Source organism: Bacillus nakamurai (assembly GCF_001584325.1).
GTDB lineage: Bacteria > Bacillota > Bacilli > Bacillales > Bacillaceae > Bacillus > Bacillus nakamurai.
In genome coordinates this window covers 171,504-215,010 of record NZ_LSAZ01000002.1, presented here as the reverse complement: position 1 = coordinate 215,010, position 43,507 = coordinate 171,504, and the positions used below count along the sequence as shown (strand labels likewise).

Below are 43,507 nucleotides of genomic sequence, written 5' to 3'. Positions count from 1 at the left end.
ATATATCGGTCTGCATGTCAGAATATTTTATTTCAATAAAATATTTATTTTTTTGAAAACAAACATGAAAACAAAGAAAATCATGAATATTGTGGTTTTAGAGGAAATAAAAAACACCGGTCGTATTAACCGATGTTTTTGCAGAAAATCTATTGTTTTTCGTACGTCCAGCCGTTCTCCTGATAAACCCTGCCGGTTTTCATCAGGTGGCCGAGCGCCCGCTTAAAGGCGGCTTTGCTTAAATTGAACCGCTCGCGGATATCGTCTGGATGGCTTTTGTCTCCGTAAGGCATTGCACCGTTTCTCGATCTTAAATACGTCAGAATCTCTTCCGCGTCAACGGAAAGCGCGTCCTGCTTTCTCGGCAGAAGCGACATATTGACTGAACCGTCTTCCTTCACCTGAATGACACGTCCCGTCACGCGGCTGCCGAGTCTCGGTTCTTCCTTTCTTTCAGTAGGATGAATAAATCCGCGGATGCCTTCATCTGTAATAATGAACGAGCCGGAAGCGATCAGCCTGTACACCGTGCCCGTCAGTTCTTTATTCATCATCTCTTCGCCTGCATCCGTAAATAATTCGCTGATGATGTCCTCCGGCGCCGGTTTGGCAAACATGCGTCCGCGGTTTGTCACCTTCAGCATGCAATACAGCCTGTCGCCTTTTTGCGGCCAGACGGATTCATACGGAGGAAGGTGCTCTGTCGCAACGAGCGCGTCTTTTGAGAGGCCGACGTCGACGAATACGCCCATATCCTCCACTTTATCCGTCACTTCCACCCATCCGTAGTCATAAAAGCTGATAAGCGGCTTTTTCATCGTCGCCGCGAGCCTTTCCTGAGGGTCGACGTAAATAAACACCTCCACCTCGTCTTTGTCTTCAATGTCCTCTGTGATTTCACTGTTATGTAAAAGAACCGTATCCTCGCCGTCGGTTAAAAAATAGCCGAAATCGGTTTGGTGATCTATACTCAACGTGAGCTGCTGCCCTGGTCTCATGTTATCGTCCTTCCTGCTTCGCCCTGTATATAGGGCTGATGTTTTTCTCATTTTTTCCAACACACACAAATTCATGCTTTATGCTGTTGGACATTTCTCTTTATTCTACTATAATCAACACATAAGTGAAATGTTATAGGAGGTTTTCATATGGCAAAAGAAAGTTCTTTTGATATTGTATCCAAAGTTGAATTTCCCGAGGTGCAAAACGCGATTCAAATGACGCTGAAGGAAATCGGCACCCGCTATGACTTCAAAGGGTCTAAAAGTGACGTGACATTAGAAAAAGAAGAGCTTGTGCTGATTTCTGATGATGAATTTAAATTAAACCAGCTTAAAGACGTGCTTAGCGGCAAACTGATCAAACGCGAGGTGCCGACGAAAAACATCGAATACGGCAAAATTGAAAATGCCTCAGGCGGCACGGTGCGCCAGCGCGCGAAGCTTGTGCAGGGCATTGATAAAGACAACGCGAAAAAAATCAACGCCGTGATCAAAAACTCCGGCTTGAAGGTAAAATCACAAATACAGGATGACCAAGTGCGCGTGACCGGAAAAAACAAAGATGATTTGCAGCAGATTATATCTGCCGTCCGCGGGGCAGACCTGCCGATTGATGTTCAATTTATTAATTTTAGATAAATTGTGTGATTCCTATTGATTATTGTCTCTATTTTCGGTAAATTTGGAGAAAGGGATTTTCGGAGTTAACTTTGGAAACCCATTGACAATTAAATGAACGTTCTTATCAAGAGAAGCCGAGGGACTGGCCCGACGACGCTTCAGCAACCGGTGTAATGGTTTATGAAAACCATGACCAAGGTGCTAAATCCAGCAAGCTTACAAAACAGCTTGGAAGATAAGAAGAGAGACAAATGATCACAAAGTCTTCTTCTTAAGAAGACTTTTTTTATTTCTCTTTTTTCCTTGCTGAAAGTGAATGAAGGAGGCAAATGATGGGACTACTGGAAGATTTGCAGCATCGGATTTTAATCGGCGACGGAGCGATGGGAACTTTGCTTTATTCCTATGGCATTGACAGGTGCTTTGAGGAGCTGAATGTGTCAAAGCCGGAGGAAATCAAACGGATACATAAGGCTTACGTAGAGGCAGGCGCCGACATTATTCAAACGAACACGTACGGCGCGAATTATATTAAGCTGTCAAGGTACGGGCTGGAGGATGAGACAAAAAAAATCAATCAGGAGGCCGTCAAAATCGCGCGCGCATCCTCAGAGGGCGCCTATGTGCTGGGAACGATGGGCGGTATCCGCACCTTTAACAAAAACGCCTACAGCCTTGAGGAAATCAAACGCAGCTTTCGGGAGCAGCTGTATCTCTTACTGCATGAAGAGCCGGACGGCCTTTTGTTAGAAACCTATTATGATTTAGAGGAGGCGCGCGAAGTATTAAAGATTGCGAGAAAGGAAACGGAACTTCCGATCATGCTCAATGTATCAATGCACGAGCAGGGCGTGCTTCAGGACGGCACGCCGCTCGGGGAAGCACTCAGGTCGATCGCTGACATCGGCGCTGATATAACGGGCATTAACTGCCGGCTCGGCCCGTATCACATGATTGAAGCGCTCACCGAAGTGCCGATTTTCCGCGACGCTTATTTATCCGTCTACCCGAACAGCAGCCTTCCATCTCTTGAAGAAGGCCGGCTTGTTTATGAAACAGACAACACTTATTTCCGTGAGAGCGCCGCTGAATTCCGCAAGCAGGGCGCGCGGATTATCGGTGGCTGCTGCGGCACGACGCCTAACCATATCAGGGCGATGGCGGAAGCAGTCAGCGGGCTCGAGCCCGTCACGGAAAAAGAGGTGAAAATCAGACGGGAAGAAGAAGTAATCGCTGTCCGGGATGAAAGGGCCGAACCTGGATTAAACGAAATAGCCGCTAAAAAACGTTCGATTATCGTGGAGCTTGATCCGCCGAAAAAATTGAATTTTGAAAAATTTCTGCAAGCGGCAGCCGAATTGAAGGAAACCGGAATTGAGGCGCTGACGCTCGCCGACAATTCACTCGCGACGCCGAGGATCAGCAATGCCGCCTGCGGCTCATTATTAAAGGAGCGGCTTGATATCCGTTCTCTCGTCCATATTACGTGCAGAGACCGGAATATCATCGGCCTTCAGTCGCATTTAATGGGACTTGACACCCTCGGACTCACCGATATTTTAGCCATCACGGGCGATCCTTCAAAAATCGGCGACTTTCCAGGGGCCACCTCCGTTTATGATTTAACGTCTTTTGACTTGATCAGGCTGATTAAGCAGTTCAATGAAGGCATTTCCTTATCGGGAAAACCGCTCGGTAAAAAAACCGGCTTTTCCGTGGCAGGCGCGTTTAATCCGAATGTCCGCCATCTTGACAAGGCAGTCAAACGGCTGGAAAAAAAGATCGAGTGCGGCGCCGATTATTTCGTTTCCCAGCCTGTCTACTCAGAGCAGCAGCTCATTGACATTCATAAGGAAACGAAGCATCTCCAAACACCGGTATATATCGGGATTATGCCGTTAACAAGCAGCCGCAACGCGGAGTTCATCCATCATGAAATCCCCGGCATTAAGCTGTCAGACGGCATCCGCGAAAAAATGGCGCTTGCCGGCGAAGATAAACAGAAGCAGAAAACAGAAGGCCTTGCCATCGCCAAGTCTCTCCTTGACACGGCGTGCGAGCTGTTTAACGGAATCTATTTAATCACCCCTTTTCTCCGTTCTGATTTGACGTCCGAGCTTGCCTCTTATATTAAGCAAAAGGATGAAAAGCGGACAAATGTCTATTTGCATTGATACGGGTAAAAATGGGGCCGCCTGATGTGACAGGCGGCCTTTTCATGGTACGATAAAGAAAAAGAGACAGCTAAAGGAGAATGGCCATGCTTGAAATAAAATCCATTACCGCAGAAGATACGTACAATATCAGGCATAAAATACTGCGCCCTCATCAGTCGATTGAAGATTGCAAATATGATCAGGACAACATGACAGGAGCTTTTCATCTCGGGGCGTTTTTCGAAGGGACGCTGATCAGCATCGCCTCTTTCTATCCGCAAGACCAAGAGGCATTAAAGGAAACACCCGCCTATCAGCTGCGCGGCATGGCGACCCTCCCGGAATACCGCACGCAAAAAGCAGGAAGCACATTAATTTCATACGCAGAACGGACACTGACCGATATGGGCGCGGGGCTTGTCTGGTGCAACGCCAGACATCATGTGAAAGGGTATTATGAAAAGCTCGGCTGGAAAAGCATCGGCGAAACCTTTGATATCCCGGGCATCGGACTGCATCTGATCATGTATAAAAAACTCGCTTGATTTTGCGGCAGGACAAATGAAAGCCCTGATAAGAACATATTCCTTATCAGGGCTTTTGTCACTCTTTGGCAAACCGGGTGATTTCTTCATTGAGGCGGTCTTTTTCTTCATAGAAAATGCCGTGCCCGCTTTCTTCAAAAGGAATGAAGCTCGCACTTGGAATGCGCCGCTTCAGCTCTTTCGCAAAATGAACGGAACAGACTTTATCCTTTACGCCATGCATAATCAGTGTCGGCACTTTAATATCCTTCAGCTCCTTGCGTAAATCCTCATCCCGCAAAGCGGCGGCGGAATGAAGGGTGCCGTAGGATGAGGCGCTTAAACCGAGATTCTGGAACCATTGCTTGAATTCCGGCGTTTTGCTTTTCGCAAAGAAAATGCGGCTGAAGTCGGCGAGCGCTTTCGGCCTGTCTTTTTGAAAACCGGCAATCAAATCATCAACGTCTTTTTTTCGAAAGCCGTACGGATAATCAGGCCGTTTTGTAAATGCCGGGGCTGCCGCCGACATTAAAATCAGTTTTTTAATATCCGCCCCGCCGTGCCTTGTCATGTAACGGACGGCGATGGCGCCGCCCATTGAGAACCCGGCAAGCACCGCATCCTTCAGCTCCAGCGTGTAGATGACCGCCTTCACGTCATCAGCCATCGTGTCATAATCATACCCTTCAAACGGCTTGTCAGATTGGCCGTAGCCCCGGAAATCAATGCCGATGCAGCGGAACCCTTTTTTCGGCAGTTCATTCATCTGATATTCAAACATATTGTGGCAGAGCGGCCAGCCATGCAGAAAAACAATCGGCTGGCCCTGACCGATATCCTCGACAAATAAACTCACATTCTCTTCGGTTTGAACGTAGCAGCCCATTTGCTCATTCCCCCTATCCGTTTTTTCAGCCCATTGCGGTTGACGCCGCTCCGCTTTTCCATTACGCTCTTTCAATAAGCGAAACGCTGCGATAACCGGCGAAGATGTAAGGCACGCTTTTTAGGCGGTGCTGTATATGTTTTCTGGTTTTCATGAGAAAAACCGTTTCGATTCACTATATGTTTCAATTGCTGATTTCAGCTATTATTTTAGTAAAGGGAGTAAGTCGATGAATACGATACAAAAACCGAAAATTCCGAAGCAATTACCGCTTCTTTCTTTCAGTGAAGCACTTAAGGAGGATCAGATAAAGGAGGCGGTGATTGAAAATGGTTCAATCACCGGAGATGAGCTGCATCACTTGTGTGCCGAGCAGGTTATTTTCAGAAATATGGTCTTTATGGACGTCTCATTCCGGCATATGGAATGTACGGATGTGCGATTTGAAAAATGTGATTTGTCAAACGCCGATTTCAGCGGGAGCATCATTCATAGAACGGTCTTTCAAAACTCAAAATTGCTCGGAGTGAATCTGGCCGACTGCACCTTGCGTAATGTGCAGTTTGAAGACTGCCATGCCAACTACAGTTCATTCAGCTATTCAAATATGAAGCATGTCCGCTTTGCACATTGCGCCCTTTCTGAAAGTGAATGCAATGATGCCGCCCTTGAGCACACCCAGTTTGATGCATGTGATTTGGACGGCGCAAACTTCATCGGCACTTCTCTTTTCAACATGGATATCAGCACATGTACCTTTGAGGACATGCACGTCTCGCTTGATAAGCTGAAAGGATGCCGAATAGCCCCCGCCCACGCCATTACTTTTGCGAGAGCCCTCGGGGCCATTGTCATGTAATGCCTATTACAGAAAGAAACGGCGGGCAATGTCCGCTATTGTTTTAATACCCTTCTCCAAGTCCGGCAAAGGTGCGTACGAATAGGACAGGCGCAAGCTTTGCCGGTCTTCGGGAAGATAGAGGGCTCCCGGATTTATCAGTCCCCCGGCTTCGATTGACTTGAAATTCATCGGCAAGCTTTCTTTGTGAGGAAATTTTCGTGCCGACCGTCCATTCACCATGGAGCATTTTTTCTTTCATATATTGTTCGATCTGGAGATAAATCGGAAGGCTTGATTCCCGATCCGGCTGCCAGCTGCTCATATGTGATCCCTCCTCATTCATATCATTATACATTTGGCTGGTTGTGATACCAACCAAATGGCTGGAGACATCAGCAGAAAGTCCGGCTACAATGAGGTGAAAATGGCTGTTTGCAGCGGGATGCATCGCCGTTTCATGGATATGGTTTGCCGGATTGGCATTTGCGGGGAGGCTCGTTCAAACAGCGGATACGACGGGCAGGCTGCTCGGCATTTTGAATAAATGTTCAGCCGTGGTGATGTGGGGCGCGGCTCTGTATTTTGCAGTGCTTTTGCTGCATTAAAAGGATTTCCCCATGAACCGTTGAATGTACAAAGAGGAAAAGGAGGAATGTGAATGTCTCAAATTCAAAAGCTTTACGACTATCACGTATGGGCTAATCAGGAAATATTTCAGCAACTGAAAAACGTGCCCGCTGTAAACCTAAATCAGGAATTAGAAAGTGTTTTCCCGTCCGTCAACGCTGTGCTGCTGCATATGTGCCGGGTTGACTATGTCTGGCTTAAAACGCTTTACGGTGAAACGCGCGAGCAAATCATTCCAAACCTCGCTCAATTTGAGGAACTGCGCGGAGACCAAGAAGCGATTGAACATAGGATGACGGCGCTTTATGAAGAATACAGCGAATTTTTAACAGGGTTGGAGGATACGGAAGGTTCGATTTCCATTTCTCATCCGCACTATGGAACACTTCATACGACGTACGCCGATATCATCCGGCATGTTGTGAACCACGGCACATACCATCGCGGCAATATAAGCGCTATGCTTCACCAAATGGGGCATAAAGGCGTGCCGACTGACTATATTTATTTTTTATACGAAAGAAGAGATTGATAAAAAAAGCAAAGGCTGAGCCGGCCCTTGCTTTTGACTGTTTTCAAGTCATAAAGATATAGCCGGAGCAATCGTTTGTAAAACGCTGCAATCATATTCCGGCATAGCTGCTGCCTTTCGTAAGTTTCACAGGCCTTCCTGTTCTAAAGGAATCGGTCGCGGCGATGCCGATTTCTAAATTAATTGCGGCATCGACTTCTGTGACAATCGGCGTTTCCCCTTTTTGCACACATGCCGCAAAATGCTCAAGTTCCAGACGGTACGCGTCTTTAAAGCGGGTTTGAAAGTCAGGGATAATGTCATAGCTGCTGCCAGCCTCCGTCAAAACGGTGACATGCCGGTTCCGCAGCGTTCCCACTAATATGGCCCCCGTCGTGCCGATAATTTCTGCGCGGATGTCATGGCCGTACGGAGAATTTCTGCTTGCCTCCACATCCCCGGCAGCGCCTGAGTCAAATTCAAGATACGTTAATGCCTGATCGACATCTCCGCACTCTTCCATGAACGGGTGCTTTAAAATCCGGCCGTGTCCGCTGACAGACGTCACCTCAGCATTCATGAGATACCTTGCGATATCGTAATCATGAATGGAACAGTCAATGAAAAGGCCGCCGCTATGTTTAATAAATTCCGCCGGCGGAGAGCCGTAATCTCTTGTAAAGCCCTTATAATAAATGGGTTTGCCGATTTCCCCGGCATCGATGCGTTTCTTCGCGTCAGCGTACGCCGGATCAAACCGCCTCATAAAGCCGACCTGGCAGATGACGCCTGTTTCTTTTATTTTTTTCATGACTTCTTTAGATTCTGCAAGGCTGAGTGTCAGCGGTTTTTCAACGAAGATGTGCTTGCCGTTTTCAGCGGCTTTTATGATCATTTCCGCGTGTGTGCTTGTCGGAGTGACAATGATCACGGCGTCAATGCTGTCATCTTCCAGCAATTCACACGGATTTTCCGACCATTTGCTGATCCCGAATTCCTTTGCGGCTTCTTCGGCTCTCCCCCTCATCGGATCACAGACGGCAGTGAGCTGGGCGCCCTGCACTTCACTCATTAAATGCTTAGCATGAAAATATCCCAATCTTCCTAATCCCAAAACGGCACATCTGATTTGATTTCTCATTTAAAACACTCCTTTTCATGAGAATCCGGCCCTGAAGATGGATAACAGCGCAAGCGGTTTCGCTTTAAAAAAATCATATCGAAATGGACATTAGGCAGGTAATCCATTTCTTCCATCACGCGGAGCACCTTTTGGCGTGTTTTGTCACTGATCCTCCCCGTATTGTTTATGACCCGGAGACGGTAGTAATGGAGACGCCCGCTTTGTCCGCCACATCATAGATTGTGATTTTCATGCAACAAATCCCTCATCTGTTTTCTGATTTCCTCATATACACCAAGCTCAGTCTGTCTTACGGCTTACGAATTTGCGGTATTCCAACGGAGTTACGCCCTCAATCTGCTTAAACAGTTTAGAAAAATACGTCGGGTCTTCCATGCCGATGGCGTCGGCAATCACTCCCATTTTGTCATTGGTTGAGGATAACAGGCGCTTCGCCTCCGTCATTCTTACTTTGTTCGTATATTGGCCGGGCGTGACACCGAGCACCTGCTGCATACAGCGGGTCACATAGTCTTGATTGTAATGGAGCGCGGAGGAGAGCGCTTTGATAGTCGTTTTCTCTTGAAAATGCTCCTGTAAGTATCGTGCGGCCTCCCATGCGACCCTTTCCTTCGCTGACGGAATGTGAAAGGCTTCTTTTTGCAAATGAAGCAGCAGCTCTTCAAACAGTATCTGCTTTCTCAGCGGCAAATCGGAATTTTCGGCGCTGTCATCGATGAGGACGCCGAATTGTCCCGCCATAAACTGCGGGCGCCGGACCTTTCCTTTTTGCGGCAATGCCAGACGGTAGCGGGCCGGCTCTTCAAAGCTGCCTTTTTTGTGCCGCAGCTCCGCCCAGTTATTCCCGGCTTTTTCCGTAACATCATATGCCGCTTTCTCAAAATGAAGCCACGAGTAGCAGGTCGTCTCCTCGCTGCCTTTCGTGCCGTAATGCTCCAGGCCTGGAGAAAGCAGGATATACTCCCCCGCTTCAACCGAAAAAGAGTTTCCGTCTTCTGTAATGTACATGACGCCCTTGGTCACATATAACAGATCAAATACGGAGAAAACCCGCCTCACATGGGTTTCGCCTTTTTTGAAGACTCCTTCTCCCGCGGCGATAAATGCCGGAAATGGAGGGACAGTAAACTTGAGAAAAGGCATTTTTTCAGGCCCTCCTTTTTAAGTCGGATTTTTGCAAGAAGTTTCGTTTCTCTCCCTTTTTATTATAAGAAAATGGCGGTACACTTTAAAACGTTGATTTTGTTAGGAAAGGGGTAAAACAATGAAACAAGCGATTTTAAAACGAACTGCCTTCAAACAATCCGCTGATCACAAACTCTCATTATTTGCGCTCACTTGGCCGATATTTATTGAGGTTTCATTATATATGTTTATGGGGAACGCCGATACTCTTATGCTTAGCCAATACTCCGACAGCAGTGTGGCGGCTGTGGGCGTCAGCAATCAGATTTTAAATTTAATTATCGTGATGTTCAGCTTCATCGCAACAGGCACGACAATCGTTATTTCGCAATTTTTAGGCTCCAAGCAGAAAAAAGAAGCACAGGAAGTGGCATACGTTTCCATCGGGGCAAACTTTGTCATCAGCCTCGCTATCAGCGCCGCCGTTTTTTTCGCGGCCGTCCCGATGCTTCATGTGATGGGCCTTTCCAATGAACTTATGCCTGATGCCAAAGTCTTTTTACAGGTGGTCGGCGGCCTATCATTCATCCAGGCGCTGATTATGACGTTCAGTGCCATTTTAAAAAGCTACGGATATACGAAGGATACGATGTTTGTCACGATCGGAATGAATATATTAAATATCGCCGGTAACTTTCTTGTCATTTTCGGTCCGTTCGGCTTGCCGGTTCTCGGTGTCGCAGGAGTTGCGATGTCTACGTCCATCGCGCGCGTCATCGGATTACTTGCGATGGTGATGATCGTCAAAAAACGCATCGGCCTCGGCTTAACGTTTAAGAAAGTATTTCACGTCCATAAAGAGCACTTGCGCAAGCTGCTGAAAATCGGCATTCCATCTGCCGGCGAACAGCTGTCATACAACATTTCGCAAATGGTTGTCACTTATTTTATCGCCATCATGGGTGCACAGGCGCTGACGACAAAGGTGTACACGCAAAACATCACCATGTTTATCCTTTTATTCGGAACGGCGATCAGCCAAGGCACACAAATTTTAATCGGCAGGTATATCGGCGCCAAACAATTTGATGACGCGTATCACCGCTGTATGAAAAGCCTCTATTGGGCGCTTGGCATTGCCGCGCTGACATCCGTTATCATGACGCTGTTTTCAAAAGATCTGATCGGGCTCTTCACAAACAGCCCGGACATTATCGCCACGGCGAGCATGCTGATTGCCATGACGATGATTCTTGAGCCCGGCCGTTCGTTTAATGTCATCATTATCAACTCGCTGCGGGCAGCCGGAGATGCGAAATTCCCCGTTTATATGGCGATGATTTCTATGTGGGGCATCGGCCTCCCTCTCGCCTATCTGTTCGGTATCCATTTCGGATTAGGGCTGATGGGCGTTTGGATTTCCTTTATCGCGGATGAATGGGTCAGAGGCATTTTAATGTACAGAAGATGGCGGTCACGGATATGGATTCAAAAAGGAATAGCATAAACGCCCGAAGCTTCGCAATGAAGCCGGGCGTTTTTTACGCTTGAGAAAGCCGGTTTCTGATCTCTTTCAGTTGTGTTTGATAACGTGAAGCCAATTCGTTAACGGCTGATTGCGAATATAACGGAAACAGCGGCATTGCTTCAGCTGCCTCCTCATAATACGCCTCCGCTTCAAAAGCGATATACTCCCATACATTGATAAATGCCTTGTTGACCGTATGGCTGCTGAGCTCTTCTTCCGTATAGCCGAACTGCTTCATCACCTGACGCGGCAAGCGCTTTTTCTGCCGTTCATCCGTTTCGATATCCCTGAGGAGACGCGTCAGCTGAATGGCCACTCCCAGTGATACCGCGGCATTGCGGAGCTTTTCTTGATTTCTGCGCGCGCATATCGGCAAGATGAGTAAACCGATGGCGCCGCCCGTCTGATAGGCGTACATGAGCAGTTCATCAAGCTCGTCATATGTTTCTTTCTCTCTATCTTGCTTTTGGCCCGCGATAAATTCACAAAACGGCTCTTCCTCTAATGTAAATTGCCGGCCGGCATCGCTGAGCGCCCCCCACAAAAAGCCGCCGGGGCTTGTCCCGGTGAGAAAGGCTTCCGCAGCCTGTTCAAAAAGGGCAAGCTCAGTAAGGTCAGCGAGCTGTTCGGCCTGATGAAACAAGGCCAGCACAGCCCATGCCGCTCGCCTGTTTTTCAGCGGAAGAGACGAAAAGGCTTTTTCACATATGGGAAGGTGCTTTTTGATGATCTGTCCGCACTCTTCATATTCGGTCATGTCACTCACTCCTCTATCATTTTAGTTTATCATATGTTTCACAATGAAAAGACCGATATCCGTTAAAGGAAACCGGTCGCGGCACGGCTATTCTTCTATGTCAATACGGTACGCCTCAAACCATGTATGGATCTGGGCGAGGTGGGCGATCAGCTGCGGGCCTTTCATCAGCTGTCCGAACCACGGCACCTGAAAAGATGATCCCTCTGTTTCCAGCAGCATTTCTAATTTTTTTCTGTCCAGCAGCGTATGGAGCACGGAGTCTTTTTCTTGTAAAATCGTTCTCAGCCATTCTGTGACGCCTTTTGTATATTTCGGGTGATGGGTTTTCGGATAAGGGCTTTTTTTGCGGTACAAAATATCGTCCGGCAGCAGGCCTTCGAGCGCCTTTCGTAAAATGCCTTTCTCCCGGTTGTCATGCATTTTCATTTCCCACGGGATATTCCATACGTATTCCACGAGCCTGTGATCGGCAAACGGCACACGCACCTCAAGGCTGGCCCCCATGCTCATGCGGTCTTTGCGGTCAAGCAGATTTGTCATAAACCACAGCATATTTAAATAAAACAGCTGTCTTCTCGCTTTATCGGCGCCCGTCTCGCCGTCTAACAGCGGTGTTTCCGCGATTGTTTCTTCATATCGTGCATTCACGTACTCTCTTAAGTGCAGCCTTTTTTGCCATTTTTCATCTAAAAGGGTGATTCTCTCCTCAGTTGATCTCATCCAAGGAAATCCTTCTTCTTCTGCCGCATGGTGGAACCACGGGTATCCCCCGAAAATTTCATCGGCACATTCTCCTGAAAGGCTGACGACGAAGTCCTTTTTAATTTCCCGGCAAAACCACAGCAAAGAGGAATCAACATCGGCCATGCCCGGAAGATCTCTGACAAGAACGGATTCCTCCAGATGTTCTACCAATTGATCTTGCGTGATGATGCACTTATGGTGCTGCGTGCCGAATGCGCCTATCATTTTATCGATCCACGGACCGTCGTCATTCGGCTGAAAAGTGCTCGCTTTAAAAAATCTGTCGTTCTCCTCGTAATCAATCGAATAAGTATGAAGCGGGTCTCTGCCTTCTTTTTCAAAATGACCTGCGGCAATGGCGGTGATGGCGCTCGAATCAAGCCCGCCTGATAAAAATGTGCAAACCGGCACATCAGAAACGAGCTGGCGCGTGACCGCATCTTGAAATAAGTACCGAACGTGGGCAGCCGTATCTTGAAAGCTGTCTGTATGCGGTTCGCTTTTTACATTCCAATAACGCCATATGGACAATCCGTCTTTTGAAAAGGTGAGCGCGTGGGCGGGGCGGACCTCGTTAATCCCTTTGAATACGCCGCTTCCGGGTGATCTGGACGGACCGAGGCCAAACACTTCGGCAAGTCCGGTCCTGTCTGTGCGGGCTTTCACATCAGGATGTGCGAGGATGGCTTTCAACTCTGAGCCAAACAGAAAAGAAGAGCCATGTTCTTTATAAAAAAACGGTTTTACGCCGAGCCGGTCTCTTGCTGCAAACAGCCGCTCCCGCTTTTCATCCCAAACTGCAAAGGCGAAAATGCCGTTCAAGCGGTGAACGCACTCCTCCTGCCACTCAATATAGCTATGCAGCAGCACTTCTGTATCAGACGTCCGGTCAAAACGGTGGCCCCGCGCCTGCAGCTCTTTCCGCAAATCTTCTGTGTTATACAGCTCGCCATTATAAATGATCGTGTACGTTTCTCCTTGATGCGTGCAGGCCATCGGCTGGCGCCCGCCTTCAATATCAACGACTGAAAGTCTTTTATGTCCGAATAAAACATGGGGCTCTCCCCAAACGTTTGAATCATCAGGCCCTCGTTTTGAAAGAGTGTCTGTCATTTTGTTCATAATATGTTTGTCTTGGACGAGCTGCTTTTGAAAATCGACCCAACCCGTAATTCCACACATGTGATATCAGCTCCAATCCCGTTTCTGTCGGTTTCAAATTCGTTTCTATCAGCACTTTACCTAGTTTATGCAGAGAAACACAGATAGTTGATTTGTCCCATTAAGAGTTGTATAAGACAAGCTTCATTTGGAAAGAACGGAAGAGAAGAAACAAACAAAGGAGACCGGCGCTAAATGAAACGAAAACAGCTTTTTTCAGAAAAAAACAAATGGGAACGCGGGACGCTGATGATAGAGGACGGCATCTGCCTTGTTGAGAATGGAGAAGGCGACATCCTGCTTGCTGAAAGCCTCGGAAACGCTGCCGTGTTTATTAAACTTGACGGCAAATGGCAGCCGGCCCGGATTCAAGGCGATACAGCCGAGGTGGATTCCGGGGGAACGATTGTCCTTTCGGGCGGGGAAGCCATCCGTTATGAAAAGGCGGTGAAACGGCCGCTTTTGGCTTTGCTGGACTCACTTGATGATGAAACGTTTCTTTTGTTTCTGAAGCATTTGCACGGGTTCGGCCTGTCCGTATTTGATTGTGTTTTTTCTTACAACCAAGCGATGTTTTCCGGGGAAGGCGTATCATTCTACCACTTTTCCGCCGATGACGCCCAGTGCGCCTTACAGCATCACCGCGGCAGCTCAGGGAAAAACGATCGGTTTGAATGGACGGCGTCGGATGGGCGGCGCTCGATTATGTATTCAACCGCAAAACACGGCGGGACAGCGTAAATAAAACAGGCGGCGCCCTTTTAAGGCACCGCCTGCTTTTATTTTCCGACCGTTACTTTGACTGCTTTGCTTTCTTGTTTATCCGTGTCGGCAGCCGTCACATAAAGCACGGTGCCTGCTTTTTGTTTTTTGATTTTGACGGAGAACGCGCCTTTTTGATCTGCTTTCTGCGTCGCGATTACTTTTTTCGCTTTATTTTTGACGGTGATTTTCGCTTGGCTGTTTGCTTTTCCTTTAACCGCCGTATCTTTTGATGTCACTTTGCTGACCTTCGGTGTGCCGGATGGCGTTCCTTTGGCTGTGACAATGGTGACAGATGTTTTTGCGTCATCTTTAGAAGCTTTCACTTGTAAAACGGTGTCTTTTTTCTGCATCGGGATATTCACTTTAAACTTGCCGTCTTTACCTGCTTTTGCGCTGCCGAGTTTTTTCTTGCCGTTCATGACTTCAAGGGCCGTGCCCTCTTTCGCTTTTCCTCTGACAGCTGTCTGTGTGCTTTCAAGCTTGTTAATTTCAAGGCCTAAATCAACGGCGCTGACTGCCTTCATGATATTCAGGCGGCCGTGGCCGGAATGCCAGTCAACTCCCGGAATGACCGGAATCGGCATCGGGTCGCCATTGTCATCATACAGCTCTTCTTCTTGGCCGTCCTCACTTTTAAACGAAATATCGTCTGCAGTCTGCTTTAATTTGGCTTCCACTTCATTCGGCTTGAGCTTCGGATTTTGGGACAGCAGCAAGCCGGCGGCAGCCGCCACATGCGGCGCGGCCATTGACGTGCCGCTCATATACGTTACATTTCCGTTCGGGACGAGACTCGGAATATCAGATCCGGGCGCTGTCAAATCGAGCCCTTTTCCATAGTTTGAGAAATCGGCCGTCATATCCATCCGATTGCTTGCGCCGACAGAGATGACATATTTTGATGAAGCCGGGTAAGACAGCTCATTCATGCCTTCATTTCCGCTTGCCGCGGCAATGACGACATTTTTTGAAGCCGCATATTTCAAGGCAAATTCGAGCACACGGCTGTATGCTCCGCCGAGACTCAGGTTAATGACTTTCGCTCCCTTGTCGGCCGCATATTTAATGCCGAGGGCGATTTGCTCCGTATCTCCAGAACCCGTTGAATCCAGCACTTTTACGGGAATAATTCCGGCTTTGCCATTCAGCCCTGCCATAGAGTAGCTGTTACCGCTTTTCGCGGCGATAATCCCGGCAACATGTGTCCCGTGCCCTTGATCATCAAGCGCGCTGTTTGTTCTGTTCACGAAATTGTGCCCTAAATCGGTTCTAACCTTTCCTTTCAGATCGGCAAGCGTGCTGTCTACTCCTGTGTCCACGACAGCGATGAGCGTATCATTGAGCTTGCGTTTTGAAAGCAGTGATGATGCCTGGTCAAATTTCACATCAGCTCCTTTTATACCCCCGTCCGCGCCTCCGTTTTTCAGCGACCATTGGTACGGATACTGAATGTCGGCCGACAGGCTTTTGTATTCACGCACAGGTTCGGCAAATTCAACAGCCGGCAGTTTTGACAGTGAAGATGCCGTGTCCTTCACCCGTTTGGCGCTGATAGAATAAGAGCCGTTTTGTTTTGGATCTTTCGGCATTTCAAAGGAATAAAGGTTGTCAAACAGTTTCTTCGCCTGTTTAATTTGGGATATATCTTTTTTAGATTGTGCGCTTGCCTTGAAGCCTGCTGCTTCTTTAGTGACTGCGGCAAGGCCTTTGTTATTTTTCAATTTAAAAATCACTTTCTGCGTCTGAACTTTGCTTTCCAGAGCCAGCTTGTTTTCTGTTAAAAATGCTCCGGCTGTTTTGCCTTTTAAGCTGTGAATGTGAAGCTTATCTGCTTGCTGTTTCAGCTCTTTTTTCAAATAGGAGGGTACCGATTGCAAAGCAGCGGCATATAACCGCTCAATCGCCTTTTGGTCTTTGTCAGTCACCGTGTATGAGGAATTGCTTCCGTTTTCAGCCGTGTCGCTGAACAGCGGCTTCAATGTCACAAGATCCTGATAGATTTCAGTTCTTGCTTTTTTGTTGAAAACGAGTTTCGCTGCGATAAATGGGGCGGCTTTGTAATAGAGCTTAGACAGTTCTTTTCCTGAAGCAGTTTGATTCAGCTGTTGATCACGAATCGTCCTCAGATCTTTTAAAATACCGGCTCCCGCTTTTGTCTCGCTGACGCTCATCTCAACAGGGCAGGACTCCTCTTGTTCAAGATCTGCAGGCTGCAGCGTCGTGCCTTTATAGCTGATGGTGTAGGCTGCTTTTTCTGCGCTTTCGTTTTGAATGCTGCCGCCTTCCTCAGGCTCTTCCCCTGCATACTCTACTTTTATGTAGTAAGGGCCTTGCCAGGCATGCGGAACGTTGATTTCGCTTTTACCTTGATCTGTGTAAGAACGGTACATGTCAAACGTGTCATCACCCAAGGCTTTCTCTTTGCTGGAGTAAACGGATACATTTAAGAAGGATTGACTGCTTACGGTTAACGCCATATGTGAATCTTTTGATACTTCTTCTTTACTTGGCGTTATTTGATACCAAACTGATTGTTCCGGCTCATCAATTACCCCGGACTGTTCCTTTCCGTTTTCCAGTGCTTTTGCTTGCTCAATCGGCTCAGCGGCAGACACTTGTGAAAACGGAGCGGCGAGGCTCAGCACAAGAGCCGCTGTCAAAATGGCCGCCCAAAAAGATGTAAATCTCTTTCGTCTCATCTCAAATCCCCCTATCCTTTGATTCTCTTGAAGAGTAGCACAATCCAAAAGAAACCGATACCCAGTAAAGGAAGATTTAAGGTGATGTTAAAATAACTGGAAATCAATTAGAACGACCCAGCACCCATTTACTGCGCTTTCATCCCATTTAGTCATGTTATTGCTGCGGATAAAAGAAAGGGATAACCTGCCAATAAAGTGAAACTTTAAGGTGCAAATAAAAAACCCGGATTTCACATCCGGGTCATCAACATCATCGATTAAAATAAGTGAAAGCCGATCGGCAAATGCAGGCCGAGTAAAACCGTCAGGACGAGAATGATGATAAAACCGATCCACATGCCCGCAGTCGACTTGGCTTTCTTCTTGCGGATCAGAAGCATTTCCATCAGGCCGATAGTAATGATGCCGAGCAGCATTTTGCCGGCGTATTCTCCGTTCCAGTTAGCAAAACGGACAAACAGCTCAGCGCCGGTCAAAATAATAATAATATAGAATAAGCGCAGAATCATATGCGTGATTTTCGCGCCCTTCGCTTTTCCGGAACCGTACAGCCCGTAGCTGACAAATACCAGAATAAGCGCAATGACCCATGATGTAATATGCCAATGTGTCATAATTTTCAATTCCCCCTATCAGATCAATCTGCCTCACTTATGGTACCACAACAAGCCGCAAGGAGCATTATCAATCGCAGAAAGACACACAATTATCCGATTTGATTCGACAGCGTGCCGATCGGCTCAATCGTAATGTCAATGCGATCGCCCGGTTTCAGAAATTTCGGCGGGTGAAAGCCTTTGCCGACGCCGGACGGTGTTCCCGTCGCAATAATATCTCCTGCTTCAAGCGTCATTCCTTTTGAAAGCGTCTCAATCAATTCCGCAATCGGAAAAATCATGTCGCCTGCCGAACCGGATTGGCGCAGCTCCCCGTTTACCCGCGTCTCGACCTTAAGGCTTTGCGGATCGCTTACCGCGGACTTATGTACAATGACCGGACCCATAGGACACGTCGTATCAAGGCTTTTGCCGATGAAAAACTGTTTATGCTTTTTTTGCAGATCCCGAGCAGTAATATCGTTTACAATGGTGTATCCGAATATATAATCGTGCGCTTCTTCTTTGGAAATGTGCGATCCGGTTTTTGAAATGACGACCGCGAGCTCTCCCTCATAATCAAGCTGCTCCGTTACGCCGGCGTGGCTTTTGACTGTATCGCCGTGTCCGATAACGGTTGTCGGCGACTTGGTAAATACCATGGGGTGCTCCGGAATATCCGCTTCACTTCCCATTTCAATGGCGTGATCCCGATAATTTTTCCCGATGCAGATCACATTCTTTGAAGGTCTGGGGATAGGCGCACAAAGCTTCACGTCAGACAGCGCATACATAAATGACCCGGACTCATCATTCGGTTTTTTCGCCCATTCTGCAAGCTGCCGGGCATGCGCGGCAAACTTATCTCCTTTTTTAATACATTCCATCAGCGAACCCGGAATCGTCTCAAGTTCAAACAGTCTTTTTTCAGCCTTTTGCAAATCTAAGATTTTGTCATCATCAATGATCAGACCGACAAACTTTCGGTTGTTCAGTTCCCCTGTCGCAAATTTCATGTTAATCCCCCATCATTTTTAAATCTGCCGTTCCTCTACCTATTCTTTCTCCAAGGACGGAAATCCTTTTTTCATCACGGTAAAAGAGTATCAAATATTGTCACTTTTTTAGTCATATTGACGAAATAAAACCTTCTCGGACAAAATAGGTTATACTATCATCATCCTATGTTTTCCAAAATAATCGAGAATTGGAGATCACACGATGAACAGAAAAATTGAAGAAATGAGATTGACCTTATTCGAAACAGCACAAAAATTCGGAATCAATGCGACAGAGACCATCCGGTGCAGCCAAGAGCTGGACATCCTCTTAAACGGATGCCGTGCTGAGCTTATCCAATGTGAACAAGCCAAAGACACCGGGGAGTCCGGCGGTTCAGACAGATTGATTCAGCTGTAAGCCCCAAAAAACCATGAAGGAGCCAGCCCTATGAAAACAAATACACGGATCAAAGCCCCGTCACCATCAGACATCATGATCCCGCAATCCGGTTTCCTCAATAAGGCGCGGGCCATTTACAAGCTGCATGAAAAATTGATAAAGAGATGGTCTCTCTTACACATGATATATGTTTCAAAAAAACAGCAAACACATACGTTGTGCAGTATGTATGAATGCAAATGCACAAGTGAGGCGCAATGAAGCGCTGTTTAACATCGGCGGCAGTGTGTCACTGGTGTTTTTTGCGCCCGCCGATTTTTTCCTCTCACAAAAATGTGCGTTTGTCATAAGCTATTTTAGGCAGGCAGCCCAAGTAAGCTCCTGATGTGCAATTTTCCAACACCTTCACGAAAAGGATGTGCTCGTATGCCCGCAATTGTCGGAGCGTTTAAAATTAATGCCGTCGGTACGAGCGGAGTCGTGCATATAGGCGACTGCATCACCATTTCTCCCAAAAGCGAGGTTAAGACATTTGCCGGAGCGGGCAGCTTCAATACCGGAGACAATCTTACACTGACGAATTACAGAAACACAACGAATGTGTACGATAATGATGTAATCGATCAGCCAATGGCAGGAAATGCATAAGGAGGCCTAAACATGAATTTTTACGTCAATCAAACGATCCAAATCAATTACATGCGTGTTGAATCTGTCAGTAACTCCTCCATTCTGCAAATTGGAAGCGCCGGTTCTATCAAATCGCTTTCTAACCTGTATAATACGGGAAGTTATGTTGAACCAGCGCCGGCCGTCAGCGCGGGGCAGCCTGTAACCGTTTCGGAGGGTGAGGGTACGCCGGCACTTGTGCCGCTTCGGTCTTCAAGCCGGTAATTACAGAAGGAAAACACATGCGAGGTGAATGTAATGTATGACCAATCCGTTTCATCCTACTTGCAGAATTTAAATTCCTTCGTCCAGCAGCAGGCGCTGCAAATTCAGGAGCTCGAAAGGCAGCTGAAAGAGTTTCAAAATGAAATGTCCACGATGAAACAGCGGCCCTCCACAACGATCGAGCGGCTGGAGTATAAATTTGACCAGCTAAAGATTGAACGGCTCGAAGGTACGCTGAATATCGGGCTGAATCCGACTGATCCGAACGCCGTGCAAAATTTCGAAGTCAGCCAGACATCTCCGCAGGTCGGAATGATGCAGCAGGAACAGGCGGGCCAGCAAATGCAGCAAATCCGCCAGAATGTTGATATGTACTTGAATGAAGAAATCCCCCTTCTGCTAGAACAGCTCGAACAGCACTATGAAAGCAGGCTTGACGAAACAAACAAATATCACATTATAGAAGATATCAGAAAACAGATGGACAGCCGGATTCAATATTACATGTCACATGTAAAAAAAGAAGAAAACATGCAGCCCGCGCAATATGCCGAGCAAATCGCTGAACACGTCAAGCGGGATATCGTAAGGGCAGTCGAGCATTTTATTAAACACATACCTGGTGAAATGAAAGGTGATGATCCATCATGATTTTTACGGTTATTAACCGGCATATCGAAGTCGGCGACATCCATTCTGCCGGGGTATCGAGTTCCTCCCTATTATTAATCGGTGATACGGATTCAGTCTACTTGTCTTCGATTTTTGACACGCCGCCGGAATCTCTCATTATCGGGCCTGTAATCCCGCTGTCTCCTGAATAATGTTAAAGCGAATTTCACGCCTCAGGCTCGCCAAGGTCAATGCAATCGGGATTGCAAGTGTCTTTCAAGCCGGAGACACAAATGAAATTGATATGAAAACGAAAGTATTCGCCGTGCAGCGTCCAATTGCAACATATAGAGACGATGAAGGAAATTTTCACAAAAAAGAATACCAAGTCTTTCAGCAGCCGGCCGTGATGCCGCTTCCGGAAACAGGCGTCCAAAGCGCTTTCTGCCACGAAATGCCTTCTATTCAAGTCAGGAGTGTCAAAGTTCAGGGGTTGTCGACCTCTTCTGTGTTTCAGGCCGGCTCAGCGTCAGTTGTGCTCGGGGATTCGAGACTTAAGCATATTAGGCAGATTGAGTCGCCAAACTCACAATCATCACGGAGCTGACATATAATGACGGTGAGACTTCTATAAAGGGTGTCGTTTATGCCAGCAATTACCGGACCTATAGCTATCAATTCCATATCGGGCGGAGTCGTAAACTTTGGTGATTCCTTTTACCTTTCTCCAAAAAGCTCTTCTAAATCTGCGCTCGGTTCGGGAGCAGGCAACACCGGAGATTTCCTGTTATTAAACAACGTTGTCAATGCGACAAACTATATAGACCCCGATGTCAACGATCAGGATATGGTTGGAAATGCATGAAAAGCAGCCGCTCTATATGGAGAGGGCTGCTTTTTGGTGTTCAGTTTTTTCGTTCATTTGGTTTTTTTGTTTTCACAAGCTTTTCCGGGAGGCTGGTTTCTGATCCAGTTCACAATCGGGCGAGTTTCGGATCACGCCGCAATTCGTCAACCCCGAAAGCCTGACTGCCGGCTCCTGATTCGTATACAGGGCTTGATCCTGTTTATGGCAGGGGATGCAAAGCATCGCAGCCGAAAGAATGTCCCGCCTTCTTCCTTAGGCGTCAGGTGCCAAAAGGGACTGGTGCAATGAGTCTGTCAACTCCTTATTCTCCCTGCGGTCCGCAACCATACGGGGCTCTCTCGCCTTCTTGAAAGGCTTAGAAGCACATTTAACCCCTTTTTTTATTTCCGCCAAAAAGTTGAACAGTCTGCCTTATCTACCATATTAAACTCGATCATTTTCTTAAGTAATGAGAAATCAATCGGACGATCCCACGGGATGCGTACCAACTGCTTGGTATGCTCATAGCCAGCCTGCACTATATCATCAGAAAAATGAATGATCCCTGCCCTTTCAGGGGAAACAGCCAAATGATTTTTGGATACGCTAAAGCCAATAATAAATGTACCATGATCGGTAAACATAGGCTGGTTCCACTTAATTGCCGGCATTAAGTTTGGAAATTCCTTGGTTATCCAGACCAAAACTTTTTCCGTCCGAGCCCGGTGTTCCGTATGATCAATATTTGCTAAATATTCTTTAAAAACGTCCATATTGCTCCCTTCTAAAATAAAAATTATGTTTGAACGATGTAATTTTTATGCCGAACTTTGTTAGGAAACTATGTTAGCAATGATTGTTTTGTGTTCTTCCGCTTGTTTGTCAGCCGCACATGACGGCGCCGCATCATTCACATGTCCCTCGGCAGGTTTCGCCATCTTTTTCCTTTTCTACATCAGCTCTAATGTGACACGGGTGCCTTTTCCGCTCGGCTCGGCCGGATGAACGATGAGTTTTTTCGGCAGCCGCGCCCTCAGCTCCTGCACGTGGCTGATCACCCCGACAGACAGATTGTCTGATTGGAGCTTTTCAAGCGCGGTGACAACGGTATCCAATAATCCTTGGTCAAGAGTGCCGAAGCCTTCATCTAAGAAAAAGAATTGCAGCGGATATTGCCCCCGCAGCTGAATTTGAGCGGACAATGCAAGCGCAAGCGACAGCGAAGTAAGGAACGTCTCCCCTCCTGAAAGGCTTGATACGGGACGTTTGACGCCCCCGTTTGCATCGTCGCGCATGACGAAGCCGCCTTCTGAATCGACTAATATCGCATATCGCTGCCGTGTCAGCGCCCCGAGCCGGGCAGAGGCATCACGCGCCACGCTTTCCAGCTGTTCTTCGGCTAAGAATTCGACAAATGTATTGCCTTTACATACGGACTGAAGCTTATCAAGCCTGTCGATATGCGTCTGCCAGCTTTTCAGCTCGGCTTCGATTTCTTTAAAGCGTTTATGCTGTTCTTTCATGACCGTAAAGGCTTTCGCCTGCGCCCCTTTTTCCTCCATGGCGGCGCCGAATTCCGCCTCCGCCTGCTGCAGCAGCGAAACGGTCTCTGTCCATTCTTCTTGAGTTACTTGCCGTTCGGCTAATTTATCAGTGACGCGGCGGATATTTGCAATCAGCTGTTTTGTACGGTCTTGAAATTCATCAATTTCTTTTTTTATCTGCTCTGACTGCTCTTGCGGAAGCAGGCTTTTTTTGACATCGGCTGCTTCTGTAAAGACGGTGTCTTTCGAGCGTTCCCGCCAGTCTTTTTCCGCTTTCTCAAGTGCTGCCTTTGCATCCCTTAATGAAATGTCACTGCCGGAAGCCCGTCCTTTTGCTTCATTTAGAGACTGCTGGGCCTGCTTCAGCTCGTCAAAAAGGGTTTGTTCTTTCGTTTTTAACAGCTTTAATTCGCTTTGCACCGCTTCGAGCTTTGCGGCGATCGGCGTTCCTTCAGCTGACGTACCGAGCTCGTTTTCATAACCTTCGATGACCTGCCGGAGGCGCTCTGACGCATAGTGAAGCTCCAGCCGCTCCCGTTCAAGCTGATGGCATTTTTCCTGCAGCTGTTCTTTTTCCTCTTCATGCTCTTTCAGAAATGCGATGCTGCGTTCAATTCGCTTCTCGCATTCCTCGGCTTGCTGATCCTTCTCTTCTATGGACGCCTGCCGTTTGTCAATTTGGTTCAGCGGCACATCCCCGCATGCTTCGTTATACTGCCGCAGCCGGTTTTCTGACAACGATTGAAGCTCCTCTAACGACTCGCGTAGGCGCTCCGCTTCTTTTTCCTCGTAGCGAATCCGTTCGTTCAGCTGTTCCGCCTGTTTAACGGTGTTTTGATATGCGCTGATCAGCTTTGTGACCTTCATTTTGACCGACAGCAAATCCTGCTTCATTTGTTTCCATTCCAAACGGACGGCGCCGAACGCTTCATCGAGCGGGAGGCCGTGGATGGAAGAAGCTGCTTCAAGCTCCGGCACTTGGGCTGTTTGTAAAAACGGGCATTCTTCGATGAAGCGCCCTGACTGCTCCTCTAATGTAACCTTTGCTGTCAGCACTTCCTGAGAAAGGGACGCCGCTTCACCCAGCAGCGCCTCGATCTGCTGTAAATGTTCTTGTGTGTCCGTATCAGGCGTGTAGGTTTCGTGTGCGGATTGCGTTCGGTCATGATGGGTTGAGCCGCACACGGGACAAGGCTTTCCTTCGATTAGTTTTTCCGATAATTCTTTCGTTAATGCAGCCGTTCTCGCTTCCTCACGACGGATGCGGAGTTCCGTTTGCGTCTCGTTTGCCCTCTCGGATGCGGCCTTAATTGACTTTTCCGTTTCACATACCATATGATAAACGGCTTGAACCGTCTGATAGGCGCGGATGATCTCTTCCTCTTCTGTTTTTGCTTTAGCGGCGAGCGCCTTGTGTTCGTCATTCAGCTTTTCTAAGCTTTTCGTTTGCCTTTCAAGGTTTGCCTTTTCTTTTGTGATTTGTTCTTTTGTCTGCTGAATGCCGAGCGCAAGCTGTGCTGCGGTTTGGCATTTTTTCCGTTCATCGGCGGTCACCTGGACTGTTTTCAGCTGCTCTTTCAGCTCATTCTGCCGTTCTTGCCCGCGTGTCAGACGGTCTTTGACTGCGATCAGCTGTTTTGAAGCCGCTTCGAATTCTTCCTCTTTTTTGCTGCGCTCCGCCTTTGTTTTTGCGGCTTCTTTTTTCGCTTCCGTCAGCTTTTGCTCGGTTTCTAAAAGCCTTGCGTAAAGCTCCTGCTCCTTCAGCAGCTTCGGTTCCTGTTCAGCTTTATGGGCCCGCCATTTCTCATAAGCTTCATTTTTTTGGTCAAATAATGCGGTTTCTGCCGCTAATTGCCGTTCGGCCAGTTCGTGCTCCCGTATGGCCCGTTCGTTTTGACGGACGGCTTCACGGTAACGATCGGCGTACGGCTCTAACGCCGCAGCGGATTCCGCTTCTGCAAGCCGATTTGTTAAGGCGATGATGTGCGGCCGTTTTTCATCAAGACCGCTTTGCTGCCGTTCATATTCGTTTTTTTCTGTTTGCAGATTCCAAATCTCCTGATGGTCCTGATGGCGCTCTTTTGCTTGTGCGCGTTTCTTTTCCGCGGCCTCAAGGCGCTCCTTTGCCTCCTGAAACTGCTGCTCGGCCTGTTGCAGCGCTTCCTCTCCGGCATCGCCGAGACCTGACTGCTCCGCAAGCATTTCATTTTTTTTCGCGGCCGCTTCCTGCGCCCGCCGCCGCAATCTTTTGACAAGCCTGTCTCCATATTGCTCCAGATTAAAGAGACGCTGGAGCATGTGCCTGCGTTCTGTGCCTTTGAGCGAAAGGAATTCCGCGAACTTCCCTTGAGGCAGAACGACGGCTCTTGTAAAGTCGTCAATGGTCAGCCCGAGAAGCTCCTCCACTTTTTTATTCACTTCATTTGCTTTATCGGCAAGCACGGTTTGTTCCTCTTTTATTTCAATCAAACGGCAGAGGGCTGTTTTGACCTTTGTTTCATCCGTTCTCTTAAACACGCGCTCCACCTTGTAAGAAATCCGATGGTTGGCTTGCAGCGCGAATGTAAAAGAAACGGCGAGCTGATCTTCCGCATGGTTCAGAATGCCGTGCGTATTATTCGCGGCGCGCTCCACTTTTCCGTATAACGCAAGTGTCATCGCGTCAAGAATAGAGGATTTTCCGCTGCCCGTCGGCCCGAAAATCCCGAAAACCCCGGCGCCTGACAGTCCGGCAAAATCGATGGTCTGCTCCTCTCTGAAACTGTGGAGCCCTTTTATCGTTAACAGGATCGGCTTCATTTCACATCCTCCTCATCATCTGCTGACGCAAGCTCTAAAAACAGCTTGACCATCTCATCATCAGGTACGGCGCCGCCCGTTTGTTTTTCATAAAATGTCTTAAACCGATCCTCAATTGACATCTGTTTCACTTCAATCCGATCTCTGTCCGTCTTCTTCTCCGCAAAAATCGGCCTGATGTGGATAAAGCCCGGATGCGCCTTTCTCAGCCGGTGAATCTCCTCTAGAGAAAGCTGATCCGTCAAATGGATATCAAGATCGATCCAGGCGTTCCGGTCACGTCCTTCATCCAGCCAGCCATGGACTTCACTCAGCCCGTTCGCCTTCCACTTGACAAGCGGTTTTCCGGCGGATAAGAAAATCTCTTCCCACTTCGCTTCACCGCCGGGCCGGGCTTCTACAACCGTCACCGATTTGGCGTAGCCGGCTTCTGAAAAGCTGTACGCCAGCGGGGATCCGGAATAACGGGAAGCCGTTTTGGCCCGCTTGATCGTTTGCGGACGGTGCAGGTGGCCGAGAGCCACGTATGCGGCATCATGGGGAAGGCTTTCTGCTGCGACCGTGTAGGCGCCTCCAACTTCAATCGGCCGCTCGGAATCGGTTTGGTTTCCGCCTGCGACATAAATGTGGCTTGCCGCGATTTTAACAGCATCATCCCGGCACAATCCGCACATATGTGAAAATGCCTGTCTAATTTTCACATCGTAATGGTCCCGGAGAAGCTTTTCCTCAAACGTATCAGACAGCACTTCGTTTAATCTCGCCTCTGACGGATACGCAAGCGCAGCAACAGCTAACAGCTCGCCTGCCGAAGGAACTTCAATGTGGATAGGTTCTGTCCGCGGATAGCCGATTAAATGAATGCCCCGTTCATTTGTTAATGAGGAAGCCGCCGCCAGCCTGTCAGGATTGTCGTGATTCCCGGCAATGACGACAACCGGGCGTTTTCCGCCGTCAGAAAGGGCGGAAAGGCTTTCGTAATACAATTGCTCGGCGAGCGCGGGGGGATTTACCGTGTCAAATACATCTCCCGCCATAATGACCGCATCAATGTTTTCTTCCTTTACAATTGCGTTCAGCTCTTCCAATACCTCGGCCTGCTCGTTCAGACGGCTTCTGCCTTCAAGCGTTTTTCCGAGGTGCCAGTCGGCTGTATGTAAAATCCGCAAAATGCATTCACCTCACTTTTTAATAGAAAAAAAGATCCGCTCCTAATAGGAGCTCCGGATCTTCTTACAGCGTGAGCACGCGGCCTCCATCGAAGAAATAGAGCGCACGCCCTTTCACTTTTGTTTTTGTAATTTGTTCTACCGCTTTTGTATATAGTTCGATTTGTGTTTCATATCTTTTTTGAAGAATCGGAGCGGCGCCTTCAAATCCGCTGCGGAACTTTCCTTCAATCCGATCTGTTTTATAGTCAAGCAAATACAGTCCGTCAGCCGTTTCGTACAGACAATCAATAATTCCCTGCACCAGCAGCGGTTCGCCTGCCGTTTCAGCATCAGAATAAACCTCATTTGCCGGAAGCGCCATACTGAACGGCACTTCGCGGTCAATCCGTTTCGCCCTGAGAAGGTCTGCACCGACATCGGTATGGAAGAAATGTATGATTTCTTCGATTTCAATCGCGGCGCGCTGCTCTTCTGTCAGCAATTCCTTTTCATAAAGCGACCGGACCGTACGCTCCGCTTCTTCGGCAGTCGGCACATGCGTCAGCGGAATGTGCTGCATCACGGTATGCATCGCTGTTCCTTTTTCGGCGGCGGTCAGCCCTTTTTTCATCATAAAGCCCGGGCGCCTGTATAACAGACTGTCTCCGGACGGCTTTAAAAGGGAACGGCCGGTGTATTCATCCTCGTACTCTTGCTTTCGCTTCAATTCAGAAACAGACTGCTTCGTCCGGATGGCTGTCAGCTTTTGATACGGATACTCCCACTCAAGAAAACGGCGCGCCTGTTCGGCAAATGAAAATGAACCTGAGACCGGCTCGCCTTGTTTGATTGCTTCCAGACGCGCGCTTTTTTCTTCGGCACGTTCTTCGATATCATCATCGAGCAATTCACTATGCTGAAGCATGCGAATGTGAAAACGTGACGAATCTTGCGCGATGTCCTCCGGAGCCGCAAGACCCGGCGCTCTAAACGGCTCCATATCACGGTGGCGGATGAGCGCCGGCCCGATAAAGTCCAAATAGGATGACGCCTGATAACGGTCAAATTCAGAAAGAAGCCAATCTGTTTGACCTGCTTGGGCCTGCCATTTTGCCAGCTGTTTTTCACGGTTTTTGCAGGAACCGACGAGAAACAGCTTTTCCTTCGCTCTCGTCAGCGCCACGTACAGAACGCGAAGCTCTTCGGACAAAAGCTCTCTGCGCATTTTTTTCTTCATCGCAATAAGCGGAAGCGTCGGGTAGCTGATTCTAAGCTCCGGATGAATATATTTCGTGCCGAAGCCAAGCTCCTTGTCGAGCAGGTATGGTTTATTTACATCCATCATATTAAAGTTTCTGCCGAGTCCCGCAGTGAAGACGACAGGGAATTCAAGCCCTTTGCTGCTGTGGATCGTCATCAGTCGAACGACATCTTCCTGCTCGCTGAGCGCTCGGGCCGTCCCCAGATCATCACCGCGCTCCTGCATACGCTCGATAAACCGCAAGAAGCGAAATAAACCGCGGAATGCCGTCGCTTCGTAAGAGCGCGCCCGGTCGTACAAGACGCGTAAATTGGCCTGGCGCTGTTTTCCGCCCGGCATGCCGCCGACATAATCAAAGTATCCGGTGTCGCGGTACACTTCCCAAATAAGCTCAGACACTGAGTGATTCGTGGAAAATGACCGCCACTTTTGTAAGTCGGAATCAAACGTTCTCAGTTTTTGATAGAGCTTATCGTGTCTGTCTCCGCTTGCCAAATATGCTTTCACCGCTTCATAATACGGTGCTTTTTTATATTCCAGGCGAATCAGCGCAAGCTCGTTCTCATCACAGCCGACGATAGGAGAGCGCAGCACGGAGGCGAGCGGAATATCCTGATACGGATTATCAATCACCTTTAAGACAGAAAGCGCAGCCGCCACCTCAACGGCTTCAAAATAACCTGACGTCAAATTGGCGTAAACCGGAATGCCTTGGTTTTTCAGCTCTTCCATGATTTGCGGAGCCCACGGCATGGAACGCAGCAAAATGACAATATCCCGGTATTGGATGTTCCGGTGTGTTTTTGTTTTTCCGTCATACACCTTAAACGGTGATGAGACGAGCCGGCGAATCTCCTTCGCCATTGCTTTCGCTTCAAGCTGCACCGTTTCAAAATCTTCAGCACCCTCGTCACTTTCTGAATCATCGGCGCTGTCAATCAGCAGCAGCTCCGTTTTCGTCTCTTCATTCGGAGGATATGATGCCCCGAGCTTCAGTTCCGCCTGCTCATCATAATCCACCTCGCCGATTTTGCCGCCCATCAGCTGCTTAAACAAGAAATTGGTGCTGTCCAAAATATCCGATCTGCTCCGGAAATTTTGGTTAAGATCAATTTTCAGACCTGCGCCTTCCCCATTTTCGGTAAACCGTTTATATTTTCCGAGGAACAGAAGCGGCTCAGCCAGCCTGAAACGATAGATTGATTGCTTTACATCCCCTACCATAAACAGGTTTCCCGACTCCTCAGACCCGCTTTTGACAAGCTGCAATATCGATTCCTGCACCAGATTGGTATCTTGGTATTCATCAACAAGCACTTCTTGAAACTGCTCTTGGTAATATGCGGCGGCTTCACTTGCCGCCCGTTCTCCTTTTTCATTCACGTCAGATAAAATAGCCAGGCAATAATGTTCCAAATCCGAAAAATCAATGATCGATTTCTCTTGTTTTGCCGCTTCAAATCGTTTTCCGTATGAAATTACGAGCTGAACAAGAGTTTCAATGACAGGTTTCATGTCTTGTAAACTCTTCATATGCTCCTCAGGGCTTCTAGTAAAATAGTCAGTTTTTAATTTTTCGATCAGTTTTTTCGCGCCGTTTCGTAAATCAGTCGCTTCCTCTAAAAGCGCCTTGTCAAATTCGTCCCCTTTTACCGCCTTGGCGCGCTTAAATGTCACAGCGGGAACCCGTTTATACAGCTCCGTAAAGTCATGCCGGCAGCTGATCAGCTCCTCTATCTGCGCAAGATCATCGAGAAAATTGTCAGCGCGCGGCGCGGGGCCGCCGGGCGCTTTTGTAAGCTCAAGCGCCCGCTCGAGCTTTTGCTTTGCCCCGTCCAGCGCCATTGCGGCATCCTCGCTCACATATGCGTAAAACGGCAGCTCTTCAATCCGGCTTCCTTCAGTCACATCATACAGATGAACAAAGCTTTTCAGCCATGCTTCCGGGTCAGGGTGCGAACGGGAATACTCGTACACCCGCTTGACGAGAGCTTGAAGATCCAAATCGTGCCGATCCGTCGTATATCTGTCAACAAGCTCAAAAAACGCCTGATCTCCCTTTGCGTATTCGTCCTCAAACAGTTCATCAAGCACTTCATCTCCGAGCAGTTCGCCTTCCGTCTGGTCAGCCATCCGAAAACCGGGGTCAAGATCGATCATATAATAATATTTTCTCAGCACCTGCAAACAGAAGGAATGCAGCGTCGAAATACTGGCCTTATTTAAAAGGGACAGCTGCCGTCTGATATGCAAAGATCCGGGCCGTTTGGCCAGCTCTTTGTCCAAAGCCTCGGCGATCCGATGCTTCATTTCCGCCGCAGATGCGTTTGTAAATGTCACCACAAGAAGGCGGTCTACATCAATCGGCTCATCTTCAGCCGTTATTTTTCTGATCATTCGTTCGACAAGCACAGCGGTTTTGCCTGATCCGGCTGCTGCTGCAACAAGGATATCGCGGCCGGAAGAGACGATGGCGTTCCATTGGTCCATCGTCCATATGCTGTCTTGCGGTTTAGGAATGTGCATTATCATCCGCCTCCTTTTTCAGCCAATCGAGTATGGTGCCGTCTTTTTCGGCTTTCAGGCTTCGGTATTCGTTTTCCTCCAGTGATTCATCAAACTGGCATACGGATTTAAACGCGCAGAACGTACAAGGTGTCTTATCTTTCAGCTTATACGGGGTAATGGACACAAGTCCGTCTGTAATCGCCTCGCCCGCCTGCTGAAATGTCCGCCGCACATGGTCTGTAAGCAGATGAAAATCACGTTCCCCGACTACCGCAGAATCAGATCTTAAAGAACCGTCCTTTTTCAAACCGGCATTGATAATGTTCGACCGCCCTTCCTCCAATGTCGTATCCATCAGGCGGATCGCCTCCTGATCACCGAGCAAGAGGCCTTTCATTTTAAATTTCTTAAATATTTCTTGCTCAATTTCATCAAGCCCGAGCGGCAGATTCGCTTGAATCATCGGATCATGAATATGAAAATACAGCACTCCGGCCGGCGTCGCTTTCATGCCGAGCCAATCGGCTGAGTGTGTGATCGACAAATCAAGATAGGTAAGCATTTGCAGAGCGAGCCCGTAATACACTTCAGCCAGATCAAGGCCTTTATCGCTCGATTTATAATCAACGATTCTCAGCAGAAGGCCTTTTGAGCTTTCCGCTTTATCGACACGGTCAATCCGTCCGACAAGCTCCATCGTACATCCGTTTTTCAAAGTGAAGGTGAGCGGCGGCAGCGGGCCGTTCCCTCCAAAACCGAGCTCCAGCCCGATCGGGACAAAGCCGCTTGCCTTCGCATGTTCGCTTAATATGCCCGAAACGCGGGTGACGATTTTCTGCAGCTTTTCTTTTACATAAAAATGTCTGTTTGAACTGAGTAAAATCTCTTTTTGCAGCTTCGGCGCAAGCCGTTCTACCGCATCATAGGAGAAATTCCGGCACTGATCCTTCGTCAAATCGCGCCAATCCAGCTTTTGCTCGCGCAGACGGTCTGAAATCAGCTTCAGGCTGGAATGAAACAGCTGTCCGATATCCGGCGCTTCAAGCTTGAAAAACTGCCGCTCTTTTAATTGCAGCCCGTGGGATGCAAAATGGGAAAACTGGCAGGCGTTAAATGCCTCCATCCGGGATACGCTGCCTTTAATATGCTCTCCGTAAAGCTGACGCGAAACAGGCCGTTCAAGCCGTTGGGCATCATTGCGGAAAAACAGGCTGGAGAACAGCTTCTTTGCGCTCCATTTGTCAGGCCCATTTATCAGCACATTGTATGCGCTCCACCACACATCACTGATCTCATACTCTCTTGTCCATAATCTGAGCTGGCTTGCCGTATACGTTCGCGCCACCTGTTTATTGACAAGGTAATGAAGCTGCTCCTCTTCACTCACCTGCTCAGGATCACCCGCTAACAGCTTTTCCTGATGTTCCGGGAAAAGATCGCCTAGCCTGTTCACCACGATTGACGGCAGGAGCGTCTTTCCTTCCGCGTCGGCAATCGGGTATGACACATAAAGACGGTCAGAAGGGCTTGAAAGCGCCATATAGATCAGAAAATGTTCATCAAGGAGCCGCTCGCGGCCTGCGGAAGACAGCTCTACACCGATCGTTTTCAGCCACTCTCGATCGTCATCAGACAAAACGCCGCTTTCATCCGGCCGTGCGGGAAGGACGCCGTCGTTCGCTCCGATGACAAAAGTGCAGGACGTTCCATAAATTCTTGATAAATCCATATTGCCTACAAACACCTGGTCAAGCGCAGGGGGAATCAAAGAAAAATTGAGCGATTCCGCTCCCGTTTCAAACATTTGCTGAAACAGCGCCAAAGACATTTCATCTTCACCCATCATGCCGGCAAACTCCTCGAGAAGCTGAATGACGGCATCCCATGCCTGGCTGTGCTGCTGCGCTTCAATGATGTTTCCGGCCTCTTCCGCCCGCTGCCGTTTGCGGTCAAGTTTTAACGGAACATCGGTATCTTCCAAATAGAGATAAAGAGCTTCCGCCATGCTTTGTACTGTTTTTGCTTTTTTCAGCCGTTTTTGGAGCTGGAAAAGCGGCGCAGCAATCCATTCCTTCGTTTCGTTCAGCATGTCCTCAATCTCAATTTCTTGATCCGTTTGCGCAAACTCCTCATCCAGTGATACGAAGCGCCTGTATGTAAAACGGTCTCCGTTCGTCCAGCGCTCGCCCTTAATTCCATAGGCGATACAATAGTTTTCGAGCTGATCGACCTGTTCTCTCATCTTCCGCTCCGGCTGATCAAGAGGGAATAGCAGTTCGGTTTTCGCACAGCGAAACACCGCTTCATATCTCCAATTTCCCTTCACCACATCCAAGCTTGAGCGGATAAATTCAATGAGCGGGTGATGCTGCATAGAAGCTTTTCCGTCAATAAAGTAAGGAAGCTCGTAATCTGCAAACACTTCTTTCAGCACATCTTTATAATCTTCCGGCTGTCGGATGAGAATAGCCATATCTCTGTACCGATACCCTTTGTCCCTGACAAGGGAATGAATTTCCCGGGCAATACCCTCCAGCTCCGCTCTTCTGTTTTGCGCCTGCATAACAGTAAAAGCCTCCTGACCGTTTACAAACGGACGAGCCGGACGCACATCATATTGCGCCTCGGCGTGGGCAAGCTCAGGCGCATGTTTATGCCTTTTTGTGCCATGCAGTTCTTTACAGGAAATATCAGCGTTCAGTTCCTTTGCCGTCTGGTAAAGCTTATAGTATGTGCTGCCCGTCATTCTGAACAAATCCAGCTCATCGGGCGCGCGCTCTGCCGAAGGTTTGTCAGCCGTCAATGAAAATGTCACATGTTCAGCCTGCATAATCAGCTGTTCCAGCACTCTGAATTCCTGCGGCGTAAATTGGTAAAAGCCGTCCACATAGATACGGGCGCCTTTTATATCATCCGCCAAAGGGATCTGCTGTGCGAGCAGCGTCAAATAATCCTCTGAATGCAAGTATTGGCCGTCAAGGCTTCTTTCCATCTGCTGATATAAGAGCCCTAAATCATGCAGCTTTTCAGCCAGCACCCGCTCTCCGCGATATTCAGACGACGTTCCGCTCTCTGCCATCCGGCGGATATCGGCGGGCTCAAGACAGTAGCGCTTAAACTCTGTCAGCATCCTTTCCACCTGCTCGGTAAATCCGCTTTTATCACTTGCCTTTTGATACACTTTGAAATCGTGCTTATGTTCTTCAATCAGCTTTCTCAAAAGCATTTGCACGCCAGTCGTCGTCACAAACGGGCGGTTCATTCCGCCGGTATTCTGAAGCACACGCCATGCTAAACGTGAAAAGCTGAATACTTGAGCGCGTATCATGCCGCCGATATCAGGCGTTTTAGCAAGCTCATATTCCATTAAAAACGTCATTTGATCCGGGACTAGAAAAATGATAGGCTTCCCGAACGGCTCCCGGCGCAGTTCATCTTGAATGCTGTCGATTATCAGCCTCGTTTTCCCACTCCCGGATCTGCCTACTAAAAACTCAACACCCAATTAGAAGACCCCTCTCTTTTTACCTTTCTACATTTTATCGAAAATTGACGAAAATGACCAATCTGATCTGCTGGTAAAAACGGGATGCTTGTTTTAAAAAGATCAGTTTTTGTCCAACCTAAAAAGAAAAAGGATTAAACATATGTCAGAATATCCCGAAGTCATTATACGAACCGCCCTTTCGTTCAGTATTCTTTTTATCGGCGCCCGTTTACTCGGAAAACAAACCATTTCACAAATGACGCTTTTTGATTTCATTGCAGCCATCTCGCTCGGCGCCATTACGGCAAATTTATCGTTTAATACAAAGCTGCCGATTCATTATACTGTCATTGCTTACACCATCTTTGTAACGATCATTTACGGAGTCGCATATTTTTCTATGAAAAACAGAGCCGTCAGAGGCTTCTTTGCAGGAAAACCGACCATTGTTATCCAAAACGGCAAAATACTCGAAAACAACATGAAAACAATGCGTTATACCATCGACTATCTAAACCAGCAGCTGCGTGAAAAAGATATATTTGACGTTTCTCAAGTCCAAACCGCCATAATCGAAACGAACGGAGGCATGTCTGTTGAAAAAAAACCGGAATATGCGGCCGTCACAAGACAAGACCTCGGCATTTCCGCCGAACAGAAAAAAAACTTTGCGGTAGAGCTCGTCATGGACGGAGAACTGGTCACTAAGAACCTGAAAGAAAACCACGTATCGGAAACGTGGCTGAGAAAAGAGCTGGACAAGAGGCAGCTTAAAGTGAGCGACGTCGTATACGCTGTCCGCGGAAGCAATGGCCGCCTGTTCATCGATACTTATGATGATCATATTACATCTCCCGTCGATCAAGAATAAGCAATGATATCCGCACATGTCACGGTATGTGATCGTATACTGTATAAAAAATACGGGGGTGAGCCCATGTACGACAATTACTTTCCTTGCACAGCCGTATACAGAGACGACTCTGTCCTCATAAAAGACCTTATAAAATCAATCAACGGAGAATACAGCGCCGTAATTTGCTACTCGATCCTGGCCGAGAAAGCGCCGACCGCAGAAATCAGAAAACGAATCGAACACATCAGAGAGGAAGAAGTGCGCCACCTTCACGCCTTTTCTTCACTGTATACCTCGATTACCAGAAAACACTTAACGCCCAAACAAACAGAGCATTGTCCGCATTCATATAGAGACGGGCTGAAGTCGGCTTTCTTCGACGAACAAAGAACGGCTGATTTTTATCTGCACGCAGCCGACAGATCCTCAAACCTTGAGGCGAAGCAATTATTTGCGCGCACGGCTCAAGACGAGCAGCGTCATGCCGTCTGGTTTTTATATGATATGATACATCTCCCCTCCCGCCACCCGGCAGGTTTGACTTCGAACTCGCCGGGAAAAGGATAACCATCCTGACACATTCGGGGGAGGTTATGCAAATGGTACAATTGCAAAATTCGCAAGCCTGTCTTGAGGCATGTATCAGCTGTATGGAGGCTTGCAACAGGTGTTTTCATCAGTGTCTGTCTGAGCAGAACCATGATGAATTAAGCGAATGCATTCGGCTTGACAGAGAATGCGCGGACATGTGCGCGTTTGCCGTACGGGCGATAGAAGCAGAAAGCCCGTTTGCAGCCGAGATTTGTGCGCTGTGCGCCGGCATTTGCGAAGCGTGCGCAAAAGAGTGCCAGATGCACGATCATGACCATTGCCAGGCGTGCGCAAAAGCATGCTTTACATGTGCTGAGGCCTGCCGGAAAATGGCGGCCTAGCGGAAAAAGCTCCTGATCAGGAGCTTTTTTTACGTTTACGATAAGAAAACCGAATGGCTGATGAGTAATAATTAATAATTTATTTATCTTAAAATCTATACTATAGTTATAGTAAGTTAACGAGCTTAACAATTAAATATGAACGTTTTAGGAAGAAGGGTTTTTAGTGAAGAAAGACAAACATCTCCTTTCGGATATCTGGTTTATCCTCATCAGTGCGGCAGGGGGGTTTCTTCTTTCGTTTACAGGTATGTCTATCGCATGGATGCTCGGAACGCTTATGGCCGGCTGCATCCTTTCCATCGTGCGGCCGCGCTGGCTGTTTATGGCGCCTGACAGAAGAGGCATTCACCGCAGATGGCTCGCGTTAGGACAAATGATTCTCGGAATCGAGCTTGGCCAGAAATTGAACTTGTCCGTACTTTCAGTCTTACGGGAGCACTGGCTGCCGGTGGGCATCATGCTGATTTTCTCCATTGTCATGGCCCTGTTTTCCGGATATGTGCTCTGGCGCTTCAGCCGGACGGACATGATGACAAGCTTTGTAGGCACGGCCCCCGGCGGTCTGTCCGCCATGCCCGGCATCGCTCAGGAAGTCGGCGCCAATACAGCCATCGTAAGCCTCATCCAGCTGATGCGCGTCCTCTTGGTCGTCATGACGATTCCGTTTCTGGTCATTTTCTTATTTACGAAACAAAACGGCGCATCTCAGGCAGCCGCAGGAGCGATGGCATCGGGAGCCGCAAATGCAGGGCTTATCCCCGTCCTGCTAACGGCCGGGTTTATTTTGGCCGCGTGGCTGTCCAGTAAAGGAGCCAAACTGCTGAAATTTCCGGCTCCGTGGCTGCTCGGCAGCATGATAGGCGTTGCGGCTGCTCAAATCGGCGTGTCAGGTTTTGCGGGGCAGGATATCCTGGCCTGGTGGCCGCCGGAAGCGAACCAGCTGTCTCAGATTTTTCTAGGCGCCACGATCGGTTCAAAAATGTATAAAAGCATGTTTACAGGCGTCACAAGGGTGCTTACCGTCGGATTCATTTCCTCAGTCGGGTTAATCGGGGCCATGATTCTGAGCGCGGTGATCGTTTCTAAGCTGACGGGCATTCCGATGATTACATCCGTTCTCGCCTTCGCACCCGGCGGCATCGCCGAGATGGCGGCAACCTCCATCACGCTGCATGAGGATTCGACCTTCGTCGTTGCGGTTCAGGTTATTCGGGTTATTCTTGTCATCGCCATGCTTCCGCCGTTTTACCGGCTGCTGCATCACCTTTCTCAAGAAGGCAGCGGCCAATTAGAAAAAAGAACCTGAACTTGATCATGTCTGCACAAAGTAAAAAACACGCATATCATCTGCGTGTTTTTTTCATTCGAAGAATCGGGTTCCATCAGCCTTGACAGAGCGCCAGTTTGCCGAAAGATCACGAAACAGCCGTTCAGCAAATAACAGCTCTTCTTCTGTATAGCGGTCCAAAAACCTCATAAACCGCTCCTTAATGTTTTCGTGGTACTCATGATGAAGGCTGTGAAGCTCTTTCCCAGCAGGCGCCAGCCGGAAATAGACTTCCTTTTTATTATCGCTCAGCCGGGTTCTGCGCAGAAAGCCTGCTTGTAAAAACTTCGAGCAGATTCTTGATACAGTGGCTTTTGTTGTCTCCATTTTATCAGTGATCGATGTCACATTAATCGGCTCATGATCTCCGATACAAGACAATACATGAATTTCCGTCAGCGTCAGCTGAAGTTTTTTGCCGTTTTCCTCACGGAGCTGCTCAATCCGCCCGGCCAAAGAAGCTCTGATTTCCTCCTCACACCTCTCCTGCTGGTGAAAAATATCAGTCAATCGTTCAAGAATCGTATGCTTTGCGTGTTCAAGATGGCTGGAATCCAACTGCCGGTCACCCTTCCGTATTCATTTGTTTCTTCTACTATATCGTTTTGTTACGGAAGAAACAATCGAATCACGAAAAATGTTATGACTTCAATCCCCAGCGCTTCATACCGGCCAATACGACTTCTTCCGCATCGGTTCTTAATACGTCCGCCGCCCAAGCCACATGGCCGTCCGGCCGTATCAATACGGTATGGACATTCTGCCAATCGGCACGCGTTTCAGAAAGAAAAGCCCGGACAGCCGCCACTCTCCCTGTATCAAAATCGGCAGGTATGCTTTCTCTTAATGACAGCAGCACAAATGCGCCCTTCCGAAGAAAATCATACAGCCGGACGGCACGGCCGTCCTGAAGAATAAGCTCCATATCCGGCAGCCGTTTTCCGTTGAGGACATGCGGCGGCATATCGGGATCAGGTTCGTAATGCACATCAAGAGCAGATATTTTCCCCGCTATATATCGATTGGATTCCGGAAAAGCCAATAAAGCTGACACCGTGTCCCTTAATGCGAGCCCCGAGTCGGTGAAATCGATCAGCCTCGTCTGCACTTCTGTATTGCGCAAAATGTCTTCCCCCGCTCTGTGCCTTTCCTCATGATAGCTGTCCAAAAGATGCGGCGGCGCTTCACCTTTGATTTGCGAGGCCAGCTTCCACCCGAGGTTGACTGCATCCTGAAGCCCCGCATTCAGCCCTTGCCCTCCAGCAGGAAAATGAATGTGCGCCGCATCCCCCGCAACCAAAATCCGGCCGGAACGATACCGGTCAGCTTGCCGCTGCGCATTGCCAAACCGTGACATCCACACAGGATCACTCAGCCCGAAATCCGTTCCGCATATCCGGCGGAGCTCTTTCTTCAGCTCATTTTCGGTGACCGGTTCATCTTTCCGCTTTTGCGGCAGGTGCGGAGAAACGATAATGACACGGTAAAGACCGTCCGGCAGAGGGACAATGACAGCTGCTCCCTGTTGACCGCACACTGAAAAAAATGCTGACTCAGGCGGATTTTTCAGCGCGGCGTCCCCGAGCGTCCCCGTCATTGTGGCATCCGTGCCCGGAAAAGCGATCCCGGCCTGTTTCCGCACGATGCTTCCCGCTCCGTCCGCGCCGACAGCATATATGCTGTCTATCGTACGGATGCCGCTGCCGTCTTGCAATACCGTCTGCACCCCGTTCTCATGCTGCGTCACAGCCAAAACTTCCGTCCCGCGCACGATCTCAGCGCCTAAGCCTGCCGCATACTCTTCCAAAAGCCGCTCTGTATCTGCCTGAGGTAGCAATAGTGAATAATTTTGCTTTGAATCCAGCACAGAAAAATCGAGACGGGCATCCAGCATAGAAAAATGGCCGGCAGACAGTTTTGTTCCTTCGGCCAGAAATCGCTCCAATATGCCTCTCATCGCCAAAAGCTCCAGCGTGCGCGGATGCAGAACGAGCGCTTTTGAATACGGCACCGTTTCCTTCAGACGTTCAATGACACACGTTTTCACCCCGGCCAGCGCAAGTTCTGACGCAAGCATAAGCCCGACCGGCCCTCCCCCGATAATGACAGCCTCTGTTTTCATTTGATCAGCTCCTTCTTTTTTGTTACGCACGAAACAAAAAAAACCAAAAATAAAGTGTGTATTTTTTGTTACACGCGTAACAATTTTCATTATAAACTTACTTCCAAATATTCGCAATCATTTTTCTGCAAAAAAGACGCCCTTCATTTGGCGTCTGATTCATTGATGACCCCGACAATATTTTTATCCTTAATCGGGCCGAAGTGGCGGCTGTCGAAGCTGTATATACGGTTGTCACCGACGACAAAATATTGTCCCTTCGGTATCTTTTTCCGGCCTGTCGTTTCCTTCAATGTATAGTCACCGGTCACATGGCTTCCGGAAGACAGCGATGACTTCAATGGTTTCAAAAACGGCTCGGCCACGCGTTTTCCGTTTACATACAGCTGATCATCCCTGTATGCAATGGACTCGCCGGGCAGTCCGATGACACGTTTAATCAGCACTTTATGATGCGGGCCTTTAAACAGAACAATATCGAAGCGGCGGATTGTTTTATAACGATGGGAAAACTTGTTGACCATCAGCTCATTTCCTTGTTTAAAGGTCGGATTCATACTGATTCCTTCAACTTTATAATCAATAAAAATGGCATTTTTTAATTGTATGGCCAAAACAACGATAAGCACGCCGGCTATAAACCAAAACCGTTTTTTCAAGATTCTTGTCTCCCTCCGTCTTTCTCATGCTGACTGACTCTTGTGTGTAAACGCCGCTCGATACGCTTTCCGGCATACCACAGCGCAGCGATCACCGCGATCGCAATTACCATCCGGACGGGCTGTGTGATGAGCGCGTGAAGATCATATCCGATAAAGCTGATCATAAAGATCATGACCAATTTCCCCATGGCAGCGGCTGTCATAAACTGCAGCGCACCTACCCGTGACAGGCCGGCAACAACATGCACCGCGGCCGAAGGCGTAAAGGGAAAGCACAGTAAAATAAACAGCGGGCCGAATCCATGGCGCTCCACCCAAAGCATCATCTTTCTTACTGATTGATGCCTCCGGATAAAACCGAAAGCCCTTTTCTGACCGAAGCGGCGGACGGTATAAAACATAAGCACCGATCCCGCGGCCGATCCGAGCCAAGACAGAAAAAAACCTTCCCACAATCCAAACGAATTCGTATTCGCTACAACAAACGCAACAAGCGGCAAAAATGGAAGAAACGCTTCAATAAAAGGTAAAAGTACCGCAGCAGCAGGACCGAAAGATCTATAACTTTGGAACCACTCCGTCAGCTGCTCCTCAGTCAAATATGAAAAGAATTGCTCCAACGTTTATACTCCTTAACGAGTTTGTCTATCCTTATTCTACACATTATCTCCGAAAAACGAAAATGTTTACGGGATTTTCTGTCTTGAAACATAACGAAAACGAGTATAGAATAAAAACAAGAACAAACGTTCTCTTTAAGAAAGAAGGAGTTTTTATGCCTAACATCCAGACTGACACCATTAATCTCATTGAACGGGGGTTGTTTTTACCCATGGCTGTCACCATCCTGAACCGGGATCTAGAAGCGCTTGACTCATGCCCGTTCAAATTAAAACAACCCTATAAACAGCTTATCAGCTGCTCTTTAAAATTAGCACAAAAGGATTTGGCTGATGTTCGAAAACAGTTAAGAAAGCGTAAAATTAAAATATATGAGGAGGACAGGGATGAAGCATTTACGCTTTATGTCTGCACCGTAAACGGGTATGAAGAAAAGCACCGCTATTTCAATCCCAGAATTCGGGAACAGGTAAACACCTTGCTGGAATATTATCTGTTTGCCGCTAAAACTTAAAAAGCAGCACGGACTGCTTTTACTTTTCCTCACCGTAAATTTCAGACTATTCACACTATACATTCAACATGATTTTATTTATAATTCGGGACACGCTGTTTTTTATTTAAAAGGAGGAATGTTATGAAACTGATTCATGTACTCGCTGCCCTGCCCTTTTTAGGAATTCTTGCCGGCATCCCATTCGCCAATCGGGTGACCCCTTATCTTTTCGGTATGCCTTTCATCCTTGCATATGTTGTCATATGGGCCTTGCTGACCTCTGTGCTGATGGCGGCTGTTTACAAACTGGACAAGGAAAACAAGGCGGGTGATGCAGAATGAACGCAGCTTTCATCATGATGGCCGCCGTGCTCTTATTTTGTGTATATCTTGGAATCCGCGCCCGAAAAGGAAAAAATATGGACCTTGAACAATGGACGGTTGGCGGACGCGGCTTCAGCACGTTGTTTGTCTTTTTATTAATGGCGGGAGAAATTTACACGACCTTTACGTTTCTCGGCGGAAGCGGATGGGCTTACGGAAAAGGAGGCCCCGCCTTTTATATCATCGCTTACGGCTGCCTCGCTTACATTTTGTCGTACTGGCTTTTGCCGGCGGTCTGGGCCTATGCCAAAAAACATAAACTGATGTCACAATCTGATTTCTTCATTTCAAAATATAAAAGTCCGCTCCTCGGTATTCTCGTGTCACTCGTGGGCATTTGCGCCCTCATTCCCTACCTCGTCCTGCAGCTGAAAGGCCTCGGATTGATTGTTTCGGCAACATCCTACGGGCTGATTTCCCCGTCCGCCGCGATCTGGATCGGTGCAGCATCCATCACGATATATGTCATGATTTCAGGCATTCACGGATCTGCCTGGATATCAGTCGTCAAAGATATTATGATTTTAGGTGTTGTGTTATATTTAGGAATTTACATGCCGATTCATTACTATGGCGGCTTTTCAGAAATGTTCAGAGAAATTGAAGCCGCAAAACCGGGTTTTCTCACTCTCCCTGAAACCGGACAGAGCGTTTCATGGTTCAGCTCGACCGTCCTGCTGACAGCCCTCGGCTTTTACATGTGGCCCCATACCTTCGCAGCATCATATTCAGCAGAGCATCCGCGGGTTTTCCGGAAAAACGCGATCATGATGCCTCTATACCAGCTAGTCCTGCTGTTTGTCATCTTTGTCGGATTTGCGGCGATTCTCCAAGTGCCCGGATTAAAAGGAGCAGATACGGATCTCGCATTATTAAAGCTTTCACTGCAAACATTTGATCCTTGGTTTGTCGGCATTATCGGGGCGGCGGGAATACTGACAGCGCTTGTTCCCGGTTCGATGATTTTAATGGCCTCAAGCACGCTGTTCGCTAAAAATGTATATAAAGCCATCGCACCCGAAGCATCCGACAAAACGGTATCACAATTGGCAAAATACGCCGTTCCCGTGATTGCGCTGATTTCCGTGTGTTTTACGCTGAAAGGCGGAAACACCATCGTCACCTTGCTTTTAATGGGATACAGCCTCGTCACACAGCTTTTCCCGGCGCTTGTATTCAGCCTGCCGAAACAGCGTTTTGTCACGAGCCAAGGCGCTTTTGCCGGCATATTGGCAGGGGTCGGAACGGTTGCGTTCATCACGCTGACCAAATCGACCATCGGAACCCTTTTCCCGTCCCTCCCGCAAACCGTTAAAGATATGAATACAGGCATTATCGCATTGGTTTTGAATACGGCAGTTATGTTTGCGGTCAGCGCCGCTGTCAGAAAAAAACAAATCAATGCAGCCGAAAGGGCCGCATAGATGGTAAGATAGAGGTATGTGATACATGAAAGGGGAACCCTGTATGATCATGACAACAACTGATACCATTGCCGCAAAACAGATCACAGAAGTAAAAGGATTGGTGACAAGCAGCATCGTCCAGTCCCGCCACATCGGAAAAGACCTGCTCGCAGGCTTAAAATCAGTCGTCGGCGGCGAATTGAAAAGCTATACGGAGATGCTGGAGGATTCAAAAAAGGCCGTAAAAGAGCGGTTAATCAGAGAGGCTGAACTGCTGGGAGCCAATGCCATCGTCGGTCTGCGGTTTGAACTGACCGCCGGACAAAACACATCTGAATTAATCGGATACGGAACAGCAGTGACCGTCGAGTAATCTCAAAAAAATAAGGCCCCTTATAAAGGGCCTTGTTTTTTTTATTTCTCACATGCGATATAATCTTTATCCCGATCAAGCTTTCGATTGGCATCGTAAAGCGCTTTTGACACGTACGGCTTGTACTTT

41 protein-coding genes, 4 pseudogenes and 1 riboswitch (1 of these 46 running past the window's edge) are annotated in these 43,507 nt (G+C 48.1%); of the genes and pseudogenes, 23 read left to right on the top strand and 22 right to left on the bottom strand.

Features of this window, described 5'->3' with window-relative positions:
• Positions 1–149: 149 nt before the first annotated feature.
• Positions 150–998 carry a CvfB family protein gene (locus AXI59_RS01655; protein WP_061527203.1) on the bottom strand — a complete coding sequence of 283 codons (849 nt, stop codon included), beginning with the start codon at positions 996–998 and terminating at the stop codon, positions 150–152.
• A gap of 150 nt (positions 999–1,148) precedes the next feature.
• On the opposite strand from AXI59_RS01655, the gene AXI59_RS01650 reads away from it, so the two are divergent.
• The 3 genes from AXI59_RS01650 to AXI59_RS01640 all read left to right on the top strand — a co-directional run bounded on the left by AXI59_RS01650 (position 1,149) and on the right by AXI59_RS01640 (position 4,323).
• Positions 1,149–1,640, top strand: a complete 492-nt coding sequence (locus AXI59_RS01650) for a YajQ family cyclic di-GMP-binding protein (protein ID WP_061521780.1) — start codon at positions 1,149–1,151, stop codon at positions 1,638–1,640.
• Between the two features lie 100 nt (positions 1,641–1,740).
• A riboswitch (SAM riboswitch) is annotated at positions 1,741–1,864 on the top strand.
• Between the two features lie 90 nt (positions 1,865–1,954).
• Positions 1,955–3,796 carry a bifunctional homocysteine S-methyltransferase/methylenetetrahydrofolate reductase gene (locus tag AXI59_RS01645; RefSeq protein WP_061527202.1) on the top strand — a complete coding sequence of 614 codons (1,842 nt, stop codon included), beginning with the start codon at positions 1,955–1,957 and terminating at the stop codon, positions 3,794–3,796.
• Positions 3,797–3,882: 86 nt separating this feature from the next.
• Positions 3,883–4,323, top strand: coding sequence for a GNAT family N-acetyltransferase (locus tag AXI59_RS01640; protein ID WP_061521778.1), 441 nt, complete (start codon positions 3,883–3,885; stop codon positions 4,321–4,323).
• A 58-nt stretch (positions 4,324–4,381) separates the two neighbouring features.
• Here the strand turns inward: AXI59_RS01640 and AXI59_RS01635 are convergent, their stop codons facing one another.
• The gene (locus AXI59_RS01635; RefSeq protein ID WP_061527201.1) at positions 4,382–5,188 is read right to left on the bottom strand and encodes an alpha/beta fold hydrolase; all 807 of its coding nucleotides are present in this window, start codon (positions 5,186–5,188) and stop codon (positions 4,382–4,384) included.
• A gap of 229 nt (positions 5,189–5,417) precedes the next feature.
• Between AXI59_RS01635 and AXI59_RS01630 the strand changes: the two genes are divergently transcribed.
• Positions 5,418–6,047 (top strand): pentapeptide repeat-containing protein, encoded by a 630-nt coding sequence (locus tag AXI59_RS01630; RefSeq protein ID WP_061527200.1) that lies wholly within the window; start codon positions 5,418–5,420, stop codon positions 6,045–6,047.
• A 139-nt stretch (positions 6,048–6,186) separates the two neighbouring features.
• On the opposite strand, the pseudogene AXI59_RS20220 reads toward AXI59_RS01630, so the two are convergent.
• A pseudogene (locus tag AXI59_RS20220) lies at positions 6,187–6,351 on the bottom strand (PLP-dependent aminotransferase family protein); the annotation flags it as partial.
• A gap of 100 nt (positions 6,352–6,451) precedes the next feature.
• Here AXI59_RS20220 and AXI59_RS19000 point away from each other — a divergent pair.
• Together AXI59_RS19000 and AXI59_RS01620 are read left to right on the top strand one after the other, a co-directional pair.
• Positions 6,452–6,634, top strand: a pseudogene (locus AXI59_RS19000) (LysE family transporter); the annotation flags it as partial.
• Positions 6,635–6,687: 53 nt separating this feature from the next.
• Positions 6,688–7,188, top strand: coding sequence for a DinB family protein (locus tag AXI59_RS01620; RefSeq protein ID WP_061527198.1), 501 nt, complete (start codon positions 6,688–6,690; stop codon positions 7,186–7,188).
• Positions 7,189–7,279: 91 nt separating this feature from the next.
• Here AXI59_RS01620 and iolX read toward each other — a convergent pair whose 3' ends face one another.
• The 3 genes and pseudogenes from iolX to AXI59_RS01610 all read right to left on the bottom strand — a co-directional run bounded on the left by iolX (position 7,280) and on the right by AXI59_RS01610 (position 9,454).
• Positions 7,280–8,308, bottom strand: a complete 1,029-nt coding sequence (iolX, locus tag AXI59_RS01615; RefSeq protein ID WP_061527197.1) for a scyllo-inositol 2-dehydrogenase — start codon at positions 8,306–8,308, stop codon at positions 7,280–7,282.
• Between the two features lie 89 nt (positions 8,309–8,397).
• Positions 8,398–8,543: pseudogene (locus AXI59_RS18995) on the bottom strand (LacI family DNA-binding transcriptional regulator); the annotation flags it as partial.
• 47 nt (positions 8,544–8,590) lie between these two features.
• Complete coding sequence (locus tag AXI59_RS01610) at positions 8,591–9,454, bottom strand: AraC family transcriptional regulator (RefSeq protein ID WP_061521774.1); 864 nt, start codon at positions 9,452–9,454, stop codon at positions 8,591–8,593.
• Positions 9,455–9,575: 121 nt separating this feature from the next.
• Here AXI59_RS01610 and AXI59_RS01605 point away from each other — a divergent pair, with 121 nt between their 5' ends.
• On the top strand, positions 9,576–10,943 hold the full coding sequence (locus tag AXI59_RS01605) for an MATE family efflux transporter (RefSeq protein WP_061521773.1): 1,368 nt from the start codon (positions 9,576–9,578) through the stop codon (positions 10,941–10,943).
• A 34-nt stretch (positions 10,944–10,977) separates the two neighbouring features.
• Here the strand turns inward: AXI59_RS01605 and AXI59_RS01600 are convergent, their stop codons facing one another.
• Positions 10,978–11,721, bottom strand: a complete 744-nt coding sequence (locus AXI59_RS01600) for a squalene/phytoene synthase family protein (RefSeq protein WP_061521772.1) — start codon at positions 11,719–11,721, stop codon at positions 10,978–10,980.
• A gap of 87 nt (positions 11,722–11,808) precedes the next feature.
• Positions 11,809–13,650, bottom strand: a complete 1,842-nt coding sequence (gene asnB, locus AXI59_RS01595; RefSeq protein WP_061521771.1) for an asparagine synthase (glutamine-hydrolyzing) — start codon at positions 13,648–13,650, stop codon at positions 11,809–11,811.
• A gap of 174 nt (positions 13,651–13,824) precedes the next feature.
• Here asnB and AXI59_RS01590 point away from each other — a divergent pair, with 174 nt between their 5' ends.
• Positions 13,825–14,370, top strand: a complete 546-nt coding sequence (locus AXI59_RS01590; RefSeq protein ID WP_061521770.1) for a DUF2777 family protein — start codon at positions 13,825–13,827, stop codon at positions 14,368–14,370.
• A 38-nt stretch (positions 14,371–14,408) separates the two neighbouring features.
• Here AXI59_RS01590 and AXI59_RS01585 read toward each other — a convergent pair whose 3' ends face one another.
• From AXI59_RS01585 to AXI59_RS01575, 3 genes are all read right to left on the bottom strand, one after another.
• Positions 14,409–17,093, bottom strand: a complete 2,685-nt coding sequence (locus AXI59_RS01585) for a peptidase S8 (protein WP_061521769.1) — start codon at positions 17,091–17,093, stop codon at positions 14,409–14,411.
• Between the two features lie 260 nt (positions 17,094–17,353).
• Complete coding sequence (locus AXI59_RS01580; RefSeq protein ID WP_061527196.1) at positions 17,354–17,710, bottom strand: YisL family protein; 357 nt, start codon at positions 17,708–17,710, stop codon at positions 17,354–17,356.
• A gap of 92 nt (positions 17,711–17,802) precedes the next feature.
• Positions 17,803–18,708, bottom strand: a complete 906-nt coding sequence (locus tag AXI59_RS01575) for a fumarylacetoacetate hydrolase family protein (protein WP_061521767.1) — start codon at positions 18,706–18,708, stop codon at positions 17,803–17,805.
• Between the two features lie 205 nt (positions 18,709–18,913).
• Between AXI59_RS01575 and AXI59_RS01570 the strand changes: the two genes are divergently transcribed.
• The 7 genes from AXI59_RS01570 (at position 18,914) to AXI59_RS01535 (ending at position 21,464) form a co-directional block, all read left to right on the top strand.
• Positions 18,914–19,111: an aspartyl-phosphate phosphatase Spo0E family protein gene (locus AXI59_RS01570; protein ID WP_061527195.1), complete on the top strand. Its 198-nt coding sequence runs from the start codon at positions 18,914–18,916 to the stop codon at positions 19,109–19,111.
• Between the two features lie 408 nt (positions 19,112–19,519).
• Positions 19,520–19,741 carry a spore germination protein gene (locus tag AXI59_RS01560; protein ID WP_061521764.1) on the top strand — a complete coding sequence of 74 codons (222 nt, stop codon included), beginning with the start codon at positions 19,520–19,522 and terminating at the stop codon, positions 19,739–19,741.
• A gap of 12 nt (positions 19,742–19,753) precedes the next feature.
• Entirely contained in the window at positions 19,754–19,987 is a 234-nt protein-coding gene (locus AXI59_RS01555) for a spore germination protein GerPB (protein ID WP_061521763.1), read from the top strand.
• A 33-nt stretch (positions 19,988–20,020) separates the two neighbouring features.
• The gene (gerPC, locus tag AXI59_RS01550) at positions 20,021–20,638 is read left to right on the top strand and encodes a spore germination protein GerPC (protein ID WP_061527194.1); all 618 of its coding nucleotides are present in this window, start codon (positions 20,021–20,023) and stop codon (positions 20,636–20,638) included.
• Positions 20,635–20,811, top strand: coding sequence for a hypothetical protein (locus AXI59_RS01545; protein WP_061521761.1), 177 nt, complete (start codon positions 20,635–20,637; stop codon positions 20,809–20,811). The genes gerPC and AXI59_RS01545 overlap by 4 nt, the downstream gene beginning before the upstream one ends.
• Complete coding sequence (locus tag AXI59_RS01540) at positions 20,811–21,206, top strand: spore germination protein GerPE (RefSeq protein WP_061521760.1); 396 nt, start codon at positions 20,811–20,813, stop codon at positions 21,204–21,206. Before AXI59_RS01545 ends, AXI59_RS01540 begins: the two co-directional genes overlap by 1 nt.
• Positions 21,207–21,245: 39 nt before the next feature.
• Positions 21,246–21,464 carry a spore germination protein gene (locus AXI59_RS01535; protein ID WP_061521759.1) on the top strand — a complete coding sequence of 73 codons (219 nt, stop codon included), beginning with the start codon at positions 21,246–21,248 and terminating at the stop codon, positions 21,462–21,464.
• A gap of 40 nt (positions 21,465–21,504) precedes the next feature.
• On the opposite strand, the pseudogene AXI59_RS18990 reads toward AXI59_RS01535, so the two are convergent.
• From AXI59_RS18990 to addB, 6 genes and pseudogenes are all read right to left on the bottom strand, one after another.
• Positions 21,505–21,733 (bottom strand): annotated as a pseudogene (locus AXI59_RS18990) (HNH endonuclease); the annotation flags it as partial.
• Positions 21,734–21,847: 114 nt separating this feature from the next.
• The gene (locus AXI59_RS01525) at positions 21,848–22,219 is read right to left on the bottom strand and encodes an iron chaperone (protein WP_061527192.1); all 372 of its coding nucleotides are present in this window, start codon (positions 22,217–22,219) and stop codon (positions 21,848–21,850) included.
• A 177-nt stretch (positions 22,220–22,396) separates the two neighbouring features.
• Positions 22,397–25,789: an exonuclease subunit SbcC gene (sbcC, locus tag AXI59_RS01520; protein WP_061527191.1), complete on the bottom strand. Its 3,393-nt coding sequence runs from the start codon at positions 25,787–25,789 to the stop codon at positions 22,397–22,399.
• Positions 25,786–26,958 (bottom strand): exonuclease subunit SbcD, encoded by a 1,173-nt coding sequence (gene sbcD / locus AXI59_RS01515; RefSeq protein WP_061527190.1) that lies wholly within the window; start codon positions 26,956–26,958, stop codon positions 25,786–25,788. The genes sbcC and sbcD overlap by 4 nt, the downstream gene beginning before the upstream one ends.
• Positions 26,959–27,022: 64 nt before the next feature.
• The gene (gene addA, locus AXI59_RS01510) at positions 27,023–30,727 is read right to left on the bottom strand and encodes a helicase-exonuclease AddAB subunit AddA (protein WP_061527189.1); all 3,705 of its coding nucleotides are present in this window, start codon (positions 30,725–30,727) and stop codon (positions 27,023–27,025) included.
• Positions 30,714–34,214: a helicase-exonuclease AddAB subunit AddB gene (gene addB / locus AXI59_RS01505; RefSeq protein WP_061527188.1), complete on the bottom strand. Its 3,501-nt coding sequence runs from the start codon at positions 34,212–34,214 to the stop codon at positions 30,714–30,716. The genes addA and addB overlap by 14 nt, the downstream gene beginning before the upstream one ends.
• Positions 34,215–34,356: 142 nt before the next feature.
• Here addB and AXI59_RS01500 point away from each other — a divergent pair, with 142 nt between their 5' ends.
• From AXI59_RS01500 to AXI59_RS01485, 4 genes are all read left to right on the top strand, one after another.
• Positions 34,357–35,067, top strand: coding sequence for a DUF421 domain-containing protein (locus tag AXI59_RS01500; RefSeq protein WP_061521753.1), 711 nt, complete (start codon positions 34,357–34,359; stop codon positions 35,065–35,067).
• A gap of 66 nt (positions 35,068–35,133) precedes the next feature.
• Entirely contained in the window at positions 35,134–35,619 is a 486-nt protein-coding gene (locus tag AXI59_RS01495; RefSeq protein ID WP_061527187.1) for a ferritin-like domain-containing protein, read from the top strand.
• 32 nt (positions 35,620–35,651) lie between these two features.
• Complete coding sequence (locus AXI59_RS01490; RefSeq protein ID WP_061521751.1) at positions 35,652–35,984, top strand: four-helix bundle copper-binding protein; 333 nt, start codon at positions 35,652–35,654, stop codon at positions 35,982–35,984.
• 166 nt (positions 35,985–36,150) lie between these two features.
• A complete protein-coding gene (locus tag AXI59_RS01485) occupies positions 36,151–37,293 on the top strand; it encodes an AbrB family transcriptional regulator (RefSeq protein WP_061527186.1) in 1,143 nt (380 codons plus the stop codon).
• A 54-nt stretch (positions 37,294–37,347) separates the two neighbouring features.
• On the opposite strand, the gene AXI59_RS01480 is transcribed toward AXI59_RS01485, so the two are convergent.
• From AXI59_RS01480 to AXI59_RS01465, 4 genes are all read right to left on the bottom strand, one after another.
• Positions 37,348–37,872: a MarR family transcriptional regulator gene (locus tag AXI59_RS01480; protein WP_061527185.1), complete on the bottom strand. Its 525-nt coding sequence runs from the start codon at positions 37,870–37,872 to the stop codon at positions 37,348–37,350.
• Between the two features lie 82 nt (positions 37,873–37,954).
• A complete protein-coding gene (locus AXI59_RS01475; protein WP_061527210.1) occupies positions 37,955–39,436 on the bottom strand; it encodes a monooxygenase in 1,482 nt (493 codons plus the stop codon).
• 143 nt (positions 39,437–39,579) lie between these two features.
• Positions 39,580–40,095: a signal peptidase I gene (lepB, locus tag AXI59_RS01470; protein ID WP_061521747.1), complete on the bottom strand. Its 516-nt coding sequence runs from the start codon at positions 40,093–40,095 to the stop codon at positions 39,580–39,582.
• Positions 40,092–40,718, bottom strand: a complete 627-nt coding sequence (locus tag AXI59_RS01465) for a TVP38/TMEM64 family protein (RefSeq protein ID WP_061527184.1) — start codon at positions 40,716–40,718, stop codon at positions 40,092–40,094. Before AXI59_RS01465 ends, lepB begins: the two co-directional genes overlap by 4 nt.
• A 155-nt stretch (positions 40,719–40,873) precedes the next feature.
• On the opposite strand from AXI59_RS01465, the gene AXI59_RS01460 reads away from it, so the two are divergent.
• The 4 genes from AXI59_RS01460 to AXI59_RS01445 all read left to right on the top strand — a co-directional run bounded on the left by AXI59_RS01460 (position 40,874) and on the right by AXI59_RS01445 (position 43,378).
• On the top strand, positions 40,874–41,233 hold the full coding sequence (locus tag AXI59_RS01460; RefSeq protein WP_061521745.1) for a YhjD family protein: 360 nt from the start codon (positions 40,874–40,876) through the stop codon (positions 41,231–41,233).
• Between the two features lie 123 nt (positions 41,234–41,356).
• On the top strand, positions 41,357–41,557 hold the full coding sequence (locus AXI59_RS01455; RefSeq protein WP_061527183.1) for a DUF3311 domain-containing protein: 201 nt from the start codon (positions 41,357–41,359) through the stop codon (positions 41,555–41,557).
• Positions 41,554–43,023: a sodium:solute symporter family protein gene (locus AXI59_RS01450; RefSeq protein WP_061527182.1), complete on the top strand. Its 1,470-nt coding sequence runs from the start codon at positions 41,554–41,556 to the stop codon at positions 43,021–43,023. Before AXI59_RS01455 ends, AXI59_RS01450 begins: the two co-directional genes overlap by 4 nt.
• 43 nt (positions 43,024–43,066) lie before the next feature.
• Positions 43,067–43,378 carry a YbjQ family protein gene (locus AXI59_RS01445; protein ID WP_061521742.1) on the top strand — a complete coding sequence of 104 codons (312 nt, stop codon included), beginning with the start codon at positions 43,067–43,069 and terminating at the stop codon, positions 43,376–43,378.
• Positions 43,379–43,419: 41 nt separating this feature from the next.
• On the opposite strand, the gene AXI59_RS01440 is transcribed toward AXI59_RS01445, so the two are convergent.
• A protein-coding gene (locus AXI59_RS01440) for an excalibur calcium-binding domain-containing protein (RefSeq protein ID WP_061527181.1) crosses the window boundary here: on the bottom strand, positions 43,420–43,507 show its final stretch. The gene runs 182 nt beyond the window's last position; the window shows 88 of its 270 coding nt (coding positions 183–270); its start codon lies beyond the right edge, outside the window — the gene reads right to left on this strand; its stop codon occupies positions 43,420–43,422.

Coding starts and splice junctions, on each gene's coding strand:
- AXI59_RS01545 (WP_061521761.1), top strand. CDS start 20,635: ATGATTTTTACGGTTATTAACCGGCATATCGAAGTCGGCGACATCCAT.
- AXI59_RS01535 (WP_061521759.1), top strand. CDS start 21,246: ATGCCAGCAATTACCGGACCTATAGCTATCAATTCCATATCGGGCGGA.
- AXI59_RS01495 (WP_061527187.1), top strand. CDS start 35,134: ATGTACGACAATTACTTTCCTTGCACAGCCGTATACAGAGACGACTCT.
- AXI59_RS01650 (WP_061521780.1), top strand. CDS start 1,149: ATGGCAAAAGAAAGTTCTTTTGATATTGTATCCAAAGTTGAATTTCCC.
- AXI59_RS01560 (WP_061521764.1), top strand. CDS start 19,520: ATGCCCGCAATTGTCGGAGCGTTTAAAATTAATGCCGTCGGTACGAGC.
- asnB (WP_061521771.1), bottom strand. CDS start 13,650: ATGTGTGGAATTACGGGTTGGGTCGATTTTCAAAAGCAGCTCGTCCAA.
- AXI59_RS01500 (WP_061521753.1), top strand. CDS start 34,357: ATGTCAGAATATCCCGAAGTCATTATACGAACCGCCCTTTCGTTCAGT.
- AXI59_RS01570 (WP_061527195.1), top strand. CDS start 18,914: ATGAACAGAAAAATTGAAGAAATGAGATTGACCTTATTCGAAACAGCA.
- gerPC (WP_061527194.1), top strand. CDS start 20,021: ATGTATGACCAATCCGTTTCATCCTACTTGCAGAATTTAAATTCCTTC.
- AXI59_RS01620 (WP_061527198.1), top strand. CDS start 6,688: ATGTCTCAAATTCAAAAGCTTTACGACTATCACGTATGGGCTAATCAG.
- AXI59_RS01640 (WP_061521778.1), top strand. CDS start 3,883: ATGCTTGAAATAAAATCCATTACCGCAGAAGATACGTACAATATCAGG.
- AXI59_RS01600 (WP_061521772.1), bottom strand. CDS start 11,721: ATGACCGAATATGAAGAGTGCGGACAGATCATCAAAAAGCACCTTCCC.
- AXI59_RS01575 (WP_061521767.1), bottom strand. CDS start 18,708: ATGAAATTTGCGACAGGGGAACTGAACAACCGAAAGTTTGTCGGTCTG.
- AXI59_RS01555 (WP_061521763.1), top strand. CDS start 19,754: ATGAATTTTTACGTCAATCAAACGATCCAAATCAATTACATGCGTGTT.
- AXI59_RS01630 (WP_061527200.1), top strand. CDS start 5,418: ATGAATACGATACAAAAACCGAAAATTCCGAAGCAATTACCGCTTCTT.
- AXI59_RS01460 (WP_061521745.1), top strand. CDS start 40,874: ATGCCTAACATCCAGACTGACACCATTAATCTCATTGAACGGGGGTTG.
- AXI59_RS01445 (WP_061521742.1), top strand. CDS start 43,067: ATGATCATGACAACAACTGATACCATTGCCGCAAAACAGATCACAGAA.
- sbcC (WP_061527191.1), bottom strand. CDS start 25,789: ATGAAGCCGATCCTGTTAACGATAAAAGGGCTCCACAGTTTCAGAGAG.
- AXI59_RS01490 (WP_061521751.1), top strand. CDS start 35,652: ATGGTACAATTGCAAAATTCGCAAGCCTGTCTTGAGGCATGTATCAGC.
- AXI59_RS01525 (WP_061527192.1), bottom strand. CDS start 22,219: ATGGACGTTTTTAAAGAATATTTAGCAAATATTGATCATACGGAACAC.
- AXI59_RS01590 (WP_061521770.1), top strand. CDS start 13,825: ATGAAACGAAAACAGCTTTTTTCAGAAAAAAACAAATGGGAACGCGGG.
- AXI59_RS01605 (WP_061521773.1), top strand. CDS start 9,576: ATGAAACAAGCGATTTTAAAACGAACTGCCTTCAAACAATCCGCTGAT.
- AXI59_RS01450 (WP_061527182.1), top strand. CDS start 41,554: ATGAACGCAGCTTTCATCATGATGGCCGCCGTGCTCTTATTTTGTGTA.
- addA (WP_061527189.1), bottom strand. CDS start 30,727: ATGCACATTCCTAAACCGCAAGACAGCATATGGACGATGGACCAATGG.
- AXI59_RS01475 (WP_061527210.1), bottom strand. CDS start 39,436: ATGAAAACAGAGGCTGTCATTATCGGGGGAGGGCCGGTCGGGCTTATG.
- iolX (WP_061527197.1), bottom strand. CDS start 8,308: ATGAGAAATCAAATCAGATGTGCCGTTTTGGGATTAGGAAGATTGGGA.
- AXI59_RS01655 (WP_061527203.1), bottom strand. CDS start 998: ATGAGACCAGGGCAGCAGCTCACGTTGAGTATAGATCACCAAACCGAT.
- AXI59_RS01635 (WP_061527201.1), bottom strand. CDS start 5,188: ATGGGCTGCTACGTTCAAACCGAAGAGAATGTGAGTTTATTTGTCGAG.
- AXI59_RS01585 (WP_061521769.1), bottom strand. CDS start 17,093: ATGAGACGAAAGAGATTTACATCTTTTTGGGCGGCCATTTTGACAGCG.
- AXI59_RS01540 (WP_061521760.1), top strand. CDS start 20,811: ATGTTAAAGCGAATTTCACGCCTCAGGCTCGCCAAGGTCAATGCAATC.
- AXI59_RS01645 (WP_061527202.1), top strand. CDS start 1,955: ATGGGACTACTGGAAGATTTGCAGCATCGGATTTTAATCGGCGACGGA.
- AXI59_RS01455 (WP_061527183.1), top strand. CDS start 41,357: ATGAAACTGATTCATGTACTCGCTGCCCTGCCCTTTTTAGGAATTCTT.
- AXI59_RS01610 (WP_061521774.1), bottom strand. CDS start 9,454: ATGCCTTTTCTCAAGTTTACTGTCCCTCCATTTCCGGCATTTATCGCC.
- AXI59_RS01580 (WP_061527196.1), bottom strand. CDS start 17,710: ATGACACATTGGCATATTACATCATGGGTCATTGCGCTTATTCTGGTA.